Source organism: Halalkalibacter nanhaiisediminis (assembly GCF_007830185.1).
GTDB lineage: Bacteria > Bacillota > Bacilli > Bacillales > Bacillaceae_D > Halalkalibacter > Halalkalibacter nanhaiisediminis.
This window is the reverse complement of sequence record NZ_VLKZ01000001.1, coordinates 519,041-570,616: the sequence shown is the minus strand read 5'-3', so window position 1 is coordinate 570,616 and position 51,576 is coordinate 519,041. Positions and strand designations below refer to the sequence as shown.

The window sequence follows — 51,576 nt, the reverse complement described above, 5'->3', positions numbered from 1 at the left end:
CGAATTGAGTTATAAAAGTGAGGATACCTTATTTTCTCCATCCTCTCTCATACAACTAGTTACCCAACACCAATTCGGTTGGTTGAGGTTCTTACTTCCCAAACTACTACCTCACTCACCCGAGTTACATGCCAATCAAAGAATTAAATCACACAAAAAAGATCACGCAAAATGCGTGATCTTTCTTAGATTAACACTCTTCTGGTGTACCTGCATTTACTGCAGTACGGAATGAAGATCCACAGCCACATGATGCAATGGCATTCGGGTTATCAATCGTAAACCCGCCACCCATCATGTTTTGCTTATAATCAATAACGACTCCCTTAATGATCGGGGCACTTTCTTTATCAATTAAAACAGAAAGTCCATTAATATCTAATTTTTCATCTTCTTCTTTTTGTTCGGTGTCAAAGCCCATTCCATATGAAAGACCAGAACATCCGCCACCTTTTACACCTACGCGAAGCATTAAGCCTTGTTCACCTTCTGCTTCCATCATGTCTTTAATTTGGCTAACCGCTGCGTCTGTTAACGTAATCATGACATCCCTCCTAATCATTCTTACGTTATAGTATACTCCTTCGTCCCTTGAACCTCAAGGTTAGTGCTCACTAGAGAACTCTCATAATTGTAGCGAACTCTCCCACACAGAGGACTTAGAAATATTTAACATCATCATGATATTATGAGCGCAATCTAATTCTTGACTATAACGTAAAACGAGAGGATGAGTCATGCCGTGTTGTCTGGCTGCATTTACCATCTTGCTACGAAGTTCTTCAATTTTTTCTATGCATGCTTCTTGGGTCAATACATTGTTCATCTCGATCACCTCTCCGCCAATAGTCTAATTTTTTCTCTGTCTATGATAAAATGTGCAAAAATACTAATTTTAAATGATTACCTTAAGTTTACAAAACAAAGAGAAGGAACGCAATAAATAAACGTAAAAAACAGGATATTTTCATCTAATTTTACAATTATCTTTTTCCATCTCACACTTTACTGCAATTTCCAATTGACTCTATTTCTTTTAATCGAATCTTTCTGATAGTATAATAGTAGGCAAACACGAAAGATCTATATAACGGCTATTGCAAATGACTTTATTGCTTTAGCTTTTTGATATGGCTTAAGTAACAGGCAAGTGCGAGTAGAAGGTAGTGCAATCTTTTATTTGTGTTACGTGTCTACGACATTGAAATGGAGGAATTATAAATGGAAACAATTTTAACCGATTCAAATTTGCAAACGATTGCCGCTAAAGTTCAGAGTGGCGAACGCTTGACGATAGAGGATGGATTATACCTTTATGAAACACCTGATTTACTCGGAATCGCTCAATTAGCTAACCAAGTAAATCAAAAGAAAAATGGCGATAACGTGTACTTTATTCAAAATATGTACATTAATCCTACGAACGTTTGTGAAGCAAACTGTGGCTTTTGCGGATTCAAGCGCAAGCCTGGCGAAGAAGGTGCTTACACAATGGATAGCGATGCTCTTCTTCAATATGTAAGCGAAAGATGGAATGACAACATTCGTGAATTTCACATTGTCGGTGGACATAACACAGAGGTGCCATTTGATTATTATTTAAACACGGTTCGTACATTAAAGAAACACTATCCACAAGTAACAATAAAAGCATACACAGGTGCGGAAATTGAATTCTTCTCCCGTCTTTCTGGATTATCGATGAAAGAAGTACTTGAGGAACTTATCAAAGCTGGCCTTGATACTCTTCCAGGTGGTGGGGCAGAAATTTTAACGGAACGCTATCGTGCAAAGATGAGTCCAGATAAAGCTTCAACTGATCAATGGCTAGAAGCACACGAAATTGCTCATAACCTTGGATTAAAAACACATGCAACTATGCTTTATGGCTCGATTGAATCAAAAGAAGAACGTCTTATTCATATGGATCGTCTTCGTCAGCTACAAGATCGCACAAACGGATTCATGGTATTCATTCCACTCGCGATGCAACCAAGAAAAATCGAAGCTGGGATTAAACGCCGTACATCTGCTTATGATGATATGCGTACACTTGCAATCAGTCGCTTAATGCTTGATAACTTCGACCACATCAAAGCATACTGGATTAACATTGGTGTACAACTGACACAAATGGCTTTAACATTCGGTTCAAGCGATATCCATGGTACGTTAATTGAAGAACGAATTTCTCATTCCGTTGGAGCGTTAACATCACAAGGAATCACACGCGATGAATTGATCCATTTAATTAAGAGCGCCAACAAAATTCCAGTAGAGCGTGACACATTCTACAATGTTGTAAAAACGTATTAGAAGACCACTGGTCGATCAACAAAAATTTTCATCAAAAAAGTCATGTCTGAATGTGTGACATGACTTTTTGCATTATTTCCTTTGATAAACTCCCTCACAGATAACTTCAGCTGCACCTGTCATTAACACATGGCCATTTTCTTGCCATGTAATCATTAAATCTCCACCAAGCAAATGAACGACAACCTCTTCATCTTTCTTGGCAAATCCGTTAAGCACAGAAGCAACTACCGCTGCACATGCTCCCGTTCCACATGCTTGAGTAATGCCAGATCCTCTTTCCCAAACGCGGAAATGCACTTCTTGTTTAGAAACGACCTCAACAAATTCAACATTGACCCATTCTGGAAAGCGCTCGTCTTTTTCCATTAATGGACCAACCGTCTCCACTGGCGCTTCATGAATGTCAGAAACAAACATAACCGCATGTGGATTTCCCATTGAAACGGCCGTTACTTCCATTGTTTCTCCGTTAATAGTAAATGGTTCTGCCACAATCTGCTCCTGATCTTCACCGAGCATCGGAATTGCCTTTCTTGCTAGTATTGGTTTGCCCATATCAACCGTCACATTTTTAACAACTTGATCCTCAACATGAACTGTCGCTTCGACACAACCACCGAGCGTTTCAATTTGAAATGTTTTTTCTTGAACATAACCATGCTCATAAGCGAACTTAGCGACACATCTTAGGCCATTTCCACAATTTTTCGCCTCAGAACCATCATTATTAAAGACTCTCATCTTTACAGGCGCTACCTCTGATGGACAAATGAGAATCAAACCATCAGAACCAATACCTGTATTTTTATCCGCTACCTCAATGGCAAGCTGCGGGAGATCCTCTTCTTTTAAAACCTCTTTAAACGTATCGACGTAAATATAACTATTTCCCAAACCATGCATTTTCGTAAATTGCACGCTACATTCCATCCTTCCGTAATGCTTTATTTGTCCAAAAATAATCTTGATCAGCTTCTAAAATGATCATTTTCTCGTGGCAACAAGGTAAGATCAACGTCGTTTTGATCCCTTCCTGAGCCCGCTTAAATTCAGATTTTTTCATATTCGTTAACACGTTTTCCGCATGACAGAATGGACAGGATTGCAGATAAATGTCATCAAACTGACGCTCATATGGCCATGTATTAATAAATGGAATAACGTCCATAATCCGCACTCCTTTTTTGTTCTTCATTTTCCTTACTTTCAATATAGATGAAAAGGGCCTATCCCAAGACTTTTCATTACGTCGGGATTAGCCCCTTAGAAATTGGGCACAGCTATATTAAAACATTGGATTTTCTTCTAAGAAGGTGTAGATATTTTCAACTAGTTCGGCACTCGTTTCCCCTGAGACGTACTCACCGTTTACGAGAGCAAACAATTCGATTGCACAGTTACCACAACTGTTTAAGCAACCGTATTCAATAATATCTAGATTGGGGTCCTTCTCAAGCTCTTCCATTGCTTTTTGTGAACCGCTCGCTAAATTACTAAGACAAAATTCAATAATCGGACGCATACTCTCACCTCATCAATCTTCAACCTATATGCTACTCTTGAGCTTGAAAGAAGTCAATTGTGTTGTTTTATTTTCGCTAGAACTCAAAGAAGAAATACAGATAAGAAAAATTCACAAATTTGTTGTTTTTTCGATCATTCCTCGGTATAATCAAAACTGACCAAGGTCATTTTTAAGGAGCGACGTCATGACCGAACGAGCGAAAAAAGAACAGACAAAGGAACGAATTGAAAAAGCGGCACTAGCCCTGTTTCGAGAAAAAGGCTACACACGTACAACTGTACAGGAAATTACCAATGCAGCTAATGTAGCCAAAGGAACCTTTTTTAATTATTTCCCAACGAAAGACTCCATCATGCAATCACTTGCGAATGAACGTCTGCAAGGAGTCATGCCCTATGTTAGACAATCTCATTTAAAGTACCGACCTTTACCTGTCCGTTTACGCTCTTACTTACAATTTATCTTAGTTGATTTTGATCAGTACCCAGCGCTAACAATTGAAATGTGGAACCATGTTCTTAAGGAACGGTCACTTTTGTTTTCACACTGGGAAGAGCTTTTGCAATCTGCGAAAATACGTGGCGAATTAGAAACAACAGCTTCTGTCGAAACATGGGGACATATTATCCACAGTTTAATTTCTCATGGCATCCATACCTTTGCAACAGAACCATCAAAGGCGCGGTTACTTACCAATGTAATGACTTTGGTCGAGGCAAGTTTAGACGCAATCATCGAAAAAAGGGGACATTCACTTATGAAAAAACTTGTTATTTTAGGCGGCGGCTACGGGGGCATGCGCATGCTCCAACGTCTCCTTCCAAATGAATTACCTGAAGATGTAGAAGTAACGTTAATTGACCAATTACCTTATCATTGCTTAAAAACGGAGTATTACGCATTAGCAGCAGGAACTGCAGCTGATCATCATCTTCGTGTTGAATTTCCTGAAGATGCTAGACTAACAATTAAGTATGGAACGATAACGAACGTAAACCTTGAAGAGATGAAGGTTGAGCTTGAAGACGGGGATCAAGTCTCTTATGACAAACTCGTGATTGGCTTAGGCTGTGAGGATAAATATCACAACGTACCAGGAGCAAAGGAATTCACACATAGTATTCAGACAATGGGTGCAACAAGACGTACATACGAAGCACTTAATAATGTACGCCCGAATGGTGTCGTCTCAATCGTTGGAGCAGGACTAAGCGGTGTTGAATTAGCAAGTGAACTTCGTGAAAGTCGTCCTGACCTAACAGTTAAGCTATTTGATCGTGGTGATATCATCCTTTCGATGTTCCCACGTAAGCTTTCAACCTATGTGCAAAATTGGTTTGTTGATCATGGTGTCGATGTAATCAATAATTCAAATATTACAAAGGTTGAACCTGGTGCTCTTTATAATCATGATGAGCGAATTGACTGTGATGCCATCATTTGGACAGCAGGGGTGCAGCCTGTTGAAGTCGTACGAAACTTAGATGTAGAAAAAGATTCACAAGGAAGAGTCGTGTTAACGCCTCAGCATTTCCTTCCTACTGATGAAAATGTCTTTGTCGTTGGTGACTGTGCAAGCCTCCCTCATGCTCCTAGTGCTCAGCTTGCTGAGGGACAGGCGGAACAAATTGTGACCATTTTAAAAAAGCAATGGAACGGTGAACCATTACCTGAGGAACTACCACGAATTAAACTAAAAGGTGTGCTAGGCTCACTTGGTAAAAAGCATGGATTTGGGCTAATGGGTGAACGCACTCTTCTCGGACGTGTCCCACGAGTATTAAAAAGTGGAGTCCTTTGGATGTACAAACACCATTCAGGAGCGTAAAATACAAAACAAACAATCCCGTCTCTCTTTATTCAGAAACGGGATTGTTTTCATTCCACTTTTCAATTTTCGCAAAAATATCTTTTAAATTCGGATTACCCTCTGCTACAATTTCGTCATTCAGAAGCACCAGTGGATAGAAGTATTCATCATCTCGGATGGATTCTGCAAGTCTTACATGTAGCTCATCTTCTCCAGGCATATCAATATCCACATACTCTATTTTCAGTGATACCTCAGGGAATTTCCTTGATATAGCTGCATCTAACCATTCCATCGTCTCTCTCGCACTTGGAAGATGGATACAGCTTGCACACTTTTCTTCCGCTCCGAACACAGTCATCGATAATACCTTCATCTTTTCCACAACCTTTCCACCTTTACATTTAGCATATCTTCTCATCTTTTGACACGCAAGCTCTTTAAAAAGGTTTAGAAAATGCTAAGAATTTATTTAATTTCCATTATATGACTTATTTTGTTGAGAAAATCGAGCAGATGGATGGATTTTTTTACGTTACGCCTTTATAATAGATAGTAGAAAGGAGTTGTTTAATATGTCAGCAACAAGTACTGAAATGATCGAACAAGTCAAGGAAGTATTAGATAAGCTTCGTCCTTTCTTGCTACGTGATGGCGGGGATGTCGAACTCGTAGATGTTGAAGATGGTATTGTAAAGGTGCGTTTGCTTGGAGCATGCGGATCTTGCCCAAGTTCAACAATCACACTTAAAGCAGGAATTGAACGCGCACTTCTTGAAGAAGTTCCAGGTGTAAAAGAGATCGAACAAGTATTTTAATACAGCAAAAACGCCCGACCAAGGTCGGGCGTTTCTTTTTTTACAGTAGAATAGGTAACTTACTTGGCTACATTCACTCACGTCCTGTGAACGCCCAAGCACCTTCACATCATGAGGGCATTAAAACATATATTCATCATACAAAGATTCCGCTTCTGCATATGATGTAAAAATTGCATCATCCTCTTCAATCGGATGATAATAATCGTATAAAAGAAGAGACAATTGACTTGGATTCATAGGATCTCTAGCAATTGTCGCCTCTTGAATCGTTGAAACAGTCGGCGTGTGGGGATTCCGATAAATGATATAAACTTGTTGACCTTCTTGTAGCTGATTGATTTCAAACATGGACATTGGCCTCCCTTTTTAAATGGTTTGCCCGCCATACATGAATCTTATTCAGACTGTCTTTACTGGTGTCCCCTTGTATACAGTGATACCTTCACGAGCTGGCTTAAGGACATCGACTTCAAAGTTAGGAAAATATCCTTTAAGCTTCTCTTGAATGATATTCCCCTCATTTTGAGGAGCTAAGCATAACATCGTTGGACCTGCCCCGCTAAGAGCTGCACCATATGCGTCTGTTTCTTCTTGCACAACGCGAATCACATCCTCGAGATGAGGAACGAGCTCTTTTCGATACGGGTGGTGAAAAACGTCTTTGTTCATCATCTCTCCTGCTACCTTCCAGTTTCCTTGGAGCAATGCAGCCACTAGAACATTGGCAACTCCGCTTCCTCTAACAGCTTGACGAAACTCAAGCTCACTCGGTAGCACACCACGAGCTTTTTTCGTCATAAGCTCTTCAGATGGAACAAGTAAAACGAGATCCACTTCTGGCACTCCACCAAATAACACATGCGTACTCTCTTCCGTATGTGTTCCAATAATTAGCCCTCCGTAAACAGAGGCTGCAACATTATCAGGATGACCTTCCCACAGGCTTGCAAAGCGAACTTTCTCCTCAGCAGATAAAATGTCACCAAGCAATTGATTAGCTAATTCAATTCCAGCTACGATCGCTGCAGCACTGCTTCCAAGACCACGCGCTAATGGAATATTGCTCGACATGGTTACATGGCACGGTGTGAGATCATAGCCAAGCTCTGATGCTACATGCTTGGCTACTTCACAAATTAAATTATCTTCTCCTGCTGGGACTCCTTCTAACTCACTTGAAGATGATTGAAAGAACCACTCGTTCGCATTGACTACCTCTAATTCTAAATAGCGATTAACCGCAATCCCGACCGAATCAAATCCAGGACCTAAATTAGCTGAACTACCAGGAACCTTTATGACAAATGGTTCTGGGTTCATGATGTGACACCACCTTTAAGATGTGCAAGGAAGGCCTCCTTATCATTTGGAAGTACGACTGGCTTAACAGTAACTGTATCCATTGCTGTACTTGGATCCTTTAATCCATTACCAGTTAACACACAAACAACTGTCGAACCTTTTTTGATTTCACCAGATTCAATTTGCTTTTTGAGGCCAGCAATAGATGCACAAGAAGCAGGCTCTGCAAAGACACCTTCACGGCTTGCAAGTAGCTTATACGCTTCTAAAATCTCTTCATCTGTAACATAGTCAATTTTCCCATTTGATTCGTCTGCTGCCGCAACAGCTTGCTTCCAGCTTGCAGGATTACCAATTCGGATTGCTGTAGCAATTGTTTCAGGCTCTTCAATCACTTCATCGCGAACAATCGCAGCGGCACCTTCCGCTTCAAATCCACGCATTTCTGGTAAACCAGTACCTTTTTTCTCGTTGTATTCCTTAAATCCTTTCCAGTATGCAGTGATGTTACCAGCATTACCAACAGGAATGGCAAGGACATCAGGTGCTTTCCCAAGGGCATCACACACTTCAAAAGCAGCCGTTTTTTGACCTTCAATACGATACGGATTAACAGAGTTCACAAGTGTGATTGGTTCTTGTTTACTAATTTCACGAACAATATCTAACGCATTATCAAAATTTCCTTTGATTTCTAACACTTCAGCTCCGTACATAACAGCTTGGGCAAGCTTACCAAGGGCAATCTTCCCTTCAGGGATAACGACAATACAACGTAATCCTGCTCTTGCACCGTATGCTGCTGCAGCTGCTGATGTATTACCAGTAGAAGCACAAATAATGGCTTTACTTCCTTCTTCTTTTGCCTTCGCAACAGCCATTACCATCCCACGGTCTTTAAATGAACCTGTTGGGTTAGCTCCTTCATATTTCACATAAATATCTACACCCCACTCTTTTGATAAATGCTCAAGTGGTACTAGTGGTGTATTACCTTCACGTAATGTAAGCATAGGTGTTTCATCATTTACTGGTAAAAATTCCTTATATTCATGTAATAATCCATTCCAACGACTCATTTTATCGTCCTCCCTCGACGCGGTAGCAGCTTTCAATCGATTCAATGACTTCAAGCTCAGATAGTTTTTTGTATAATTTTTCATAATTTTCTTTGTTCGTATGATGTGTGATCACAATGACTTCAGCTACCTCTGCCCCTTCAACTGGAAGCTGCAAAAGTTTTTCAAAGCTGACTTCATGGCAAGCAAATAAGTTTGTCACAGCTTGGAATGTTCCAGCTTTATCAATGACACGTAAGCGCAAGAAATATTTTGAATCAATTTCATTATCTCGCTTCAAAATACGTTCATGCAATGGACCTTGAACTATTCTGCCACTAACACCTAAGCGCATATTTTTCATCACAGAAACTAAATCGGAAACAACTGCCGTAGCTGTCGGTAGCGAACCTGCTCCTGGACCATAGAACATCGTCTCTCCTACCGCTTCACCATATACATAAACAGCATTGTATTCATTGTGAACGGAAGCCAGTGGATGCTCTTTCGGTAATAATGTTGGTTCAACGCTAACCTCAACGCGACCATCATCACGCTTAGCCAGTCCAATTAACTTCATTGTATATCCAAGCTGATCACAATAATCAAGATCAGACTTTGTTACCGAAGAAATTCCACGTACGACAACATCATCTAGACTGACATTCATCGAGAACCCAAGCGTAGCTAAAATCGCCATCTTTCTAGCTGCATCTAATCCTTCAACATCAGCTGTCGGGTCACTTTCAGCAAAGCCAAGCAATTGCGCTTGCTTCAGTACCTCTTCATAGGAGCTTCCTTCTTGCGTCATTTTTGTTAAGATGTAGTTTGTCGTTCCATTGACGATTCCCATCATTTTCGTAATTCGATCAGCAGCTAAACCGTCAACTAAGCTACGTAAGATTGGGATACCGCCTGCAACACTCGCTTCATAATACAAATCACAACCATTTTCAGAAGCAACACGAAGCAACTCGGCACCGTGTAAAGCCATCAAATCCTTATTTGCCGTCACGACATGCTTACCATTTCGTAATGCCTTAAGCAAGTGTTCCTTTGTTGATTCTACTCCACCCATGACCTCGATCACAATATCAATATGCTCATCTGTTAAAATTTCATCTATATGTTCAGTCACCATCGTCTCATCAACATCAACTGGACGTGGCTTCGCTTTATCACGCACTAGCACTTTTTTGATCGTAACAGGACAGCCAACTTGATGACGTAATTCTTCTTGGTGTCGGCTAATAATGGAAACAACACCTGTCCCTACTGTCCCAAGACCAAGTAAACCTACACGAACCTCCGCTGACATGCGCTCCACTCCTTCTCTATCTCTTTTTCTGTATATCTTAAATGAACAATTGTTTATCTATAAAGGACATTATAGACCTCTTCCGAACGAAGCACAAGAGCCATTTTAATAATTATTAGAAAACTTTAGAAGAACACAAGCCAACTCGAGGGTTCAATCATTGAAACAAATAAATCTACTCATTCCCCTCTTATTAATAGAACTTAAATTTAACCGAGGCAGCTTGATGATCTTCTTACCTAACCACCTCATTCTTCTCATTCTAACAAAAAAAGCCAGCTCATCAAAGAGTCTGACTTCATAGCCATTCAACAGGCGGTATTTGATTTGGTGCTATCGCTTTGGAGGAGAGCACCCCCACTGCGAATTCTTTTAAAAATCGTTCATTTTGCTTTTCTTGTTTAAGTAAGCGGAAGAATGCTTGACCTGCTTCAACCTTTTCTTCTTTAACCTGACTACGGTAATAATGTTCAATCGTTTCAAAATAATGCAGGGGAAACAACAAGCGCGCATAGAGCAATCGCCAAGAAAACGTTGTTAACGGCTCATATTGTTCATACTCTCGCAAAAACAAATCAATATCCTGCCATGAAAAAGACTTTTCATTTAGCTGATATTCACGAATCCATTCCGCCAAGTCACGACATGGATGATCATAAATAAATTCGGTTGGGCGTTTGACAATCTCCCCTTGTTCAGAAAGGACGAGCCACGTTTTGTCAGTGAACCTCCGATGACAGATCGTCGGTTTCTCTTCTGCTCTTCCTGGATCATCAAGCATAGCATCGACAACATATTGAATCGCATTCTCGGTTAACCCCATATAATAAGGATACGAAAATAAAAAAGCCTCATCTACATATGATTGTGGCGATTCATAGAGAATCTGCTGATACCATCCTTCAAGCTGCTCCAGTCTTGTTTCCCAAAGCTTATGCCATTGCCCAAAAAAATCATACTTTCGCTTCTCATATGGCATTTGTGTTCCGTAATAATGAATCATAGCTAAATGTTTTCCTTTTTCCGCTCCATGCTCAATACGTGTCTGCCCATAGCGCATATCATTAGGGAGAGGACAAACATATACATTTTGCCCATCAATTAATCCTGAAGGTTGTTTGTGAAGTGTCATCATTGGCCGTAGAACAGAACTATCACCTACAGAATGCAAATAATCAGCAAAAGCCATCATCTCTTGCTCACTTGAGCTTAACTCCTCTTTCGGCAATAAGATATACGACTGTCCTCCAGCTTGGAAACTCTCGTAATCCCCTAATGCAAATCTCGACTCACAGTAGAGCCCGTAAATATCGTACAGATTTCGCTCAAACATCTACTTTCCCCCTTACACGTTCATTCCTTTTCCTAGTCTATGACCCAGATGAATAAAATGTGTGTGTGTCCCGTAGACTAGTACTATCCCTTCTGTCTTTAACAAAAACGGAATGAGTGCTCGCTGGAGGTGCTACCATGACAAAAAAGAAGATCAATGAAGTTGAAGCACACGCAAGAAAATTGCTTGAGGATCGCGGGGTGACGTTAGACGATATTGCTGACCTCGTTTATTTCCTTCAAGTGAAATATCATCCTGAGCTTCAATTAGCAGAATGCAAGGAGAACGTCAACCGTGTAATTGGAAAGCGTGAAGTTCAAAATGCGATTTTGACTGGAATCCAGCTTGACATCCTAACTGAAAAGGGCTTGCTTGAAGAACCACTGCAAGGAATAATCGCCCGAGATGAGGGTTTATATGGAGTCGATGAAATTATCGCCTTATCGATTATCAATGTCTATGGTTCAATCGGATTTACGAATTACGGATATATTGATAAACAAAAACCAGGCATATTAGAGAAGTTGAACGACAAATCAACAGGGGAGTGCCATACATTTTTAGATGATATCGTTGGTGCCATTGCTGCAGCTGCTTCAAGCCGCCTTGCTCATAGCGCAGAGAATGTAGAATAGCTTATCCTACTATAAAAGGCTGACTCAACTTGAGTCAGCCTTCGTTCATTCTTATTCAAATGTCCACTCAGCTAATGAGTTTAATTCATGTGTTGGTTTTTCCTCATACGTCGCAACCTGTTCTCTTGTCGAGACACCCGTATAAACCATCAATGTATCCATTCCAGCTCGCAAACCTGCCAAAATATCAGTATGGTAATAGTCCCCTACCATAATCGTTTCTTCCTTAGCTGTCCCTATTACTTCTAATGCTTGTTCAACGATGATTGATTCAGGCTTGCCAATAAACGTTGGATTGACTCCTGTTGTTACCGACAACACAGAAACAAGCGAGCCATTTCCAGGCATAAGGCCACGCTCAGTTGGTAAGGCAACATCCGCATTTGTAGCAATAAATGTTGCACCAGCACGAATATTGAGTGCTCCCTTTGCTAGCTTTTCATATGTAATGTCACGATCAAGACCGCTAACAACAAAATCAGCACCTTCATCAACAAGCTCATGACCTTCTTCTGTAAGCGCATAGCGCAAGCCTTCTTCACCAATCGCATAAACACGAGCATTCTTTTTTCGTTCAGAAATATATGTTGCAGTAGCCATGCTTGTGGTAAAAATATGACTCTCTGTCGCTGGCACATCCATTGATTGCAGCAATGCAGCTACTTGTTCTGGCCTCTTCGTTGAATTGTTGGTCACAAAGAGATACGGAATCTTACGTCTCTCTAAATCCTTAACAAATTGGACAGCTTCATCGATTTTTTCACTTCCACGATACATGGTCCCATCTAAATCAATTAAAAATCCTTTATACTGTTTCATTTTTTAACCTCATTTCTATATTAGAAAAGCGAAAGTGCCCGACCAGCAATGACAAGCATTGGAAAACCACTATTGCGTTTCTAGGTTTCAGGAAACCAATCACAGGCTGAAAAGCCCTCAAGCTGCTAGGCTGCTTGCGCTAGACATCATCGAATTTTCTTTCTTATAAAAAATCCTGACCTTTAGTAGATATCCCCTCCAAAGGTCAGAACAATGTGTAACTACTTTCTGCGCAACTCATGATTGTTCCTTTAATCTATAAACACAACAGTTCGTATTTTCTTTTGCAATACAAGATTTCCGTTCTACATTGGCCGTTTCAAGTAGCTTATTAAAAAGCTGTTGCTCGCAGTTACATGCGACAGGATACTCCTTAGCAACCTGAGAAATCGGACAATTATATTCAATGAATTCATAAGATCCATCTTCTAATTGTTTGTAGTCAACCATATACCCATTCTCATTTTGGATACGCGCTAAGGCTTTTACTCGTTCAGATAAAGAACCCTTCACTTCCGTTTCATATTTCTCTTGTAGACGGTCTCTTCTTTTCTCAAACAAACGATCAACCATTTCATTACCACTCATTTGCTCAAGATCTTTGAGAATACTGAGTGATAAGTCTCCGTAATTCCGCGGAAAACGTTCATCGCCTTTTGCTGTTAACGAGTATTTATATGTTGGCCTTCCCATCGCTTGACGCTCTATGCGCGACTCAATAAAGCCATCTTTTTCAAGCCCTTGCAAATGTCTACGCACAGCCATCTCTGTCACACCAAGCTCTGTTGCTAATGCAGAAACCGTCTGTTCTTGGTTACGCTTCAATAATGTTAAAATGATTTGGCGCGTATTAGTCTCTTTTCCCAAGACGATCACCACCTTTATTTATCATTGTATGCGATGAACCGTACATTGTACAATTTAGGCGTTTCCTTTACTTTCATTAGGTAAAAAAGCAGAAACTGGACCAAGCTCCTCAATCAAATAACGTCTTACATCAATTGGAAATTGTTTAAGTGCTTGCGCGTTTCCTTTGAGTGTATCAGCCAACTCTTGATGATTTACAGCTGTATACTCCTGCACTAGTTGTTTTCTTAGTCCAATGACATATTTAAAAGAGCGAGCATGGTCAGCATTTATGACCTTCTCATCCTCAAGAATATCAATAATATCCTCATATCCACCTGGATCTCTCATAATAAAGCCATCAATCATACTATTGCCAACATCAATAATCGATTCAATGACAACATAGGCCATTCTCTCAAGTGCAAGTCGTTCAGTCATACCTATTGGCTCATTCATCGTGTCAAAATGTTCTTGAATGGTTTCCATATAAAGAAGCGTTTCTTCGATTTTCTCTCTGTTCACAAAATACATTATAATCCCCCTACTCTTATTAGTTTGTCCAAATATGATTTAAAAAGCTTAGGTATTATATAAATAGGCAATGATTTCTTTTTCCTCATGAGTTCATTGTGACTGAACCCCTATCATTAGTATACAACATTAGGCACCTTTCAACATCGCTTGCAAATAAGCAACCATAAATATAAAAAGACTCGTTATATAAACGTTACGCGTTGCATGATATGATAGCTATATTGATTTTTTGTTACGTTAATGAAAAAGAAAGGAGAATGTCAATGTCAGAACGATTTTATTTATATGATGATATAGAAGAAACGCGCACACGCTTTGTGAGCTTCATGGGTGAACAACAACGCTTTGACCTAGCGATTATTTCTTCATCTAGATATTATGGCAAGCAGCTTGTTCTCGACGTCTTATCGAATCGCTTTGCTATTATTGGAGCAGATGACCTTGAAGAGCCTGGTTATCTCGAACATGCGTATAATCTCTCTGCTGATGACGCAGAAGAATTACGCTCTTTTCTATACGAAATCGTTTAATCATGAAGTAATTAACACCTCTTACGGACATCCTACGTGTAAGGAGGTGTTTTTTCTATGCCCAATCGACAGCAACCTGGTAATGACGAAGAGCAAAGATATACTGATTTTACAAATGTTGAAGCAATGCGTAATTACCTAGCCGTAGAACAAACCCCAGAAGGTCCTTATGGATCACCGATCAATAAGGACACACCAGTTGTCAACAAAAGTACGCCTTGGAAACCAGGCCAACGCTACTACAGCGCTTTTAATTACGAATTTAAACAGTTACATGAGAACCTACCAAGAGAGTATCCTGGTTCCCACCCTACTCACGATGATCCAGATATTGACGAAGAACCCACCGTCTAAAGCATGGAAACATATTTTATTTTTCGTCATTTCCAAAAAAAGCGAATGTCTTTGTTGCAGGTATACTCGGGGCTTCAAATCTTTAGCTACTTCAATAAAGCTTCTGCGTTTTACTTTGTTAACAGGAAAAAGCAGTCTTCGCTTTTGAGCGAGACTGCTTTTCATTTTTCTTTCATTCGTTTGATGACGAAGTAGGCACAGCCGAAATTACAATATTCGTATAAATAATCTGGCAACGTACTTATTTTTGTATCATAAGTCGCTTTCTTATGTCGGTCTTCGAAAAAGCCTCGCAGTCTCAATTGATTATAGCCCCAATCACCAACTATGTAATCGTACTTATTGAGAACATCACTGAATCGCGCCTTAAAAGCTTCTTCATCCCAACCATTCTTCACATCTTCAACGATTTCATACTGCATCCCTTGAATGCGAACCATTGGGCTCACCTCTGCTTTATTTTACTTCCTTTATTATAGCACATGTCTTTCTTTCCTACAGCTTTTCCTTTGTCCAGCATTTACTAGCTGTAAAAAGGCTTGAATGTGGTCACTCTGAAGAAAGAGGAGGTGTACACATGATAAAAAAATCAATACTCATGACAGGACTATGTACCATGTTGCTTCTAACAGGTTGCCAAATGACAGACGAAGGTCAACCAGAAATTCAGAGTTTAGCTAATAGTCATAGCACAAAACTTCATCCGATGACCCAAATGAATCAAGATGGTTCCGTTTCAAACTATGGATACAATCGCTATCAACGAGAACAAGTAGAAAATCAACATTTCACACCGACATTTGACCGTAATCAACTGGCAGATGGTGTGACTCGTATGGTTTTAAACAATAAAACGGTCGATGAAGCGGCAACCCTTGTAACGGATAAATATGTCTTAGTTGCTTATGACACCCCGTCCGATAGTCGAGAATATGTAGCCGATCAAGTAAAACGAAGCGTCCTTTCAATTGTGCCTCGTTATTACCATGTCTACCTAACGGATAACCATGCGCATTTCCAAGACATCGAGCGTTTCCAAAACCTATCACCCGCAGCTCCACATGTAGATGAGACGATTGAACAAACGATCCAAGAAATGCAAAAGGATTCCCCTCAAGGCGAATATAATGAGCGTACAGATGATCATTTAAAAATCATGCAACAAAAACAAAAGCAATTAAAGAAAAAATAGCTAGATAAAAAGGGAGCGTCAATCGACGCTCCCTTTTTAGAGTTTTAAGACCCGGCAACCTTTTTTGCTTCTGCACGAACTTGCGCTTCATTAACCTGTTCATCGGCATGATACGATGAACGGACAAGAGGACCTGCCTCGCAGTGACTGAAGCCTTTGCTTAACGCAATTTCTTTCAATTCTGCAAACTCATCTGGGTGATAGTATTTTTGAACCTTTAAATGTTTCTTTGTCGGCTGTAAGTACTGCCCGATTGTCATGATATCAACATCAACTGCACGAAGATCATCCATTGTTTCAATGATTTCTTCTTTCGTTTCACCAAGCCCAATCATTAAGCTTGATTTCGTTGGAATATCAGGGTGCAGTTCCTTTGCACGACGTAAGAATTCAAGCGAACGATCATATGTTGCGCGAGCACGAACTCTTGGCGTTAAACGACGAACCGTTTCAATATTGTGGTTCATAATATTAGGACGAGCAGCCATCAATGTCTCAAGATTTTCAATACCACCAAGCATATCTGATGGTAGTACTTCAATCGTACAGAACGGACTACGACGACGAATGGCACGGACTGTCTCAGCGAATACAGCCGAGCCACCATCTTTCAAATCGTCACGTGCAACAGCTGTAATAACCGCATGCTTTAATCCCATCATTTCAACAGACTCTGCAACGCGTTCTGGCTCTTGTAAATCCAATTCATTAGGAAGGCCTGTTTTTACCGCACAAAAACGGCATGCACGTGTACATATATCTCCTAAAATCATAAATGTCGCTGTTTTTCTAACAGCCCAACACTCATGAATATTTGGGCAACGTGCTTCTTCACATACGGTATGTAGATTTTTCTCCCGCATCATTTTCTTCAAACCCGTATAGGATTCATTCGTATTTAATTTTATTTTAAGCCAATCAGGCTTTCGAAGGTGTTCTTCTTTTTTTGCCATTCTATTCACTCCATCCAATGATACATTTTGTCGCGATGAACAAATTTTCTCTTTCTACTTTATCATGATTCCACAAAAATGACCAAGTGAGCGCTCAAAATTTCCATTGATTCACTCCTATTATTTCCTTTCATTTATTACACACTATGTAAGAGCGAAAAACAATGCAGGAAAGGAGACCATGGGAATGAAGCGTAAAATGATTGCCTTAATCCTTATCATCGTTTTTATTTCTTTGCCTCTAACTGGATTTGCAGCAGAGAAAGTGGAATTATCCGTGCAGCAAATATACGAAAAACGAATGGATTTATATAAAAAAGTTGAAACCATCACAAACGTTCCATGGTACTACTTAGCAGCTGTTGATACGTATGAGAGAGGGTTACGTAGAGCACAGCGCGATCGGCCAATTGAAGAAGGTGTTATTGCCATTTTTTACTCTAAAGAAGAGTGGGCAGGCCCATCTAATCCAGATGTCACTGACACAAATCCTCTCTCGATTCAATTCTTTGGAGGAGTAGGATTAGATGGAGACGGAGACGGATTAGCGGAACTAACAAATGACGAGGATGTGTTGTATACATTTGCTCATTATCTTGAAAAATTCGGCTTTGATGAGACTCATTTTCGGATTGCATTATGGGAAAAATACAAGCGTGATCAGTCCGTAAATATCGTTCACAGTCACTCACTCATCTATAAACATTTTGACCGTTTAGATTTACACACACATGCATTTCCGATGCCTCTTAATTATAATTACAGCTATCGTAATACATGGGGAGACAAAAGAGGTTGGGGCGGAAGGAGGATTCATGAAGGCACGGATATATTCGCAGGCTACAATGTTCCGATTCGAGCAACAGCTTACGGAAGAGTTGAAATTAAAGGCTGGAATAAATACGGTGGCTGGCGTATCGGTATTCGTGATTTGGATAATATTTATCATTATTATGCTCACTTGAGTGGGTTTGAAAAAGGAATTGAAGAAGGTAGTATCGTTTCTCCAGGAGATGTCATTGGGTATTGTGGAAGTTCAGGTTACGGAAAACCGGGTACTCAAGGAAAGTTCCCTCCTCACCTTCACTATGGCATGTACCGCGATAACGGCTATACGGAATGGTCCTTCGATCCTTATCCATCACTTAAATCATGGGAACGCCAAGCATATAAAGACCGTAAAAAGAAAAGAGGCTGACATCAGCTCAGCCTCTTTCATTTCTTATTTATTTCTTTTTGAAACCCGCACAGCATTGGCAATACTAAGTCCCATGCCGCCCCAGATAATAACAATGCCGATAATCATCATAGCGATTGCACTTCCACTCATTATTGCTCAACTCCTTTTTCATTTTTATCTTTAGGCATTTCTAAAGCATTCTTTTGCCATTTTACTGCTGCAAAGATGAAGCCAACCACGATAACTGCAATGGCTACTCCCCATCCTGATAGGAGAAGAAAAGAAGTTGGATAATCTTCATAGTTACTCGTTAAGTTAGTAATGGTGTTTTGAATAAACATATATCCAAGTACGATTGGCGTAATAACTCCTAAACATACTTTCCACCATAAACCTGTGCGAAAATCAGATACACTATTCGCATGATCTTGTAACTCTGGGAGTTTTCTCAAGAACCACGCAACAATAATAACCGAAACAAGTCCTGCAAGCGCGATTCCAAATTGGTTAACGAAATAATCGGCTGCATCTAGGAAGAATAAACCACCTTGTGTTGCAAACAAAAGGGAAATGAGTGCTGATAACCCTCCACCAAAAGCAACAGCTTTTACACGTGATATGTTGAATTTATCCTGTATCCCTGCGACAAATGTCTCAACAATTGAAATCAACGACGTTAGCCCAGCTAAGACGAGTGAACCGAAGAATAACACTCCAAAGAATCCATTAAAACCTGGGAAAGTATTAATGATTTCTGGGAAGACAACGAAGGCAAGCCCAATTCCTGCACTGGCAACATCTGCTACTTCTACACCAGAAGCTGAAGCCATAAATCCTAATGCAGCAAATACACCAATACCCGCTAAAAGCTCAAAGCTTGAGTTACTAAAACCTGTAATAAATGCATTATTATTAATATCCGCTTTTTTTGGTAAATAGCTCGAATATGTCACCATAATCGCAAATCCAATCGATAAACTAAAGAATATTTGCCCGTAAGCAGCGACCCATACTTCTGGAGACATAATTTCATCCCAATTAGGTCGGAAGAATGCATCAAGACCCAACGCCGCTCCTTCAAGCGTTACAGCACGAATAACGATCAGAAGAAACATCACAACAAGAAGCGGGATGAAAATTCGGTTTGCCACTTCAATTCCACGTTTGACCCCTTTAAATAAAACCCCTAGCGCAATGACCCAGACAAGAATTAATGGAATGAATACCCCTGGCACTAATGACCCAAGATCACCAGGTGCACCTCCTGAAACGATATCGACACGTTGCAGGTATTCACCCATTAAGAATCCGCCTGTATCTTCACCCCAACGTTGATTTACAGCGAAGTACGTATAGGCGATCGCCCATGCAATAATAACCGCGTAGTAAGTTGAGATAACAAAAGAAATCGCAACTTGCCACCAACCAATCCATTCTGTTTTCTTGTTTAAACGCGCGTATGACAATGGAGCTGAACCACGGTTCTTATGACCGATAGTGAATTCCATAATAAGAAGCGGAATGCCCGCTGTAAGAAGGGCGAATAAATACGGTAAGAAAAAGGCTCCTCCTCCATTCTCATAAGCTACATATGGAAAACGCCAAATATTACCTAATCCAACTGCAGAACCAATTGCAGCTAAAACAAAACCTGCGCGTGTTCCCCATTGCTCTCTTCCACTCATTTTCCTTTCTCCTTTCGTTTTTAAATGATCTTTCTATAAATAAATATTCAGAAAATTACAACTTTAGCATAATTGTTTATACACTTTTTGTCAAAATTATTCGAAAATGATATTGTTATTTTAGCGTATTTATTTAATGCTCTATAAAAGCATTTTATTTATCATTAATGACATAACCTTCGCATTAATTTTCTGACTATTCGCTATGCTATTATAATAATTAACTCGAATTTTGTCAAAATATATTTTTTCTTGTCGTATTATCTTTTCTTTTTTTAAAAAAAGAGTTTGATCCTATTAGGAAAATATAACATGATTCACCATCTTATATTTTCCTAATAAACGGATTCAAACCCTTCATTTTTATTAGATATAGGTTTATGCTTCTTTACTTTGCATTCGTTTTAGTACGAAGACTGTTAAAACAAGGAGGATCAATGCTGTTACCACCCCAAGAAAGACACTAGTCGTTGCTCCAAGGACAAGATAAGACATCATTGAAATTCCAGCTGCAATTAACGCATATGGCAACTGGGTCATCACATGATCAATATGATGACTCCCTGCGCCTGTAGACGAAAGGATTGTCGTATCAGATATTGGCGAGCAATGGTCGCCAAAGATAGACCCTGCAAGTACAGCAGCGAGCATTGGGAGTAACATCGAAATATCAATAACAGATGCCATTTCACCAGCAATAGGTAACAGCAAGCCAAATGTTCCCCAAGATGTTCCTGTTGAAAATGCAGCAAAACCTGCAATAACAAAGAGAATAACTGGTAAGAACATTGGGTGAATACTACCATCTACAAGTGATGCTAGGTAAGCCCCTGTCCCAAGATCACTAATAATGGAAATAATCGTCCATGCAAAGAATAAAATATAAATCGCAGGTAACATCGATTTCATTCCAATTCCAAGTGATTTCACTAATCCTGTACCATTATTTTGCTTCGTCATATTAAGTAGTAGAGCGACAAGCAAGCCGAATAGTCCCCCATAAACAAGCGATGCCGATACATCCGTATTTTCAAAAATGGTCAGTAACGTCGCTTGCCCTTCCGTACCTTGTATACCTGTTAAAATCATAAAGAAAACCGTTCCGACAATAAGAGCGATGATTGGCCAAACCAAGTCACCAACTTTTCCGTTGTCACTAGCTTCAAGCTCATCTTGTGATCCAGGAATCGCTCCTGCAGATGAATCAACGAGTTCTCCTGTTTCGATCGCACGTCTTTCGTGAACTTTCATCGCCCCGAAATCAAGATTAAACCACGCTACTATAATCACCATAGCAAGCGCCACTAACGCATAAATATTCATTGGTATCATTAACATAAAAGCTTCTAGGGCACCATATTCCGTAATGGAATACGTCGATAAAATCCCAGCAATGATCGCAATAATATAAGCTCCCCAGCTCGACACCGGCGAAATCACACACATAGGTGCTGCTGTTGAATCGACAATATAGGCTAGTTTAGCACGTGAAACACGATGACGATCTGTTAATGGCCGACTCACATTTCCAACTGTCAAACTGTTAAAATAATCATCAATAAAAATAATAAAACCAAGAGCAATGGCAAACAGTTGTGCACCAACGCGTGTCTTTACTCGTTTCATAGCCCACTCACCAAAGGCCCGGCTTCCTCCAGAACGAGTCACTAAAGCCGCTAGCATTCCAAGTAACAATAAAAATAAAACAATATAAAATTCCCACGTATTAATCGTAAATCCACTTTCAAGGATAGCCGACGTCACACTAGCAAACGTCACAATATCCACATCCCCATAATCAAAAATAATGCCTGTCACAATTGCATAAATATTCGCCAGTGCATCAATTGGATTATAGCCGTTCAACATAAGTGCACCAACAATAATTCCGACTCCTAGTGATAAGAGAACCCGTCTTGTTAAAACAACCATCACAAGCGCCAGAATAGGTGGTATCAATGATAACACTGATGTTTCCATCCTTCTAACCCCTCCTCTATTATCATAAAATAAAAAGGACAATAATGGTCGACCCACTACTGCCCTAAAAGATGCAAGTGTTAGTCCCCATCACCATAGTAGTCCTCCACAACGAAAGATCGTTGTGACAGTGCTGTCCTTCTTCAACACAGCCCCAGCAAGAGTTGTATGACGTCCAACTCTCACTTCGGCAACTGACCCTTTCTACACTCATCTTTGTTGTCATCCTCCAAGAATATACTGATGACAGTTGCGCCTCTACCCCATCATGACGATGAGGTTCATCTATTAAGTTTTCAATTAATGATACTAGCATAATATATCTGAATAAACAATGTTAAATACTGTTATGATGTATATGTGATTAAAATAGTAAAAACATGTTACCTTCATCTACTTCTTACATATTGTAAAAGCTTGATTTTCTTATATTCCAATTCTACACCTTACAGAATGATAAAATCGACCATTCTTCATTATTCAATTGCTCTCATAATAAAAACCCTCTTTGCAAAATTATATGCAAAGAGGGTTTGCTGTTTACCTTTAAATTTATTTCAGACTAGTTATGCGTTCATATACCCGAAATTCATGGCGATAATGATTTTTTTCATCTACTGTACCTTGTTCTGCTGAAAGAAGTTGCCACTCACTTTCTTTCATCTCAGGAAAGTAGGTATCACCTGGAAATTCTTCATTAATATATGTGATATACAGACGATCAACATCTTCAAAAAATAACGAGAATAGTTCACTTCCACCGATGACAAAGCACTCATTTTCTTGTTTACAAAGCTCAACAACCGCTTGTGTATCATGAATGACCTCGCAACCCTCAGCTTGAAAATCTTGATTTCTAGTCAAGATGATATTACGTCGCTTCGGTAATGGGCGACCAATTGATTCAAACGTTTTACGCCCCATAATAATGGTATTTTTAGATGTGATTTTCTTAAAGTACGCCAAATCAGAAGGTAAATGCCAAGGGAGCTGATTGTCCTTTCCAATCACACGATTTTTATCCATTGCTACAATGAAAGACATCATACCGACACTTCTCCTTTTATGTGAGGGTGCGAATCATAGCCAACAAGCTCGAAATCCTCATATGTAAAATCAAAAATCGATGTACGATTAGGATTCAGCTTTATTTGCGGTAATGGACGTGGTTCTCTCGTTAGCTGAAGGTTAATTTGTTCTAAATGATTTTTATAAATATGAGCGTCACCAAATGTATGAACAAATTCACCGAGCTCTAAATCCGTTACTTGCGCAATCATCATCGTTAAAAGTGCATAAGAAGCTATATTAAACGGAACACCTAGGAAAATATCTGCACTCCGTTGATAGAGCTGACAAGATAACTTCCCATCATTCACGTAAAATTGGAAAAGACAATGGCAAGGTGCTAATGCCATATCGTCGATTTCAGCAACATTCCAGGCACTAACGATAAGACGGCGCGAATCTGGATTATTCTTGATTTGTTCAATAACGTCACTGATTTGATCAATTGTTTTCCCGTTTGCTCCTTCCCAAGAACGCCACTGCTTCCCATATACTGGACCGAGCTCACCATTTTCGTCTGCCCATTCATTCCAAATGCGAACACCATGTTCTTGTAGAGCACGGACATTTGTATCTCCTTTTAAAAACCAAAGAAGCTCATGAATAATGGAACGCAGGTGAAGCTTTTTTGTTGTTACAACAGGAAAGCCCTCTTTAAGATCAAAACGCATTTGATAGCCAAAAGTACTAATTGTTCCTGTACCTGTTCGATCAGACTTTTCATTTCCGTTCTCAATTACGTGTTTGCACAAATCTAAATATTGTTTCATCGCCTTCACTACCCCTTCTAACTCGACATACTCTCAGCAAGCGTCGATTCTGTTTCCACAATGGTTACATTAAGCTGCTTAGTCAAATCCAAATCATATGGAGACTCCAATTCTTCTCCATCTTCAGAAATAATCCGAACGACTGGATGAGTACTTAACTCTTTATTTTGTTTAATAACAATACCAATTCTTCCATCACTTAATGTCACCGTCAACCCTACAGGATATACTGCTATCGTTCTGCGAAATGCGTCAATTAATGTATGATCAAATTGCGTTCCAACTCCTGCATAAAGCAGCTCTAATGCCTCATGAGGAAGCATCGGCTTTCTATACACTCGATTAGAAGTCACAGCATCGAATACATCAGCAATTCCAATGATTTTTGCATATATATGAATGTTTTCATCGATCAGTCCTTGGGGATAACCAGTCCCATCCAATCGTTCATGATGCTGCAGTGCACAATGAGCAGTAAGCAAAGAAATATTGGGTGACCGTCGAAGCATATCGAACCCCGCTTTGGCATGAGTCTTAATGATGGCAAATTCTTCATCCGTTAACCGACCTGGCTTGTTTAAAATTTCAGCAGGAATTGACAATTTTCCAACATCATGAAGCAAAGCACCCATGCCAATTTCTATTAGCTGCTTTTCATTAAACCCAAGATCAACTGCAAGTCCTAACGTATAGACTGTCACATTTAAAGAATGAGTAAAAATGTAATTATCATAGACATAAACATCTGATAATAACGCTAAAGCTTCCTCGTTGCTTTTAATATCTGACAAAATAGCTTGTACAATCTTTGAGAAATCTTTACTAAGATGATCTCCATTGAAGACCTTTTTCAACTGAATCTCTTTTCCAATATGCAAGAACTCTTCTTTGATCGTTTTGACAGCCATTCTTTTCGTTTCATCCGTCACAATATCTGCAACGTCAATTCCCTCTGTCCGTGCATCTTCAATATAAACAAAAGAAATCCCCATCTCAGACAGTCTTGTAATGACTCTCTCTGTTAAAACGACCCCCTGGCGCAAAAGAATTTGCCCATTATCGTTATAAATAGGCTTTCCAAGCTTTGTACCTGCAGACAATGATCTTGTAGCCACTAACCTCATGAAGTTCTCCTTTTACGTTCAATCTAAAACATTATTATTTAGTTTCACATGATTAGGAAAAGTCCGCAAGTAAATATCTATAAAAATTAGTAGAAAAATCCATAAATTTCAACAGTTTTTTCATTTAGCGCAGAATTCTGACTATGGAAATAAGCTCTCGTTTGCATGGTTGCTTTCGAGAGCTTTAAATATTAATATTTCATTTTTAGCAATGCATCCTTCCCTATCATACCTGTTGTGATCCCTAGCTCCTCTGCTTCATGCGTAACCGACTCTAACGGGGCCTCCAGTAATTGATCGATCGTCCGTACCCCTACAGCGCGACCAGCAACAATCTTTCGCTCTTTCAGCTTTTCATTTAGAAGACCGACATCCAAAGCTCCACACATGATATATCCAGTATCATTCATGACAGCCATGAAATTTGTTTTTGGTAGTTTTAATGTCACAGCGATAAAGGTTTCACCATTAATTGCAATCGGATTCATCTCAATCATCCCTGCCACACTCCCTTCTCATCAATCATCCATTCTCCTTATTACGATATGATTGAAATCGATGAGGTGTGAGGCAAATTTAAGACCACAATTGCTCTAACTTCCACGCTAGCACATCACGAAGAAATTCAGGCATAAAATATTCCTTCTCCGCTGAATCAGAAATTGCAGGAAAAAGATGGCCAAATGTATACATATCAAGTGTTGCTAATGAATAAATCTGGTCCTTCTTTACCTTCTCCCCAAGAATCGTAATCTGTTTTACTTCCATTCTTTTTGTCAGTTCAACATCGATTCCTGTGAAGATCATTCGGCCAAGAATTTTGCCACGGAAGCCAAACCCTTTCAGCTCAAGCGATCGCATTTCTTCGGTAAAAGCTCGTTCAATTGTTTTTTGCAATTGTTCGCCTGTCAGCTTGACAACGCAAGGATTAATGGGATGAGGACAAATTCGGTGAATGTCTCCTTTCGTCACCGTGCCTTGTTCAATCGATTCAAGCAAGACACCAGCATTCATCATACCGATTTCCTGATCACACCACTCGGTCATTGCATCACAGAGTAACTGGACGGCCTCTGTTTCTTCTTGCCAGTTAACAGGAAGTCGTATCGGGATCGTCGCCACTCTTCTTTCTAAAATCTGACTCGTTTCCATCTTCATCGTCGCTAAAAGATCATTCGTTCTTTCATCATGATCATCATGTTTAACGTCTAACAAAACCGCTTCACTGCCAACTATTTGTTTTCTTTCCAGATCATAATCAACAGTGACTTTTCCTAAGTAAGCACCGTGCTTTCCTGCCTGAGCAACAAGCGTACCTAAAATACGTTTTCCTTCTGCTAAAACATGATGGGTATGAGCACCTAAAATAATATCTATCTCTTCAAACTCTGATGCTATCTCCTCATCACGAAACAAACCTAAATGCGACATCAACACAACAATATCAGCTTGCTTCCGTACAGTTAATATTAACTTGTTTAAAATTTCTTTAGGCTGCGCCACCTCCCAACCTAATTGGCGATAATACTCAGTAAATGGCGCCGTTAATCCGATTATTCCTAGCTTCAATCCATTTTCCATCGTATGAATAACGTACTCCTTTGCCCAAGAAGGTCGGCTACCATCAAGATGGAATACATTTGAAACGAGTACAGGAAAATTTGCTGCTTCATAAAGCTCCTCTAGCTGTTCTTTGGCAAACGTGATTCCTTCATTATTCCCAATTGTGACGTAATCAACTTGAGCTTCGTTGAGTAATCGTATGTTTCCTTTTCCAAGCGTCGCCTCTGTTAATGGGTGACTTCGATCTGTATGGTCTCCCAAATCTAAATAGAGAGAATGTTTGTCACGATTTCGCTTAATGTATGCAACCATTTGCGACCAATGATCAAAACAGCTATGAATATCATTTGAGTGGAAAAGAGTGATCTGTTCTGTCGTCATCTACTAGACACCCCCTTCTTAAAAAACTTTGCCTCCCGTCAAATCTAATCGCGAGAACAATAGTCATATTTAATTGTTTAGATAACAAGATCCTCACTCATTCTTTACCTATACTTTAAACAAACGTTTATTTAAATCGTTAAGATTAGTCAAACTATGTATGAATATAGTTAAAATCAGGCGTTTAGACTCCTCTATTCCGAAAATAAATTAAGCTGTCTAGGCGCCAAATCGACATATTCAATTCCTAACATGTTAATGAATTGCTTTGCATTATCTGCCGCGTCTCCACCTGAATTATTATTAAAGATAACATAAATATCTTTTGATTGGCTCGTGAGCTTCTCAATATTTTCCTTCCATTCTGTTAATTCAGCATGATTATACCGATATAAGTACCTAACATCCCTCCACGTTCCATCACCAGGATCTCTCCAACCATGCACATTTCGTCCGTGAAGACGGATAAGTGTTTTACCTGTATCTGTTGCCTCTAATACAGTAGGAATGGAGCCTGATCCCGCCTGAGGCTCATCACAAATACTATGAATCCAATCTTCATCTTTCATGAACTGGAGCGTTTTTGGACGCATCTCTTGTGTAAACCATGATTGATGTCTAAATTCAAGTACAACTGGTAAGCCTTGTAATTGTTGTTTTACATAACGAAGCCATTGAACGCTTTCTTTCTTACATTCAAACCAAGGTGGAAATTGACAAAGCACCATGGCGAGCTTCCTTGTTTGGATAAGAGGTTTTAGAGAGGCACGAAAAGCATCAAACATTTCTTCTTTCGTTTCAAATGGAGCATAGCCCCGTTGATGACCTGTCATCGCTTGATACGCTTTTACGACAAATCGAAAAGAAACAGGAGTTTCCCTCGCCCACTTTTCCATATTCCGAATTGGTTGTACAGCATAAAAAGAAGAATCAAGCTCTACAATTGGAAAATGCCCTGCATACTCCGCTAGCTTTGATTGTCGCCCTACTCCTTCATACAGTGTATCATGATCTCCCCATCCTGCGAGGCCAATGTAAATCATCCTTTTCATGTCCCTCCTCACTTATTTTCTAACCACTAAAAAAACAAGGGTCTGACCCGATACCCGGGGTCAGACCCTTGTGAGTCAACCTATTTATCTTCTACCTATTAACCGATAGAACCTTCCATTTCAAAGCTGATTAGACGGTTCATCTCAACAGCGTATTCCATTGGAAGTTCTTTTGTAAACGGTTCAATGAAGCCCATAACAATCATTTCAGTTGCTTCTTGCTCAGAGATACCACGGCTCATTAAATAGAACAATTGGTCTTCTGACACTTTAGAAACAGTTGCTTCATGCTCAAGCGTAATGTTGTTGTTAAGAATTTCATTGTAAGGAATTGTATCAGATGTTGATTCGTTATCCATAATGAGAGTGTCACACTCAATCTTAGATTTTGAACCTTCTGATTTACGGCCAAAGTGACAGATACCACGGTATGTTACTTTACCGCCATGCTTCGAGATCGATTTCGATACGATCGTTGAAGAACAGTTAGGCGCTAAGTGCATAACCTTCGCACCAGCATCTTGGTGCTGACCTTTACCCGCAATCGCGATTGAAAGGATTGTACCCTTCGCACCTTCACCACGCATGATAACAGCAGGATACTTCATCGTTAATTTCGAACCGATGTTACCATCAACCCACTCCATCGTAGCACCAGCATCAGCTACAGCACGCTTTGTAACGAGGTTGTAGATATTTGGAGCCCAGTTTTGGATTGTTGTATAACGGCAATATGCATCTTTTTTAACGATGATTTCAACAACCGCACTATGAAGTGAGTTCGTTGAGTAAACAGGTGCTGTACAACCTTCAACATAGTGCACAGAGCTATCTTCATCAGCAATGATAAGGGTACGCTCAAATTGCCCCATGTTTTCAGAGTTAATACGGAAGTAAGCTTGTAGCGGCGTATCTGTCTTAATACCTTTTGGTACGTAGATAAATGATCCACCAGACCATACAGCTGAGTTTAGCGCAGCAAATTTATTGTCAGTAGGCGGAATAATTGTACCAAAATGCTCTCTAAAAATTTCTTCATGCTCTTTTAAAGCCGTATCCGTATCTGTGAAAAGAATTCCTTGCTCAGAAAGTTCTTCCTTCATGTTGTGGTAAACAACCTCAGATTCATACTGTGCAGAAACCCCAGCTAAATACTTTTGCTCTGCTTCTGGGATACCAAGCTTATCAAATGTATTTTTGATTTCCTCTGGTACTTCATCCCATGTTTTTTCTGTCTTCTCCGATGGCTTTACGTAGTACGTAATGTCATCAAAGTTTAGTTCAGATAAGTCGCCGCCCCATTGTGGCATAGGCATTTTATAGAAAAGCTCAAGTGATTTTAGACGAAAGTCCAACATCCACTGAGGCTCACTCTTCATGCGAGAGATCTCTTCAACGATTTCACGTGTTAATCCACGCTTAGAACGGAAAATCGATACATCGCGGTCTGAGAACCCATATTTGTATTCTCCGATTTCAGGCATTTTTTTAGCCATTTGAAACCCTCCTTTTGATTATAAACAAACCTTACTGGTTGTTATCCTCGATTCCCTTCTCCATTGCTTTCCATGCAAGTGTAGCACATTTGATTCGTGCTGGGAACTTAGTAACACCTTGTAACGCTTCGATATCACCTAGATCAAAGCGATCTTCATCATAGTCTTTACCGAGCATCATATCAGAAAAAATTCCTGACATTGCTACCGCCTCTTCTGTTGTTAAGCCTTTAACAGCTTGAGTCATCATCGAGGCAGAAGCTAAACTAATGGAACAACCTTCACCTGAAAACTTCGCTTCGGCCACTTTTCCATCTTCAATTTTTAATTGAAGTTGAATGCGGTCTCCACACGTTGGGTTGTTCATATTTACCGTAACCGAATCGTCACCATCGAATTCCCCGTTATTACGAGGATTCTTATAATGATCCATAATAACTTGTCTGTACAGTGTATCAAGATTATTAGAAGACATCTCCGAAGTACTCCTTTGTTTTCACTAATCCTGCAACAAGTGCATCGACATCTTCCTTTGTGTTATACACATAGAAGCTAGCACGTGCAGTCGCAGAGACTTCAAGCCATTTCATTAATGGTTGAGCACAATGATGTCCTGCGCGAACAGCAATTCCCTCTGTATCAAGAACTGTCGCTACATCATGTGGATGCACGTCATCGATATTAAATGTGACAAGGCCAGCGCGATGCTTTGGTCCGTAGATCGTCATACCATCAATCTCAGATAAACGCTCTAATGCATAACCAGCAAGCTCATGCTCATACTTTTCAATTTCTTCTAAACCAATCTCATTTAGGAAATCGATCGCTGCACCAAGTCCAATAGCACCTGCAATAATCGGTGTACCCCCTTCAAATTTCCAAGGGAGCTCTTTCCATGTTGACTCCTGCAAACCAACAAAGTCAATCATTTCTCCACCAAATTCAATTGGTTCCATCTTATCAAGCAACTCTTTCTTTCCGTAAAGAACACCTATGCCAGTCGGCCCACCCATCTTGTGACCTGAAAAAGCAAAGAAGTCACAATTCAAGTCTTGAACATTCACTTTCATATGCGGTGTGCTTTGTGCGCCGTCCACCACCATGATTGCACCGTTTCGATGAGCAATTTCCCCAATTTCTTTTACAGGGTTGATCGTTCCAAGCACATTAGATACTTGCATGACTGAAACAATCTTTGTCTTTTCCGTAACGGTTTTCTCTACATCCGCCAAGTCAATTGTGCCATCAGCTTGTAATGGAATGTATTTTAACGTTGCTCCAGTTACACGTGCAACTTGCTGCCACGGGATGATATTACTATGATGCTCCATTGGTGTAATCACAATTTCATCATCAGCAGTCAAATTGTCACGACCATAACTAGAGGCAACGAGATTTAATGCAGTTGTCGTTCCACGTGTGAAGACAATTTCTTCTCTCGCCTTTGCTCCAATGAAAGCTCGAACCTTGTCACGAGCTCCTTCATAGCCATCAGTCGCTAGTGTTCCAAGTGTATGAACCCCGCGGTGTACGTTAGAATTGTAACGACGATAGTAATCATCAATCGCCTCAATGACTTTTACCGGTTTTTGAGAAGTTGCCGCGCTATCCAAATAGACGAGCTGATTTCCGTTTACTTGTTGGTCGAGAATCGGAAACTGCTTTTTAATCTCTTTGGCATTCATTAGCGGACTTTCCCTTCAATTGCCTCGCGCAAACGCTCCTTAACTGATTCAATCGGAAGTTGAGTCACAACAGGAGCTAAGAAACCATGAATAACAAGGCGTTCTGCTTCTTTGCGTGAAATTCCACGACTCATTAGATAGAACATTTGCAGTGGATCTACTTGGCCTACAGAAGCTGCGTGACCTGCTGTTACATCATCTTCGTCGATAAGAAGAATTGGGTTCGCATCACCACGAGCCTTTTCACTCAGCATAAGAACACGCTCTGTTTGAACACCATTTGATTTCGTTGCACCATGTTCGATTTTTGAAATACCATTAAAAATCGCTGTTGCTGATTCACGCATAACACCGTGCTTAAGGATATGACCTTCAGAATGCTTACCGTGATGGAAGATTGTCGTTGTAAAGTTTTGTTTTTGTTCTCCACGTCCAACTGTTACTGTCTTCGTATCAGCCCAAGAGCCATCACCAATAAGATGTGTTGTATTTTCTGATACTGTGTTCCCATCATTCATTTGACCAAGAGCCCAATCAACACGAGCATCTTTATCAACATGACCGCGACGAACAACATAAGTTGTCACGTTACTAGAAAGATTATCAACAGCACCAAACGTTATTTTCGCACCAGCTTTTGCATATACTTCTGCAACAATGTTCGCAACAGTTTCACCTTCAGCTTGTGAAATATAGTTTTCAACATAAGTAACAGAGCTATTCTCTTCAGCTACAACAATTACATGATTCGTGAATGCTGCTTCATTTGTTTCAAAAGAAAATACAGCTTGAAGTGGCACTTCAACGTGTACATTTTTCGGTACATAGATAAATGCTCCACCATTAACGATTGCCGCATGAAGAGCAAGAAGGCGATTTTCCGATGGTTTTACTGCTTCACCAAAGAAATAAGGCTTTACTTTATCAGCATGCTCAGCAAAAGCTGTCTGTAAATCTGTAAAAATAACACCTTTTTCTGCTAAATCAGCACTTACTTTATTAAGAACAGCTGATGAATCTTGTTGAACTAAAAGATTTTGATCAGCTGATTCTTCACCAATTAACAAACGAAGCGCTTCAGGTAACTCTGAAACAGCATTTACTGCAGGTTTTGCAGCTAAATCAAAGTTCTTTTGTGTGAAATTCCACTTATCTATTTTCGTTTTGTCTGGCTTTGGAAGCTCAGTTGTTTCTGTAAGCTCAAGTCCCTTTAAACGGAGATCGCGTAACCATTCAGGTTCTTTGCGAGCATCTGAGAATGACTCGATTTGTTCTTTTTCGAACAATACTTTCGTCTCGACTGACATACATACCCACCCTTTATTATTAAAATTGCAGCTCACTTTGTACGAGCAATTTTAAGCTTTTTTTATTTATATACTATGTCGTTATTATGCTTCTTGGTTTACGTTCACACGCTCATCTTCGATACCAAGCTCAGCCTTAATCCAGTCATAACCTTCTGCTTCGAGACGTTGTGCAAGCTCAGCACCACCTGATTTCACAATGCGACCTTGCATCATAACGTGTACTTTATCAGGAGTGATGTAGTCTAATAGACGTTGGTAGTGAGTAATAATTAAACAGCCAAACTCAGATCCACGCATTTCGTTAACACCTTTAGAAACAACCTTTAAGGCATCGATATCTAGACCAGAATCGATCTCATCAAGAATCGCGATTTTCGGCTCAAGCATTAATAATTGAAGAATTTCGTTACGCTTCTTCTCCCCACCAGAGAAACCTTCATTTAAATAACGTTGTGAGAAAGACTCATCCATTTCAAGTAATTCCATCTTCTTATCTAATTGACGGATAAACTTCATAAGAGAGATCTCGTCTCCTTCTTCACGCTTAGAGTTAATAGCTGAGCGTAAGAAGTCTGCGTTCGTAATCCCACTAATTTCACTTGGATATTGCATTGCTAAGAAAAGACCAGCTTGAGCACGTTCGTCGACTTCCATTTCCAGAACGTCTTCGCCATCAATTGTCACAGATCCACTAGTGATTTCGTATTTTGGATGACCCATAATAGCAGAAGCAAGAGTAGACTTACCTGTACCATTTGGTCCCATGATCGCGTGAATTTCTCCACCTTTAATTTCAAGACTGAAATCCTTTAAAATTTCTTTTCCTTCTACTGATACATGTAAATTTTCAATCTTAAGAAACGGTGCTGACATTACAATGACCTCCAATGTATTTTGCTTCATCTATTTATGGATAAAGCTCATTTAAATTTGTTTTTTATTCTCAATCTATTCTCATTACAATCTTATAACAAATCTATTATAAGTTCAAGGTAAGCGAATGATTCTAGGTTAGAACTCATAAAAAGGTTTTGCAAGGAGGCTTACTACGTCTTTTATAAGTGGAAATCCCTTAATTAAAACGAGAATTTGTAGTATTAAAATGAAGAAAAACAGAGCGACACCATCAGGTACCACTCTGTTCTTTTGTTTGGATTATATAGTGACAATTACTTTAACTGCTCAGCAAGCTTGTTGCCTGCCTTATAGTTCTTATCTCGTTCCATTTCAATTTCAATGCGTTTATCCATATTCCGATCATACTCTGCATAACCTATTCCGTGTGCTTGATACATGGCCTTTTCCATCTCACTAGTATGCTTGGTACTTATCGACTGAATAATGAATCAACCCTTTCATGTTTTGTAGCATCATCGTATCATAGTCAGATTATTTCACCAACTTCCATATCAAGCGCTAAGACAGCATTTTTCCTCTTTAATAACGATGAGTCATTGTCAGAAAATTTAACGGCAATATTTCTCCTATTTACTCTTTATTTGTTCTTCTTTCGATTACTGAATTTGCTGATTTGTGTCACTAAACTCCGAAATCGCATCTTGAACGAGGGTGACTCCTTGACTCATTGCTGCACCACCGCCAAAGGCAGCCGTTACTCCGATCACCTCATGAATCTCATCTTCTGTACAACCTTGATCAAGACAACCCTTTGTATGATAAATCATGCAATATTCATCCTGAGCAAACACACTAATACCAAGTGCAATCATTTGCTTCTCTTTTTGTGAGAGCTTCCCTTTGGCAAAGCATGCTTCGGTAAAAGCATTATACGTTTTCGCGATTTTCGGCATTTTTTGAGTAAAATAACCTATTCCCTCTTTATAGTCTTGTAGCGCCATTTCCATGAAATGATCTTGCTGTTCCTGTTGCTCCATCATAAAAGCCTCCCTTTTTCAAATAGTAACATGATTAGTATTTGTTTTGAGAAAGGCTATTATACGAAAGAAAAGAGGTACGCTTCATCGAGCGTACCCCTTTCTATTAATTACCTGACATTGGAATTACAGCACCATCATATGTGTCTAAAATAAATTGTTGAATTTCTTCAGATTGTAAAACTTCAACTAATTTTAACACTTCTGGGCGTGTTTCATCTTCAGAACGAACAACCACTAAGTTTGGTTGAAGAACATCTTCACCTTCAAATGCGATACCAAATTGCTCAATATCAACTCCGCCTTCTAGAGCGTAGTTTGTATTAATCACAACAGCATCACCTTCGCCACTTTCAAAAGATGGAGCAAGCATTTTAGCTTCTACTTGCGTTTCACCAAATTGAAGGTTCTTAGGGTTTGAAACGATATTGTCAATTGTAGCCAATTCACCTTCAGCCACGTCAAGTTCAATTAAACCAGCACGCTCGAAAATCGGAAGAATACGACCATGATCACTGATCGAATTACTCATAATAATGTTAGCACCTTCTGGAAGTTCATCAAGGCTAGCATATTCTTTTGAATAAACACCGATTGGCTCTGCATGGATTGCACCAACACTAACAAAGTCGAAATCAGGATTCTCGCTCATTTGCATGTCTAAGTATCCAGGAGTTTGGAAATAGTTCACATCAATATCACCATCACGTAATGTTTGGTTCGGTAAGATATAATCTTGGAACGTCACTATTTCAAGTTCAATGCCTTCTTCAGCAAGTAAAGGCTTAGCTGCTTCAAGAATTTCTGTATGCGGCACTGCAGATGCACCTACCACTAATGTGCTTGTTTCTTCTTGAGCTGGCTCTTCTCCTGTTGCATTTTCTGTTGTTTCTTCTTCTGCTGCTCCGCATGCTACTAGCGAAAGTGATAATGCGGCTGCACCAATAATACTTAAAAATTTCTTCATGTTTCTTTTCCCCCTTAGTTATCGTTTATCTGTTTTATTTGTAAAATAATCACCAATCCATTGAATAACAAAAACAACCAATAGAATAGCGATCGTTGCTACTAAAGTAATTTGACTATTATTCCTTTGAAACCCTTCTAAATAGGCAAAGTGTCCAAGACCACCTGCACCAATGACACCTGCCATGGCTGTATAACTCACTAAAGCAATAGCCGTAACCGTAATCCCAGAAATAAGAGCAGGTAATGCTTCAGGAATCAAAACCTTTCGAATAATCGTCCCATTGCTTGCCCCCATTGCCTGAGAAGCTTCAATAACACCTTTATCAATTTCTCTTAGAGCAATTTCAACCATACGAGCATAAAATGGTGCTGCACCAATAATTAGTGCAGGTAAGGCTGCATTAGCCCCTAAAATAGAGCCAACTAGAGCTCGAGTAAATGGAATCAGCAAGACAATTAAAATAATAAATGGAATTGATCTAAAAATATTGACAATCAAACTGGCAATTCGGTTAAATATAACACTTTCCCAGAGGTTCCCTTTACTTGTTAAATATAATATTAAACCAAGAATAATCCCTAAAAAGAATGTGGCAACAACAGATATGCCTGTCATATAGAGAGTCTCTAATGTAGCTTCCCAGAGCTTGTCCCACTTCACATCACCCAACCATTGATCAAGCATAGGTAATCACCTCCACATCAACTTCCTTATTACGAATAAAGGTGATCGCCTTTTCAACCTCTTTTTTCTGACCATTTAACGCTACAAATAATGTACCATAAGAGCCTTTTTGGATCTTCGTAATCTTCCCTTGAACAATATTTACTTCAATGTCAAATTCACGAATTAATTGTGTGATTAAAGGACGTTCAGCTTCTTCGCCGACAAATGTCAGCTGGACAATTTGACCCTCAGGGTGTTCAGCAAGCATTTGCTTAATCGCATCGGTTGTTTCTTCAGGTTCTGTGATTTGCTTTACAAATTCCTTGGTCATATTCTCTTTTGGTTTACGGAACACTTCAAGAACTGGACCCTGCTCAACCACTTTACCAGCTTCCATCACAGCCACTTGATGACAAATTTTACGAATCACGTGCATCTCATGTGTAATAAGAATTATCGTTAAGCCAAGCTTTTCATTAATATCAACGAGCAAGTCTAAAATCGAATCAGTTGTTTTAGGATCAAGAGCTGACGTTGCTTCATCACAAAGTAGCACTTTCGGGTTATTCGCAAGCGCACGTGCAATTCCGACACGTTGCTTTTGTCCACCACTGAGCTGTGATGGATAACTTTCGCCTCTTCCCTCTAGTCCAACTAGTTCAATTAATTCATTCACTCGCTTGTCTCTCTCGCTTTTCTTTACCCCAGCAATTTCAAGAGGAAAAGCAATATTATCCCGAACTGTTCGTGACCACAAAAGGTTAAAATGCTGAAAAATCATCCCAATTTCTTGGCGGGCTTTCCTTAACTCATTATTACTTAACTTAGAAAGGGCTTTTCCAGCGACCTCAACATCGCCCTCTGTTGGACGCTCAAGCATATTTAACATTCTAATAAGCGTACTTTTACCAGCACCACTATAACCAATGATGCCATAAATTTCGCCTTCTTTAATCTTTAAGTTTACGCCATTCACGGCAGCAACCGGTCCATCCTTTGTTTGGAACACTTTACGGATGCCGTTTAACGAAATCATTTCTAATCCCTACTTTCCCTATCAATAAAGTGATATTACGTTATCAAACAATGTCGCTGTCGTCAACGAATACACTTCGTTTTCGACTTCAAATAAAAAACCCTTCTGCAGATGAACAGAAAGGTGAATAGTCATGAGCCTCTCTCTCATCTTCCAAAGCAAACATGCTTTTGCAGGATTTAGCACCATTAAGATGATGACTAGATCAGATCATCTAAGGTTGCCGGGCTTCATAGGGCCAGTCCCTCCGCCACTCTGGATAAGAGTTTATAAAATTTATCAGTCGTTTTACATGAATGAATAATAGCACGATCAAAAAAAACTTGTCAATCATTATTGTTATTTTGCAATAAAGCTCTTTATCATTTCTGACAAAGAGCTCAAACTATTTAGATCCTAACACCAGCCTTCTTCACAACTATCGACATATGACTTCACTTTACTTGGCTGGTCGTGCTCATAACGGAAAATCTTATCCTCTTCAAATTCAAATCCTTCTGCCATTTCATGCTGCAAGCCTTGATTTGTTTCAATAACCTTGCCGACCTTCGCTTCACCCATATACAAATTCATTTCGCCATTTTCATACATGCCTTTTACTCTGCTTGTTACGTCAACACGTACAAGATCCATGATCTAACCTCCTTCTTCAGAAGTTATTCTTATGATTCTCGTTAAAGCTCAAGTACACTCATGGTGAATAATTGAAAAGTGTAGTTAAAGGTTAACGCAAAAAAGGAAGAGCTATCGCCCTTCCTTTTCTCATCATGATTAGTCTTCGTTAATCATTTCTTCGTATTGCTCAGCAGACATTAAGTTATTCACATCATCTGCATTTGCTGGTTCTACGACGATCATCCATGCTTTTTCATATGGAGACTCGTTTACAAACTCTGGAGAATCATCTAGCTCTTCATTTACTTCAACGACTTTTCCACTGATAGGAGCATATAATTCAGATACAGTCTTTACAGATTCGACACTTCCGAATGGCTCGTCCGCTTCAATTTCATCCCCTACTTCTGGAAGCTCAACAAATACGATATCACCTAATTCAGATTGTGCAAAGTCCGTAATACCAATACGTACTTTATCTCCTTCTACTTTCACCCATTCATGTTCTTCAGAATACTTTAGTTCTTTTGGTAAATTGCTCATGACTATCCCTCCGTCTTTGTGAATAAAAAATCTTTCTACATTATACCCGCATTTCCAGCGAAACAAAATAGGTTATCCCCACGTTTGCTCGAATTGTTCCTCTTTGAAGCCTACTGTCACTTTCGTTCCATCTGTTGTAAGCGGTCGCTTAATAAGCATGCCGTCTGATGCGAGTAGCTCGAGTGCCTCGTCTTCAGACATTCCCTCAAGCTTATCTTTTAAACCTAACTCGCGATATTTTTGTCCACTCGTATTAAAGAACTTCTTTAATTCAAGTCCACTTTTTCGGTAAAGGTCGCGGAGCTCTTCTATTGATGGTGGTTGCTCCACAATATGTATGTCGTTAATCTCAATTCCTTTTTCGTCAAACCATTTTTTCGCTTTGCGGCAGGTTCCACATTTAGGGTATTGATAAAACGTAATCGCCATGTTCACTACCCTCCTTCCTTATAATCATTACCATTATTATTGCGTATCTTCTTCTTGATCACAATCACTTTGCTCATTTATGTTCCATATTGTTTGAAGAGCCTCATGCGCAGAGTCTACACTTACATCCTTCGAAAACTCCTCCACTGCAGTGAGGGGAGCCGTATATTTGAGTTTTTCTTTCTTTTTCATCAATCATCCCCCATTTTCATCACCTTTTAGTAGCATGCTTCAAAAAAGACAGAATCATTCAATATCGAGAACGACAAAGAAGCCCCATTGGGACTTCTTTGCACTTGAGAGGAGAATGCTTCATAAGAAAGGAGCTATATGGTATTTTGGGGATTAAATTTAACCCCCAAAGTTAATAACAATTTTAAACGACGTAACGCTTCTCTGCTAAAACAGCTGCTGCAATTTCACGTTTTTTCGCGACAACATTTATTGGTGTATGACGTGAGAGCTTGCGAAGGATTCCAAGCATCGTACGAAGCGTATCGCCTTCCTCCATTGTAACAAGGGATTCCTTTGCATGTGCTTCAATACGATTGAATGCTTCTTGGCAAAATACTTGTGTCATGAGTAATTTTTGTCCTGCTTTATCTATAGACTTCCTCATTGCCTTTTCTGTACGCAAAATAACTGACTCCATTGAGAACACTTCGCTAACAATATCAGCAACATTTGAAAGAAGCTCTTGTTCATGCTGTAGTTTTTCCCCGTATTTCTGAGCTCCTGTGCCAGCAATCATTAAGAAAATCTTTTTGGCCATACTAAGTAAATATTTTTCTTGCTCTAGTGGCTCATCACCTATTTCCTGAGGCATGAGCATCATTAATTCTTCTTGAAGAGCCATTGCTTTTTGCAGTAGTGGAAGCTCCCCTTTCATGGCTTTACGCATAATCGTTCCCGGGACAAGTAGACGATTGATTTCATTTGTCCCTTCAAAAATACGATTAATACGCGAATCACGGTACATACGCTCTACCTCGTATTCAGCCATGAAACCATATCCACCATGAATTTGAACAGCTTCATCAACAACATAATCAAGCGTTTCAGAGCCAACTACCTTGTTCAGTGAACACTCGATCGCATACTCAGCAATCGCATTTGCGACAGCGCGGCCATCTTTTTGCTCTTCATCCGATAACCCACCAAGTTTCGCTTCAAATAAACCACCTGTGCGATAAATCGAGCTCTCTGCAGCAAATGTCGCTGTTGCCATATTGGCAAGCTTTTCTTGAATAAGCGTAAACTTGCCAATCGGTGTCTTAAACTGCTTACGCTCGTTTGCATATGTTGCCGCAAGCTCTAATGCGCGCTTTGCACTGCCAACACAACCAATGCCGAGCTTATAACGACCTACATTCAAAATATTAAAGGCAATCACGTGACCTTTGCCGATTTCACCAAGAACATTTTCTTTTGGAACAAGCGCATCTTGAAGAATTAATGTTCGGGTGGATGACCCTTTAATCCCCATTTTCTTTTCTTCAGGACCAGTCGTTACCCCTTCAAATCCTTTTTCAACAATAAAAGCCGTAAACTTTTCACCATCAATCTTCGCATAGACAACAAACACATCAGCAAAAGCAGAGTTTGTGATCCACTGCTTTTCTCCATTTAACACATAATGAGTTCCTGCTTCATTTAAGACAGCTGTTGTTTTCGCACCGAGAGCATCAGATCCCGAGCTAGGCTCCGTTAGGGCGTAGGCAGCAAGACGATCACCTGAAGCAAGATCGGGAAGGTACTTTTGCTTTTGCTCATGATTCCCGAAAAAGACGATTGGTAACGTTCCAATCCCTACGTGGGCACCGTGACTCAAACCAAATGATCCAGCGCGAACAAATTTCTCAGAAATTAATGAAGAACTAATTTTATCAAGGCCTAAGCCACCATACTCCTCTGGCACATCAGCACCAAGTAGCCCTAAATCCCCTGCTTGCTTTAGTAACTTAACCGTATGCTCAAATTGGTGTTCTTCAATTTTTTCTAGCACTGGGGCAACCTCTTTAATAGCAAATTCTTCTGTTGTACGTCCGATCATGATTTGCTCATCCGTGAAATCCTCTGGTGTATATACTTTATCCGCAGCAATATCCTCGATTAGAAAGCTCCCGCCTTTTACAACTTGTTCCGATGTTTGACTCATTTTACGTTCCTCCCTTTTTTATCTATCTATAATGTTTAGCCGATTAATTCAAATACACCAGCAGCGCCCATTCCTCCACCAATACACATGGTCACCACACCAAATTGCTCATTACGACGCTTCATTTCATGTAAAAGTGATAACGTCAGCTTCGTACCTGTACACCCAAGCGGATGACCAAGGGCAATCGCACCACCATTTACATTCACTTTGTCATGATCAAGATTTAAATGACGGATCACTTGAAGAGATTGAGAAGCAAAGGCTTCATTTAATTCAAATAAACCGATATCTGCTAGCTCAAGCCCAGCTAGTTTAATTGCTTTAGGGATGGCTTCTACTGGCCCAATACCCATAATTTCTGGAGCAACCCCCGCAACAGCAAAGGCACGGAACTTCAGTAAAGGCGTAATTCCATTTGCTTCTGCTTCTTCTCTGTCCATTAGAAGAACGGAAGCTGCACCGTCACTCATCTGTGATGCATTACCTGCTGTTACGCTACCTTGCGGGTGAAATGCAGGTCGTAGTTTGGCAAGGCCTTGAACCGTTGTATCAGCTCTGACTCCTTCATCCATCGAAAATATCACTTGCTTCTCTTTTAATTTGTGATCGCTACCGATTGAACGCAATGTCACATCTACTGGCACTATTTCATCTTTAAATCGCCCTGCCTCTATCGCAGCTACAGCACGTTTATGACTTTCCACTGCAAAAGCATCTTGATCCTCACGACTCACACCAAAACGACTCGCCACTTCTTCAGCCGTATATCCCATTCCCATGTAATACTCTGGCTGCTCTTCAACAAGAGTCGGGTTTGGTGCAATCACATGACCGCCCATTGGAATCATGCTCATTGATTCTGCTCCACCTGCAATGATTGCTTTTGAATGTCCAAGCATAATCCGCTCAGCACCGTACGCAATACTTTGCAAACCAGATGAACAATACCGATTGATCGTAATGGCAGGCACCGTATTTGGTAAACCTGCTAAGGCTGAAATATTTCTAGCAACATTCATCCCTTGTTCAGCTTCTGGCATTGCACAACCAATAATGACATCATCAATGTTAGATGGGTCAACATCGCCAGCTCTCTTTAACGTTTCTTTCACCGTCAACGCTCCTAAATCGTCTGGACGAACATTCGCGAGCGTACCACGTTTTGCTTTTCCGACTGGTGTTCTCGCACCAGCAACAATAACCGCTTCTCTCATTTGTCTTCCCCTCCCACGTCTCTTCATTTAGTTACGAAGTGGTTTGCCCTTTGCTAACATATATTGCATCCGTTGCTGTGATTTCGGTTCAGCAATCAAGCTTAAAAAGGCTTCACGTTCTAAATCGAGTAAATATTGTTCATCTACTAGCGTTCCTTTTGGTACACGCCCGCCTGCTATGACAAAGGCTAGCTTTTCAGCAATTTTAAGATCATGATCAGAAATCATGCCACCGAACTTCATCGTTTTTGCACCTAGTAAAAGAGTTGCAAACCCAGTTTCTCCAGCTACAGGAATCTTCTTACGTTCTGGCGGACGATAGCCCGATGCTAATAAATACTCAACTTGTTGTTTCGCACGATCAATGAGAAAGTCGCCATTAATGACCACGCCATCTCGCTCACTTAAAAAGCCATTTTCAACCGCTTCATGTCCAGAGGTTGAGACCTTTGCCATCGCAATCGTTTCAAATGTCGTGATTGCTGCTTTTTGTACGTCATAATTCGTTCGTTCAAGGTTGCGAAGATACAATTCCTTGTTTCCGCCACCACCAGGAATGAGACCGACTCCAACTTCAACTAAGCCAAGATAGGTTTCAAGTGACGCTTGAATACTTGCAGAAGGAAGACAAATTTCTGCCCCACCACCAAGTGTCATGCCAAATGGACCTGTCACAACTGGCTTTGCTGAGTAACGAATATTTGCCATTGCTTGTTGGAACTGACGAACAACAAGCTCAACTTCAAAGTAATTATCATCCTGTGCTTCCATTAAAATCATCATCAAATTCGCACCAACACAGAAGTTCTTCCCTTGATTACTAATAACAAGCCCTTTGTAATTATTTTCCACTTCTTCTATCGACTTATTGATCATTTGGATCACATCAAGTCCAATAGAATTGTTCGGCGAGTGGAATTCAAGTAAGGCAACATCATCACCAATATCAAGAAGCGTTGCACCACTATTTTTCATAACCACATTGTCTGGCTTAAGCGATTTTAAATGCACAATCTTCTCATTCATTTGCTTTGGCTCATAGCCGCCATCATGGTAGAACGTATCTCCTTTATAGAAGCTTTCGTGTCCTGTTTGCAACATTTCTTTGACCCAAGCAGAAACGGTTTCACCTTCTGCTTCCATTCGTTCCACTGATTTAGCAACACCTAGTGCATCCCACATTTCAAACGGACCGAGTTCCCAGCCGAATCCCCATTTCATTGCTTGGTCCACTGCATAGAGGTCATTGGCAATCTCATAAGCCTTTTCAGCTGAGTAGAGAAGAACTGGCTTAAGTAAGCTCCAAATCAGCTTTCCTGCACAATCATCCGCATATGCGAGTGTTTTCAACTTATCAGCTGGTTTTTTTGCCTGCTTTGCTTGTTCAATAGAGGCTGCTTTTAGCTTTTTACGCTCTTCGTACTCAAGCGTTCCAGGATTCAATTCCAGAATCTCAGTGCCTTTTTCACTCTTCTTTTTAACAAAGAATCCTTGACCACTCTTACTTCCAATCCAGCCTTTCTCAGCCATTTCTTTCATAAAAGCTGGCGGATCAAATACATCCTTTTCGATGCCGTCAACAACCTCATAGACATTTTTGGCAACGTGTAAAAACGTATCAAGGCCAACTACATCCAATGTACGGAATGTTGCGCTCTTTGGTCTGCCAATTAACGGACCAGTTACTGAGTCAATCTCTCCAACTGAATAGCCACCTTTTAGCATTTCGCGAACGGTAACAAGTAGTCCGTACGTTCCAATTCGATTGGCGATAAAGTTCGGCGTATCTTTCCCTTCGACAACTCCTTTACCAAGGGTCTCTTCAGCAAACGCTTTCATAAAATCAATAACTTCTTTATTCGTTTTGTGTGTTGGAATGATTTCAAGTAGTTTTAAATATCTTGGTGGGTTAAAGAAATGTGTTCCGAGAAAATGAGCTTGAAAATCTTCTGTGCGACCTTCTGCCATTGCTTCAACTGAAATACCTGAAGTATTTGAGCTGATGATCGTACCAGGCTTACGAACTGCATCAATCTTTTCAAATAATTGCTGTTTTATCGCTAAATTTTCAACAACGACCTCGATAATCCAATCGACTTCTTCAAGCCGCTTAAGATCATCCTCAAGGTTGCCTGGCTCAATATATGTAGCTTTCGTTTTTACAGAAAGCGGGGCAGGCTTCTGTTTCGCAAGCTTTTTAATGGCTTCGCTACTTAAACGATTTCGTACAGCCTTATCCTCAAGTGTAAGTCCCTTTCCTCTCTCACTTTCCGTAAGTTCTTTTGGCACAATATCAAGTAATAATGATCGAATACCAATATTAGCGAGATGTGCAGCAATGCCCGATCCCATAACACCCGAACCAATTACAGCAACTTTACGTATATAACGAGTCATGGTTCTCCTCCTTTGTGTACGTGTTGTCCAACAGTTTTCTTTATGCAATAGTTCTACAAGACATGATTACTAATTACCGAATGAATACTCATTCATTATTGGCTCAAAAAAAAGAGCAACCATTTCTAATGTCATTTTCTAACATTATCATAGCTGATCATAACCATTTTCGCAATACATAATTCAGAAAATTTAAATCTTTCTATTACATAAGCGTTAACATTATGCTTAGCATGCAAGGAACCCGAATTCCACATTCCTCTAAATTTCCCTACTTGTATCTTGAATAAGATTCCCAGCTTTTTTTCACACTAATCTTGTATCCGAATAATGGGTACGTTGCCGATCGCCAGTATCCAAAGGAGGGTTTCCCCTATGCAACAGCAACAACAGCAACCAGTTAGCATGCAGCAGCCGATAATGCCAGAACCGCCTGCTGTTATCACAACAAAGGATCATCTCTACATTTCAGATATGCTTTCATGGAACTTGCTAGCCATGAAAAAAGCTCATTTCTTTGCTCAACAATGTCAGGACCAAGAAATCAAGCAAACACTTGAGAAAGCTGGAAGCATGCATCAACAGCACTATCAGAAAATTTTATCTCACTTACAAGTGGCAACAAATCAACAGCAAACAATACCAGTACAATAAGGGGGAGCCAACATGAATCAACAGCAAAAGATTCAAAACCCAGAAATGCCTGTACCTAAAACCCCACAAATGTCTGATCGGGATTTCATCAATGATCAGCTTGCAACAGAAAAGTACATGACAGATGCTTATAGCACAGCATTAAATGAAGCAAGTCATGAGGGTCTGTACCAAGATTTAGTCGGTATTTTTAAAGAAACACAGGATTGCCAACGTGAGTTATACAACGTTATGTTCAAAAAAGGCTTCTATGCATTAGAAGCAGCTGATCAGCAAAAGCTTCAGCAAACGTACCAGCAATTCTCTGGGTACAGTACTCAATTTCCATATCAGCAGTAACCACTAATAATAACCGCTAGGAATTCCTAGCGGTTATTGTTCATCTACCCTACAGATCAAGGAAAAATATTAATTAAACGTTTGATTAATTAAGATATCTTACAAATTATTGCTCCAACAACGTAACAGACACACTTACATCTAACGTCTGGCCTCCCCCTCGATAGACACCTTGAAGAGGGCTCACATCAACATAATCTCGACCTGTTCCTACTTGAAGATGCTGCTCTAGAGCCTCTACATTATTTGTCGGATCTAGTCCAACCCAACCTATACCTGGCACCATTACTTCAACCCATGCATGGGTTGCTGAATCTCCTACTAATGCTGAATTTTCTCCTACGTATAAATAGCCACTAACATACCTAGCAGGAATATTTCTCATACGTAAAATACCGAGCATCACATGAGTAATATCTTGACACACTCCGCCTTTTAACTCTAGCGCTTCCTGAGCTGTCGTATTAACATTTGTCGCTTCAGGATCATAAGTAAATAGATCAAACAAATATTTCATTAAATCAAGAGAAAACTGAACAGGGTTTTCTGTATCGCCAATTTGATCAACAACTTTTTGTACTTGCTCTGGCGTCACATACGTATAGTTTGTTTGATTAAGGTAAGCCAAATAATGATGATGAAATAACGAAGAATGAAAAATCCTCTGCATTTCTGGAGAGTATTCAATTTTCTCGATAAATGGACTCCTTTGAATGCTGATTACTGAAGTCGTCTCTACTTTCAAACTATGATGTTGTTCTGGAATAAAAAAGGTTTCAACATTATTACCCCATAAATCTGTATGCAACTTAATAAGCGAAGCAGGTTGAATATCTGCTTGATATGAGAGTAAACGCTGACACTCATCCGTACGAGGCTTTAACCGAATCGTATTCAAGCTTTGATCAACTGATGTGTCATATTCAAATCTATTAATATGGTTTACTTGATATTTCATTCCCCATACACTCTCCCTAGATATTATCATTTCCATTCAATTAATGATTAACCAATACGTTTTTTAGGAGCATTATTCCAGCTATCTCCCTTGATTAATTCAAAGAAATCACTCTTATGATCCATCAAATTCATATTCTCTACTTTCAATTTGTTACACCTTTCTACTAAATCATTCATTACCACCTTTAGCTGGCGACTATATACAAAGGCTCCTTCGTTTTCTAATTGTTGGATTCCTCTGTTCACCTTATTAAGGCAGTAACGAATCGACCGTGGGAAGGTAGAATCACTGACTAAAAAAGGTAACACCTGGCGCGAGTCCATCTTTGGCCTTGCCTGCTTTAAGTAAGCATTATGTCCATTCACTAATTGAAGAGCGGAATGACCGCAGTGAAAATGTTCGATCTTGTTTCCTTTTATGATTCTATTTGTTATTTCACATGCTTCATTCACAATACGAATAGTATTTTCTGCCCTTTCTAACCACTTGCCGATATTTATAATGTGATAACAAACATCTTGGGGCATTAAGGATTCAATAATTCCTTGAGTTGTTAAGGAAGCCATTTTCACTTGCTGCAGATAGGAGTGAATATGTTTAGAATTCCACTGCAATTGACTTGTTTCATTTAAATATAAGTAAAACTCATTTACACTCACCCAGAGGTCATTCGGAACATGATCACGAGTTATTCTCGCATTTTCACGAGCAATTTTTGCACAATTATAAATTGAATTAGGATTATGCTCTGAGAAGGTTATATATTCAATAACTGCTTCTTCCTTAGGTAGCCTATTTCCATACAAATGTTGAAATTCAGAAGCGGAAGCACATATCTCAAGAATGGTGTTCCAATTATGATTTTTCGTGATTTCTTTTTCTGAACCTTCTAATTCTTTAATTAGCTGCACACCTAATACACGAGCATTATTCTCTGCTCTCTCAATGTTTCGCGACATCCAGTATAACGAATCAGCTACCCGACGCAACATTTGCTCCACCACCTTCATTTTTTAGAATCCATGTATCTTTTCCTCCTCCTCCTTGAGAAGAGTTAACGACTAACGACCCTTCTTTTAAAGCTACACGAGATAGCCCCCCTGGTAATACATACGTGTCACGGCCTCGCATGACAAAGACTCGAAGATCAACGTGGCACGGATAAAACCTCTCATTTTGATACGCTGGTGCCGTTGATATTTTCATAGTAGGCTGTGCAATATATTGTGAGGGATTTTCAGTTATCTTCTTTCTGAAACGTTCAATTTCTTCAGAGGTTGCATGCGGACCAATGAGCATATCATATCCACCAGATGCTCCTACATTCTTGATGACCAATTGATTCAAGCGTTCGAGAACCCATTCTCTTTGCTTAGGATCACGCAATAAATACGTTTCTACATTTGGAATAATAGGTTCTTCTTTTAAATAATAGCGAATCATTTCAGGTACATAAGCATATATGGCCTTATCATCAGCAACTCCATTGCCAACTCCATTTAATATGGCAACATTACCTCTCTTATAGGCCTCTATTAGTCCAGGTACACCAAGAATAGAATCGGAACGAAATGCATCTGGATCTAAGAAATCATCGTCAATACGACGGTAAATAATATCCACTCGTTTTAAGCCACGAATCGTTTGCATGTAAACCTTATGATCCTCTACTACTAAGTCTTGCCCTTCTACTAATTGCAAGCCCAGCTGCTGCGCTAAAAAGACATGATCATAGTAAGCAGAATTATAAATGCCAGGCGTGAGTAAAATCGCGCAAGGCTCAACCCCCGCTTCTACTGTTTTTGGTACATGTGAAAATATCGTTTCATGTAAATAGGAAAGCTGTTGTTCGAGGGTTTCGATCGATTGATTCTCGAAAACCTCTGGATAGACTTGCCTCATGACAAAACGATTTTCATAGACATAAGATATGCCTGATGGGTTGCGAAGATTATCTTCAAGTACACGGTATTCTCCGTTCTCATCGCGAATTAAATCAATTCCCGCGAGAAAAATATGATTCCCTAACGGAATATCAATACCTGCTACTTGCTTAGGATAATAGTAAGGATTTTGTTCTATTAACTCAGATGGAATAATCCCATCATTTAAAATGTGTTGATGATGATAAATATCTTCCAAAAATTGATTGAGGGCTTCTGTTCGTTGAATCATTCCTTTCTCGATTCTTAACCAATCCTCTGAAGGAATAATAATGGGAATAAAATCAAAAGGCATCGTCCGCTCTGTCCCGTCCTCATCAGCATAAACGGTAAACGTGATCCCTTGTTTTAAAAAAGACTTTTGAGCTAGTTCATGCTTCTCTTTTAAATCATTCTTTGAAAACTGGCCAAGTATTTGATGAAATCTACTATAATGTTTCTTAGGTTGTCCATTTGATTGGAACATCTCATCAAAAAAAGGTCCTGTGTTATATGACTTGAGCAACCTGACCATCCTTTCTCCACAATTTCTTCTCTCTCTATTTTGCATGATAAATATCCTGAAATTTCAAAAAATAAATAAGAGTAAAGCATTATAACTAATTTTTAAGCCAATTAAATAGCTGGCTTAACCTTTATCACCACTCCATCTTTTGAACGAATGTATCACCTTTTTCATACTAAATAACTAGCTAGCTTACCGTACCCGTTTTCACTTAATATTAAACTTAAAAAAGAAAGAAAATTACGGTTACCTGCTAGCTTGTTCTTAGAATGTTCACGGATAAGAACTTAACCAAACAAGAAAAGAAAAGGGAATTGATTATTATCCCCTTCTCTTCAACATAGAATGGTTGTCAAATTTTATCATTTTCCGTGCTGAAAAGGACATTTACCTTCTATCGGCAAAATGTCATCACCAATAAAAAATTGCTTCCATTCATGATGATTAGGATCACCATAATGGCTGATATCTGGATGTTTAGGCAATTGATCCCAGACTTCTACTCTCTCCCTCACTTTCGCTCGTGACATAATACCGCCTTCTTCCGTCCCTTCAAGTCCTTTAAAAATCTTTCTGGGTTGAAATCCTAGGATCATGCTTTTTCCTAAGTTTCTCGTTTTCCTTTGCTTATATGCTGGTGCGTTTCCGAAAACAAATATAGGCTCACCTCCAAAGTGAAAATCCCAAAGATAATGATCAGGATTCGTTTGACTCTCCTTTGGCCAAGGTTTACTGTCATGCTGATGTAAGTATTGGAGAATTCGCCAAAAATAATTTCGATAATAGTTAAGATCTTGCTCTTCTTTCTCTGGTTCGACAAATACAAACAATCCATGCCTTATCAGTTTAGGCCTCTCAAACAGTGCTAAAAAGCTCTCAACTGCTTTGGGGAGAGTCGACCAATCATCATGAGATATATAAGCGTAGCGAAGCTCTCCCTTTTTTTCAGCTTTCATCCCAAAATAACAAGGAAACGTCGGATTTGTCACGATACGCTGAAAGCTCTGATATTCTTGCAAAAGCCACTCTGGTACTCGCTCTGGATTTGTCATATCTTCTTTTACTAGTAACGATTGATTAGTAGTTAGCATATCTCTTCTCCCATATCTTATTTTTTAAAACCCTGACTTATTCAAGGGGGAAGTCATGAGCAAATACAATTTTAAAGCTTTTTTCTTAACAGTTTATTTCAATTCTTTTTTAACATGTCTTTTATTAAGGTCATGATTTATAACATATAGGGCAGTTAAAATAACAGCCAGCCCAAAGAATAAATAGTTTGACTGACCGCCAATATTAAACACACTTCCTATTACCGTTAACGAAAATAAAATTGAACCTAATATTAAATACATATGACGCTCTCCTTTATCTAGCTTTGTATCTTTCTTTTCACTTTTTACAGCAAAGATAAACATAAATAGGCAAAATAAATCTTCAAATTTAAATCGCACCTGAAGAAATAGTTAGTAGGATCTTTACCTCTCTTATTTCTCTTAGTTTTTCTCCTTTTTCAAACAAATATATGTTAAAATATTAGAAAAAATTTAATTCTTTGGACAAATGGAGGAATCAAGTGGATTTAACACTTCAACTTAACCAACAATTAAAAGAGATTACAAACACAATACTCGAATCAAAAGAAGACCTTGCTAAACAACGACAAATAACGGACCATCACATTTATACTGACGAGACTAACGTTTCATTGAATTTCTGGAGAGAATATTTAATTGAAATCTATGCTCATTCTATTTCAGCTGAATTGAACAAAACGTTTGATCAATTAGAGAAATGGGGGAAAGATGTAGTCAATTTACTCGTAAATTTGCAAATTCCACTTGATGTTGCGATTGAGGAAATTCGTTTTTATCGTGACTCTATTGGAGTGATTATCAAAGAAGAAGCAAAAGCGAAGCAATTTACGTTTGATACGTTTTACGAAGTGTTATCTCGCTATGATTTAGTCGTTGACCAAGCAGTCCATTGGTTAAGTCTTTCGTATTCAAGAGAACACGCCGCGACGATAAATGCGGCAGAATATAGTATTCAGGAACTAGCTATTCCGATCGTTCGTGTGACAGAAGACATCGGAGTCATTCCTCTTATTGGAGAGCTTGATACCAAAAGAGCTCAGCAATTAATGGATACAGCCTTATCAGAAGGAGCTGCATTTAACCTTACATATATTATCATTGATTTATCAGGTGTACCGATTATTGATACAATGGTTGCTTCACAAATTTTCAAAGTTATTTCTGCTTTGAAAATGATGGGGATACAGGCTAAAATAACAGGAATTAGGCCTGAAATCGCGATAACAATGGTCAACCTTGGTATAAAATTTGAAGATATTTTTACCTATTCAAGTCTTCATTTGGCCATTAAACAATTAAGCAAATGATAAAGGGTGAATAAAATGAAAAATACATTTTATTTAAAAACAGATGCACGTGATCAAATGATCGATATTACATCCATGATCGAAGAATGGATTCAATCCATTGGAGTAGATGACGGAATCTTAGTTGTTTCCTCCCTTCATACAACTGCGGGAATTACCGTTAATGAGAACGCTGATCCTGATGTAAAAACAGATATG

The 51,576-nt window shown here is 39.5% G+C and carries 59 protein-coding genes, 1 pseudogene and 2 riboswitches (1 of these 62 running past the window's edge); of the genes and pseudogenes, 13 read left to right on the top strand and 47 right to left on the bottom strand.

The window, feature by feature from the left end; all coding sequences use genetic code 11:
* Positions 1-190 precede the first annotated feature (190 nt).
* Both IQ10_RS02630 and IQ10_RS02625 read right to left on the bottom strand, forming a co-directional pair.
* Positions 191-544 carry a HesB/IscA family protein gene (locus tag IQ10_RS02630; RefSeq protein WP_144448918.1) on the bottom strand — a complete coding sequence of 118 codons (354 nt, stop codon included), beginning with the start codon at positions 542-544 and terminating at the stop codon, positions 191-193.
* A gap of 81 nt (positions 545-625) precedes the next feature.
* Positions 626-826: an aspartyl-phosphate phosphatase Spo0E family protein gene (locus IQ10_RS02625; protein ID WP_144448917.1), complete on the bottom strand. Its 201-nt coding sequence runs from the start codon at positions 824-826 to the stop codon at positions 626-628.
* 395 nt (positions 827-1,221) lie between these two features.
* Here IQ10_RS02625 and mqnE point away from each other — a divergent pair, with 395 nt between their 5' ends.
* Positions 1,222-2,316 carry an aminofutalosine synthase MqnE gene (gene mqnE, locus IQ10_RS02620; RefSeq protein WP_144448916.1) on the top strand — a complete coding sequence of 365 codons (1,095 nt, stop codon included), beginning with the start codon at positions 1,222-1,224 and terminating at the stop codon, positions 2,314-2,316.
* A gap of 72 nt (positions 2,317-2,388) precedes the next feature.
* On the opposite strand, the gene dapF is transcribed toward mqnE, so the two are convergent.
* The 3 genes from dapF to IQ10_RS02605 all read right to left on the bottom strand — a co-directional run bounded on the left by dapF (position 2,389) and on the right by IQ10_RS02605 (position 3,841).
* Positions 2,389-3,249, bottom strand: coding sequence for a diaminopimelate epimerase (gene dapF, locus IQ10_RS02615; RefSeq protein ID WP_144448915.1), 861 nt, complete (start codon positions 3,247-3,249; stop codon positions 2,389-2,391).
* Positions 3,239-3,487, bottom strand: coding sequence for a hypothetical protein (locus tag IQ10_RS02610; RefSeq protein WP_144448914.1), 249 nt, complete (start codon positions 3,485-3,487; stop codon positions 3,239-3,241). Before IQ10_RS02610 ends, dapF begins: the two co-directional genes overlap by 11 nt.
* Before the next feature lie 117 nt (positions 3,488-3,604).
* On the bottom strand, positions 3,605-3,841 hold the full coding sequence (locus tag IQ10_RS02605) for a YuzB family protein (RefSeq protein ID WP_144448913.1): 237 nt from the start codon (positions 3,839-3,841) through the stop codon (positions 3,605-3,607).
* A gap of 187 nt (positions 3,842-4,028) precedes the next feature.
* Between IQ10_RS02605 and IQ10_RS18685 the strand changes: the two are divergent.
* Positions 4,029-4,142 (top strand): annotated as a pseudogene (locus IQ10_RS18685) (TetR family transcriptional regulator); the annotation flags it as partial.
* Positions 4,143-4,601: 459 nt separating this feature from the next.
* Entirely contained in the window at positions 4,602-5,672 is a 1,071-nt protein-coding gene (locus IQ10_RS02600) for an NAD(P)/FAD-dependent oxidoreductase (protein WP_367613648.1), read from the top strand.
* 28 nt (positions 5,673-5,700) lie between these two features.
* Here the strand turns inward: IQ10_RS02600 and IQ10_RS02595 are convergent, their stop codons facing one another.
* On the bottom strand, positions 5,701-6,030 hold the full coding sequence (locus IQ10_RS02595; RefSeq protein ID WP_144448943.1) for a YuzD family protein: 330 nt from the start codon (positions 6,028-6,030) through the stop codon (positions 5,701-5,703).
* A gap of 199 nt (positions 6,031-6,229) precedes the next feature.
* Between IQ10_RS02595 and IQ10_RS02590 the strand changes: the two genes are divergently transcribed.
* Entirely contained in the window at positions 6,230-6,472 is a 243-nt protein-coding gene (locus tag IQ10_RS02590) for a NifU family protein (protein WP_242009667.1), read from the top strand.
* A gap of 120 nt (positions 6,473-6,592) precedes the next feature.
* Here IQ10_RS02590 and IQ10_RS02585 read toward each other — a convergent pair whose 3' ends face one another.
* From IQ10_RS02585 to yutH, 5 genes are all read right to left on the bottom strand, one after another.
* Positions 6,593-6,823, bottom strand: coding sequence for a transcriptional regulator SplA domain-containing protein (locus IQ10_RS02585; protein ID WP_144448911.1), 231 nt, complete (start codon positions 6,821-6,823; stop codon positions 6,593-6,595).
* 51 nt (positions 6,824-6,874) lie between these two features.
* A complete protein-coding gene (thrB, locus tag IQ10_RS02580; protein ID WP_144448910.1) occupies positions 6,875-7,795 on the bottom strand; it encodes a homoserine kinase in 921 nt (306 codons plus the stop codon).
* Entirely contained in the window at positions 7,792-8,856 is a 1,065-nt protein-coding gene (gene thrC, locus IQ10_RS02575; RefSeq protein WP_144448909.1) for a threonine synthase, read from the bottom strand. Before thrC ends, thrB begins: the two co-directional genes overlap by 4 nt.
* Position 8,857: 1 nt before the next feature.
* The gene (locus IQ10_RS02570; protein WP_144448908.1) at positions 8,858-10,153 is read right to left on the bottom strand and encodes a homoserine dehydrogenase; all 1,296 of its coding nucleotides are present in this window, start codon (positions 10,151-10,153) and stop codon (positions 8,858-8,860) included.
* Between the two features lie 298 nt (positions 10,154-10,451).
* The gene (gene yutH, locus IQ10_RS02565; protein WP_144448907.1) at positions 10,452-11,486 is read right to left on the bottom strand and encodes a spore coat putative kinase YutH; all 1,035 of its coding nucleotides are present in this window, start codon (positions 11,484-11,486) and stop codon (positions 10,452-10,454) included.
* A gap of 137 nt (positions 11,487-11,623) precedes the next feature.
* Between yutH and IQ10_RS02560 the strand changes: the two genes are divergently transcribed.
* Positions 11,624-12,121 carry a phosphatidylglycerophosphatase A family protein gene (locus IQ10_RS02560; RefSeq protein WP_144448906.1) on the top strand — a complete coding sequence of 166 codons (498 nt, stop codon included), beginning with the start codon at positions 11,624-11,626 and terminating at the stop codon, positions 12,119-12,121.
* A gap of 51 nt (positions 12,122-12,172) precedes the next feature.
* Here IQ10_RS02560 and IQ10_RS02555 read toward each other — a convergent pair whose 3' ends face one another.
* The 3 genes from IQ10_RS02555 to IQ10_RS02545 all read right to left on the bottom strand — a co-directional run bounded on the left by IQ10_RS02555 (position 12,173) and on the right by IQ10_RS02545 (position 14,320).
* A complete protein-coding gene (locus tag IQ10_RS02555) occupies positions 12,173-12,940 on the bottom strand; it encodes a TIGR01457 family HAD-type hydrolase (protein WP_144448905.1) in 768 nt (255 codons plus the stop codon).
* Positions 12,941-13,177: 237 nt separating this feature from the next.
* Positions 13,178-13,816: a helix-turn-helix transcriptional regulator gene (locus IQ10_RS02550; protein WP_367613647.1), complete on the bottom strand. Its 639-nt coding sequence runs from the start codon at positions 13,814-13,816 to the stop codon at positions 13,178-13,180.
* Positions 13,817-13,861: 45 nt separating this feature from the next.
* Entirely contained in the window at positions 13,862-14,320 is a 459-nt protein-coding gene (locus IQ10_RS02545; RefSeq protein WP_144448903.1) for a DUF86 domain-containing protein, read from the bottom strand.
* A gap of 266 nt (positions 14,321-14,586) precedes the next feature.
* Between IQ10_RS02545 and IQ10_RS02540 the strand changes: the two genes are divergently transcribed.
* Together IQ10_RS02540 and IQ10_RS02535 are read left to right on the top strand one after the other, a co-directional pair.
* Complete coding sequence (locus tag IQ10_RS02540) at positions 14,587-14,853, top strand: DUF3055 domain-containing protein (protein ID WP_144448902.1); 267 nt, start codon at positions 14,587-14,589, stop codon at positions 14,851-14,853.
* 57 nt (positions 14,854-14,910) lie between these two features.
* Positions 14,911-15,207 (top strand): cytosolic protein, encoded by a 297-nt coding sequence (locus tag IQ10_RS02535; RefSeq protein ID WP_144448901.1) that lies wholly within the window; start codon positions 14,911-14,913, stop codon positions 15,205-15,207.
* Positions 15,208-15,368: 161 nt separating this feature from the next.
* On the opposite strand, the gene IQ10_RS02530 is transcribed toward IQ10_RS02535, so the two are convergent.
* Positions 15,369-15,647, bottom strand: a complete 279-nt coding sequence (locus tag IQ10_RS02530; RefSeq protein WP_144448900.1) for a YutD family protein — start codon at positions 15,645-15,647, stop codon at positions 15,369-15,371.
* Positions 15,648-15,784: 137 nt separating this feature from the next.
* Here IQ10_RS02530 and IQ10_RS02525 point away from each other — a divergent pair, with 137 nt between their 5' ends.
* Positions 15,785-16,399, top strand: a complete 615-nt coding sequence (locus tag IQ10_RS02525; RefSeq protein ID WP_242009665.1) for a YhcN/YlaJ family sporulation lipoprotein — start codon at positions 15,785-15,787, stop codon at positions 16,397-16,399.
* A gap of 44 nt (positions 16,400-16,443) precedes the next feature.
* On the opposite strand, the gene lipA is transcribed toward IQ10_RS02525, so the two are convergent.
* A complete protein-coding gene (gene lipA, locus IQ10_RS02520; RefSeq protein ID WP_144448899.1) occupies positions 16,444-17,352 on the bottom strand; it encodes a lipoyl synthase in 909 nt (302 codons plus the stop codon).
* Between the two features lie 187 nt (positions 17,353-17,539).
* Here lipA and IQ10_RS02515 point away from each other — a divergent pair, with 187 nt between their 5' ends.
* Positions 17,540-18,550 carry a M23 family metallopeptidase gene (locus IQ10_RS02515; protein ID WP_144448898.1) on the top strand — a complete coding sequence of 337 codons (1,011 nt, stop codon included), beginning with the start codon at positions 17,540-17,542 and terminating at the stop codon, positions 18,548-18,550.
* A 24-nt stretch (positions 18,551-18,574) separates the two neighbouring features.
* On the opposite strand, the gene IQ10_RS02510 is transcribed toward IQ10_RS02515, so the two are convergent.
* From IQ10_RS02510 to IQ10_RS02395, 26 genes are all read right to left on the bottom strand, one after another.
* Positions 18,575-18,682 (bottom strand): methionine/alanine import family NSS transporter small subunit, encoded by a 108-nt coding sequence (locus IQ10_RS02510; RefSeq protein ID WP_144448897.1) that lies wholly within the window; start codon positions 18,680-18,682, stop codon positions 18,575-18,577.
* Positions 18,682-20,217: a sodium-dependent transporter gene (locus IQ10_RS02505; protein ID WP_144448896.1), complete on the bottom strand. Its 1,536-nt coding sequence runs from the start codon at positions 20,215-20,217 to the stop codon at positions 18,682-18,684. The genes IQ10_RS02510 and IQ10_RS02505 overlap by 1 nt, the downstream gene beginning before the upstream one ends.
* Before the next feature lie 378 nt (positions 20,218-20,595).
* Positions 20,596-22,197 carry a Na+/H+ antiporter NhaC family protein gene (locus IQ10_RS02500; RefSeq protein WP_144448895.1) on the bottom strand — a complete coding sequence of 534 codons (1,602 nt, stop codon included), beginning with the start codon at positions 22,195-22,197 and terminating at the stop codon, positions 20,596-20,598.
* A 91-nt stretch (positions 22,198-22,288) separates the two neighbouring features.
* A riboswitch (Lysine riboswitch) is annotated at positions 22,289-22,466 on the bottom strand.
* A 283-nt stretch (positions 22,467-22,749) separates the two neighbouring features.
* Positions 22,750-23,244 (bottom strand): dihydrofolate reductase, encoded by a 495-nt coding sequence (locus IQ10_RS02495; RefSeq protein ID WP_144448894.1) that lies wholly within the window; start codon positions 23,242-23,244, stop codon positions 22,750-22,752.
* Positions 23,241-24,035, bottom strand: coding sequence for a thymidylate synthase (locus tag IQ10_RS02490; RefSeq protein ID WP_144448893.1), 795 nt, complete (start codon positions 24,033-24,035; stop codon positions 23,241-23,243). The genes IQ10_RS02495 and IQ10_RS02490 overlap by 4 nt, the downstream gene beginning before the upstream one ends.
* 17 nt (positions 24,036-24,052) lie before the next feature.
* Entirely contained in the window at positions 24,053-25,159 is a 1,107-nt protein-coding gene (locus IQ10_RS02485) for an HD-GYP domain-containing protein (protein ID WP_144448892.1), read from the bottom strand.
* A 191-nt stretch (positions 25,160-25,350) separates the two neighbouring features.
* A complete protein-coding gene (locus IQ10_RS02480) occupies positions 25,351-25,656 on the bottom strand; it encodes a YunC family protein (RefSeq protein ID WP_144448891.1) in 306 nt (101 codons plus the stop codon).
* A gap of 79 nt (positions 25,657-25,735) precedes the next feature.
* On the bottom strand, positions 25,736-27,103 hold the full coding sequence (locus IQ10_RS02475) for a bifunctional metallophosphatase/5'-nucleotidase (RefSeq protein WP_144448890.1): 1,368 nt from the start codon (positions 27,101-27,103) through the stop codon (positions 25,736-25,738).
* 194 nt (positions 27,104-27,297) lie between these two features.
* Entirely contained in the window at positions 27,298-28,146 is an 849-nt protein-coding gene (locus IQ10_RS02470) for a DUF72 domain-containing protein (protein WP_144448889.1), read from the bottom strand.
* Between the two features lie 107 nt (positions 28,147-28,253).
* The gene (gene sufB / locus IQ10_RS02465; RefSeq protein WP_144448888.1) at positions 28,254-29,651 is read right to left on the bottom strand and encodes a Fe-S cluster assembly protein SufB; all 1,398 of its coding nucleotides are present in this window, start codon (positions 29,649-29,651) and stop codon (positions 28,254-28,256) included.
* 31 nt (positions 29,652-29,682) lie between these two features.
* Entirely contained in the window at positions 29,683-30,126 is a 444-nt protein-coding gene (gene sufU, locus IQ10_RS02460) for a Fe-S cluster assembly sulfur transfer protein SufU (RefSeq protein ID WP_144448887.1), read from the bottom strand.
* The gene (locus IQ10_RS02455) at positions 30,116-31,336 is read right to left on the bottom strand and encodes a cysteine desulfurase (protein ID WP_144448886.1); all 1,221 of its coding nucleotides are present in this window, start codon (positions 31,334-31,336) and stop codon (positions 30,116-30,118) included. Before IQ10_RS02455 ends, sufU begins: the two co-directional genes overlap by 11 nt.
* Positions 31,336-32,643: a Fe-S cluster assembly protein SufD gene (sufD, locus tag IQ10_RS02450; protein WP_144448885.1), complete on the bottom strand. Its 1,308-nt coding sequence runs from the start codon at positions 32,641-32,643 to the stop codon at positions 31,336-31,338. The genes IQ10_RS02455 and sufD overlap by 1 nt, the downstream gene beginning before the upstream one ends.
* 84 nt (positions 32,644-32,727) lie before the next feature.
* Positions 32,728-33,519 carry a Fe-S cluster assembly ATPase SufC gene (gene sufC / locus IQ10_RS02445; RefSeq protein WP_144448884.1) on the bottom strand — a complete coding sequence of 264 codons (792 nt, stop codon included), beginning with the start codon at positions 33,517-33,519 and terminating at the stop codon, positions 32,728-32,730.
* A gap of 296 nt (positions 33,520-33,815) precedes the next feature.
* Positions 33,816-33,941, bottom strand: a complete 126-nt coding sequence (locus tag IQ10_RS18510) for a YuzK family famiily protein (RefSeq protein WP_277877924.1) — start codon at positions 33,939-33,941, stop codon at positions 33,816-33,818.
* A gap of 219 nt (positions 33,942-34,160) precedes the next feature.
* Positions 34,161-34,541: a carboxymuconolactone decarboxylase family protein gene (locus tag IQ10_RS02440; protein ID WP_144448883.1), complete on the bottom strand. Its 381-nt coding sequence runs from the start codon at positions 34,539-34,541 to the stop codon at positions 34,161-34,163.
* 106 nt (positions 34,542-34,647) lie between these two features.
* Positions 34,648-35,508 (bottom strand): MetQ/NlpA family ABC transporter substrate-binding protein, encoded by an 861-nt coding sequence (locus tag IQ10_RS02435; RefSeq protein WP_144448882.1) that lies wholly within the window; start codon positions 35,506-35,508, stop codon positions 34,648-34,650.
* An 18-nt stretch (positions 35,509-35,526) separates the two neighbouring features.
* Positions 35,527-36,195: a methionine ABC transporter permease gene (locus tag IQ10_RS02430; RefSeq protein ID WP_144448881.1), complete on the bottom strand. Its 669-nt coding sequence runs from the start codon at positions 36,193-36,195 to the stop codon at positions 35,527-35,529.
* A complete protein-coding gene (locus IQ10_RS02425; protein ID WP_144448880.1) occupies positions 36,188-37,213 on the bottom strand; it encodes a methionine ABC transporter ATP-binding protein in 1,026 nt (341 codons plus the stop codon). Before IQ10_RS02425 ends, IQ10_RS02430 begins: the two co-directional genes overlap by 8 nt.
* A 143-nt stretch (positions 37,214-37,356) precedes the next feature.
* Positions 37,357-37,479, bottom strand: a riboswitch (SAM riboswitch).
* A 130-nt stretch (positions 37,480-37,609) separates the two neighbouring features.
* Complete coding sequence (locus IQ10_RS02420; protein ID WP_144448879.1) at positions 37,610-37,846, bottom strand: YusG family protein; 237 nt, start codon at positions 37,844-37,846, stop codon at positions 37,610-37,612.
* A gap of 138 nt (positions 37,847-37,984) precedes the next feature.
* Positions 37,985-38,371 carry a glycine cleavage system protein GcvH gene (gene gcvH / locus IQ10_RS02415; protein ID WP_144448878.1) on the bottom strand — a complete coding sequence of 129 codons (387 nt, stop codon included), beginning with the start codon at positions 38,369-38,371 and terminating at the stop codon, positions 37,985-37,987.
* Between the two features lie 72 nt (positions 38,372-38,443).
* Positions 38,444-38,800, bottom strand: a complete 357-nt coding sequence (locus tag IQ10_RS02410; RefSeq protein ID WP_144448877.1) for an arsenate reductase family protein — start codon at positions 38,798-38,800, stop codon at positions 38,444-38,446.
* A 36-nt stretch (positions 38,801-38,836) separates the two neighbouring features.
* Positions 38,837-38,992, bottom strand: a complete 156-nt coding sequence (locus IQ10_RS17940; protein ID WP_158639968.1) for a hypothetical protein — start codon at positions 38,990-38,992, stop codon at positions 38,837-38,839.
* Positions 38,993-39,176: 184 nt separating this feature from the next.
* The gene (locus IQ10_RS02405; RefSeq protein ID WP_144448876.1) at positions 39,177-40,958 is read right to left on the bottom strand and encodes an acyl-CoA dehydrogenase FadE; all 1,782 of its coding nucleotides are present in this window, start codon (positions 40,956-40,958) and stop codon (positions 39,177-39,179) included.
* 35 nt (positions 40,959-40,993) lie between these two features.
* Positions 40,994-42,175 (bottom strand): acetyl-CoA C-acetyltransferase, encoded by a 1,182-nt coding sequence (locus tag IQ10_RS02400; RefSeq protein WP_144448875.1) that lies wholly within the window; start codon positions 42,173-42,175, stop codon positions 40,994-40,996.
* A 27-nt stretch (positions 42,176-42,202) separates the two neighbouring features.
* Positions 42,203-44,572, bottom strand: a complete 2,370-nt coding sequence (locus tag IQ10_RS02395; protein WP_144448874.1) for a 3-hydroxyacyl-CoA dehydrogenase/enoyl-CoA hydratase family protein — start codon at positions 44,570-44,572, stop codon at positions 42,203-42,205.
* Between the two features lie 375 nt (positions 44,573-44,947).
* Between IQ10_RS02395 and IQ10_RS02390 the strand changes: the two genes are divergently transcribed.
* The gene (locus IQ10_RS02390; RefSeq protein ID WP_144448873.1) at positions 44,948-45,226 is read left to right on the top strand and encodes a hypothetical protein; all 279 of its coding nucleotides are present in this window, start codon (positions 44,948-44,950) and stop codon (positions 45,224-45,226) included.
* A 12-nt stretch (positions 45,227-45,238) separates the two neighbouring features.
* Positions 45,239-45,565, top strand: a complete 327-nt coding sequence (locus tag IQ10_RS02385) for a spore coat protein (RefSeq protein WP_144448872.1) — start codon at positions 45,239-45,241, stop codon at positions 45,563-45,565.
* Positions 45,566-45,671: 106 nt separating this feature from the next.
* On the opposite strand, the gene IQ10_RS02380 is transcribed toward IQ10_RS02385, so the two are convergent.
* From IQ10_RS02380 to IQ10_RS17935, 5 genes are all read right to left on the bottom strand, one after another.
* Positions 45,672-46,523 carry a transglutaminase family protein gene (locus IQ10_RS02380; RefSeq protein WP_144448871.1) on the bottom strand — a complete coding sequence of 284 codons (852 nt, stop codon included), beginning with the start codon at positions 46,521-46,523 and terminating at the stop codon, positions 45,672-45,674.
* A gap of 47 nt (positions 46,524-46,570) precedes the next feature.
* Entirely contained in the window at positions 46,571-47,518 is a 948-nt protein-coding gene (locus tag IQ10_RS02375; RefSeq protein WP_158639967.1) for an alpha-E domain-containing protein, read from the bottom strand.
* Positions 47,499-48,974, bottom strand: a complete 1,476-nt coding sequence (locus IQ10_RS02370) for a circularly permuted type 2 ATP-grasp protein (protein ID WP_144448869.1) — start codon at positions 48,972-48,974, stop codon at positions 47,499-47,501. The genes IQ10_RS02375 and IQ10_RS02370 overlap by 20 nt, the downstream gene beginning before the upstream one ends.
* A gap of 362 nt (positions 48,975-49,336) precedes the next feature.
* Complete coding sequence (locus tag IQ10_RS02365) at positions 49,337-50,065, bottom strand: YqcI/YcgG family protein (RefSeq protein ID WP_144448868.1); 729 nt, start codon at positions 50,063-50,065, stop codon at positions 49,337-49,339.
* A gap of 93 nt (positions 50,066-50,158) precedes the next feature.
* Positions 50,159-50,329 (bottom strand): hypothetical protein, encoded by a 171-nt coding sequence (locus IQ10_RS17935; protein WP_158639966.1) that lies wholly within the window; start codon positions 50,327-50,329, stop codon positions 50,159-50,161.
* 221 nt (positions 50,330-50,550) lie between these two features.
* On the opposite strand from IQ10_RS17935, the gene IQ10_RS02360 reads away from it, so the two are divergent.
* Together IQ10_RS02360 and IQ10_RS02355 are read left to right on the top strand one after the other, a co-directional pair.
* A complete protein-coding gene (locus IQ10_RS02360) occupies positions 50,551-51,378 on the top strand; it encodes an STAS domain-containing protein (protein ID WP_144448867.1) in 828 nt (275 codons plus the stop codon).
* A gap of 15 nt (positions 51,379-51,393) precedes the next feature.
* Positions 51,394-51,576, top strand: the beginning of a protein-coding gene (locus IQ10_RS02355; RefSeq protein WP_144448866.1) for a secondary thiamine-phosphate synthase enzyme YjbQ. 216 nt of this gene lie beyond the right edge of the window; 183 of the gene's 399 nt are visible here — the first part of the coding sequence; its start codon is at positions 51,394-51,396; its stop codon lies beyond the right edge, outside the window.

Bases quoted from the DNA above. Each gene is read 5' to 3' on its own strand.
- IQ10_RS02490 (WP_144448893.1), bottom strand. From the start codon at position 24,035: ATGAAACAATATTTAGATTTGTGCAAACACGTAATTGAGAACGGAAAT.
- IQ10_RS02630 (WP_144448918.1), bottom strand. From the start codon at position 544: ATGATTACGTTAACAGACGCAGCGGTTAGCCAAATTAAAGACATGATG.
- IQ10_RS02385 (WP_144448872.1), top strand. From the start codon at position 45,239: ATGAATCAACAGCAAAAGATTCAAAACCCAGAAATGCCTGTACCTAAA.
- IQ10_RS02505 (WP_144448896.1), bottom strand. From the start codon at position 20,217: ATGAGTGGAAGAGAGCAATGGGGAACACGCGCAGGTTTTGTTTTAGCT.
- dapF (WP_144448915.1), bottom strand. From the start codon at position 3,249: ATGGAATGTAGCGTGCAATTTACGAAAATGCATGGTTTGGGAAATAGT.
- sufB (WP_144448888.1), bottom strand. From the start codon at position 29,651: ATGGCTAAAAAAATGCCTGAAATCGGAGAATACAAATATGGGTTCTCA.
- IQ10_RS02455 (WP_144448886.1), bottom strand. From the start codon at position 31,336: ATGAATGCCAAAGAGATTAAAAAGCAGTTTCCGATTCTCGACCAACAA.
- IQ10_RS02500 (WP_144448895.1), bottom strand. From the start codon at position 22,197: ATGGAAACATCAGTGTTATCATTGATACCACCTATTCTGGCGCTTGTG.
- IQ10_RS02390 (WP_144448873.1), top strand. From the start codon at position 44,948: ATGCAACAGCAACAACAGCAACCAGTTAGCATGCAGCAGCCGATAATG.
- IQ10_RS02480 (WP_144448891.1), bottom strand. From the start codon at position 25,656: ATGATTGAGATGAATCCGATTGCAATTAATGGTGAAACCTTTATCGCT.
- sufU (WP_144448887.1), bottom strand. From the start codon at position 30,126: ATGTCTTCTAATAATCTTGATACACTGTACAGACAAGTTATTATGGAT.
- IQ10_RS02595 (WP_144448943.1), bottom strand. From the start codon at position 6,030: ATGAAGGTATTATCGATGACTGTGTTCGGAGCGGAAGAAAAGTGTGCA.
- IQ10_RS02365 (WP_144448868.1), bottom strand. From the start codon at position 50,065: ATGCTAACTACTAATCAATCGTTACTAGTAAAAGAAGATATGACAAAT.
- IQ10_RS02515 (WP_144448898.1), top strand. From the start codon at position 17,540: ATGAAGCGTAAAATGATTGCCTTAATCCTTATCATCGTTTTTATTTCT.
- IQ10_RS18510 (WP_277877924.1), bottom strand. From the start codon at position 33,941: ATGTATCAAGCACACGGAATAGGTTATGCAGAGTATGATCGGAATATG.
- IQ10_RS02610 (WP_144448914.1), bottom strand. From the start codon at position 3,487: ATGGACGTTATTCCATTTATTAATACATGGCCATATGAGCGTCAGTTT.
- IQ10_RS02435 (WP_144448882.1), bottom strand. From the start codon at position 35,508: ATGAAGAAATTTTTAAGTATTATTGGTGCAGCCGCATTATCACTTTCG.
- sufC (WP_144448884.1), bottom strand. From the start codon at position 33,519: ATGTCAGCACCGTTTCTTAAGATTGAAAATTTACATGTATCAGTAGAA.
- IQ10_RS02545 (WP_144448903.1), bottom strand. From the start codon at position 14,320: ATGTATTTTGTGAACAGAGAGAAAATCGAAGAAACGCTTCTTTATATG.
- IQ10_RS02605 (WP_144448913.1), bottom strand. From the start codon at position 3,841: ATGCGTCCGATTATTGAATTTTGTCTTAGTAATTTAGCGAGCGGTTCA.
- IQ10_RS02530 (WP_144448900.1), bottom strand. From the start codon at position 15,647: ATGGTTCGCATTCAAGGGATGCAGTATGAAATCGTTGAAGATGTGAAG.
- IQ10_RS02535 (WP_144448901.1), top strand. From the start codon at position 14,911: ATGCCCAATCGACAGCAACCTGGTAATGACGAAGAGCAAAGATATACT.
- IQ10_RS02585 (WP_144448911.1), bottom strand. From the start codon at position 6,823: ATGTTTGAAATCAATCAGCTACAAGAAGGTCAACAAGTTTATATCATT.
- IQ10_RS02440 (WP_144448883.1), bottom strand. From the start codon at position 34,541: ATGGAGCAACAGGAACAGCAAGATCATTTCATGGAAATGGCGCTACAA.
- IQ10_RS02510 (WP_144448897.1), bottom strand. From the start codon at position 18,682: ATGAGTGGAAGTGCAATCGCTATGATGATTATCGGCATTGTTATTATC.
- IQ10_RS02570 (WP_144448908.1), bottom strand. From the start codon at position 10,153: ATGTCAGCGGAGGTTCGTGTAGGTTTACTTGGTCTTGGGACAGTAGGG.
- IQ10_RS02395 (WP_144448874.1), bottom strand. From the start codon at position 44,572: ATGACTCGTTATATACGTAAAGTTGCTGTAATTGGTTCGGGTGTTATG.
- IQ10_RS17935 (WP_158639966.1), bottom strand. From the start codon at position 50,329: ATGTATTTAATATTAGGTTCAATTTTATTTTCGTTAACGGTAATAGGA.
- IQ10_RS02540 (WP_144448902.1), top strand. From the start codon at position 14,587: ATGTCAGAACGATTTTATTTATATGATGATATAGAAGAAACGCGCACA.
- IQ10_RS02405 (WP_144448876.1), bottom strand. From the start codon at position 40,958: ATGAGTCAAACATCGGAACAAGTTGTAAAAGGCGGGAGCTTTCTAATC.
- IQ10_RS02555 (WP_144448905.1), bottom strand. From the start codon at position 12,940: ATGAAACAGTATAAAGGATTTTTAATTGATTTAGATGGGACCATGTAT.
- IQ10_RS02380 (WP_144448871.1), bottom strand. From the start codon at position 46,523: ATGAAATATCAAGTAAACCATATTAATAGATTTGAATATGACACATCA.
- IQ10_RS02375 (WP_158639967.1), bottom strand. From the start codon at position 47,518: ATGTTGCGTCGGGTAGCTGATTCGTTATACTGGATGTCGCGAAACATT.
- IQ10_RS02470 (WP_144448889.1), bottom strand. From the start codon at position 28,146: ATGATTTACATTGGCCTCGCAGGATGGGGAGATCATGATACACTGTAT.
- thrC (WP_144448909.1), bottom strand. From the start codon at position 8,856: ATGAGTCGTTGGAATGGATTATTACATGAATATAAGGAATTTTTACCA.
- IQ10_RS02430 (WP_144448881.1), bottom strand. From the start codon at position 36,195: ATGCTTGATCAATGGTTGGGTGATGTGAAGTGGGACAAGCTCTGGGAA.
- IQ10_RS02410 (WP_144448877.1), bottom strand. From the start codon at position 38,800: ATGGCGATTACGTTTTATCAATACCCTAAATGTGGAACCTGCCGCAAA.
- thrB (WP_144448910.1), bottom strand. From the start codon at position 7,795: ATGAACCCAGAACCATTTGTCATAAAGGTTCCTGGTAGTTCAGCTAAT.
- sufD (WP_144448885.1), bottom strand. From the start codon at position 32,643: ATGTCAGTCGAGACGAAAGTATTGTTCGAAAAAGAACAAATCGAGTCA.
- IQ10_RS02560 (WP_144448906.1), top strand. From the start codon at position 11,624: ATGACAAAAAAGAAGATCAATGAAGTTGAAGCACACGCAAGAAAATTG.
- gcvH (WP_144448878.1), bottom strand. From the start codon at position 38,371: ATGAGCAATTTACCAAAAGAACTAAAGTATTCTGAAGAACATGAATGG.
- IQ10_RS02425 (WP_144448880.1), bottom strand. From the start codon at position 37,213: ATGATTTCGTTAAACGGCATCCGTAAAGTGTTCCAAACAAAGGATGGA.
- IQ10_RS02525 (WP_242009665.1), top strand. From the start codon at position 15,785: ATGATAAAAAAATCAATACTCATGACAGGACTATGTACCATGTTGCTT.
- mqnE (WP_144448916.1), top strand. From the start codon at position 1,222: ATGGAAACAATTTTAACCGATTCAAATTTGCAAACGATTGCCGCTAAA.
- IQ10_RS02590 (WP_242009667.1), top strand. From the start codon at position 6,230: ATGTCAGCAACAAGTACTGAAATGATCGAACAAGTCAAGGAAGTATTA.
- IQ10_RS02485 (WP_144448892.1), bottom strand. From the start codon at position 25,159: ATGAGGTTAGTGGCTACAAGATCATTGTCTGCAGGTACAAAGCTTGGA.
- lipA (WP_144448899.1), bottom strand. From the start codon at position 17,352: ATGGCAAAAAAAGAAGAACACCTTCGAAAGCCTGATTGGCTTAAAATA.
- IQ10_RS17940 (WP_158639968.1), bottom strand. From the start codon at position 38,992: ATGAAAAAGAAAGAAAAACTCAAATATACGGCTCCCCTCACTGCAGTG.
- IQ10_RS02495 (WP_144448894.1), bottom strand. From the start codon at position 23,244: ATGATGTCTTTCATTGTAGCAATGGATAAAAATCGTGTGATTGGAAAG.
- IQ10_RS02475 (WP_144448890.1), bottom strand. From the start codon at position 27,103: ATGACGACAGAACAGATCACTCTTTTCCACTCAAATGATATTCATAGC.
- IQ10_RS02600 (WP_367613648.1), top strand. From the start codon at position 4,602: ATGAAAAAACTTGTTATTTTAGGCGGCGGCTACGGGGGCATGCGCATG.
- IQ10_RS02400 (WP_144448875.1), bottom strand. From the start codon at position 42,175: ATGAGAGAAGCGGTTATTGTTGCTGGTGCGAGAACACCAGTCGGAAAA.
- IQ10_RS02420 (WP_144448879.1), bottom strand. From the start codon at position 37,846: ATGGATCTTGTACGTGTTGACGTAACAAGCAGAGTAAAAGGCATGTAT.
- IQ10_RS02625 (WP_144448917.1), bottom strand. From the start codon at position 826: ATGAACAATGTATTGACCCAAGAAGCATGCATAGAAAAAATTGAAGAA.
- yutH (WP_144448907.1), bottom strand. From the start codon at position 11,486: ATGTTTGAGCGAAATCTGTACGATATTTACGGGCTCTACTGTGAGTCG.